This window comes from Pseudomonas graminis (genome assembly GCF_004364335.1).
GTDB lineage: Bacteria > Pseudomonadota > Gammaproteobacteria > Pseudomonadales > Pseudomonadaceae > Aquipseudomonas > Aquipseudomonas graminis_D.
In genome coordinates this window covers 1-44,542 of record NZ_SOCR01000021.1, presented here as the reverse complement: position 1 = coordinate 44,542, position 44,542 = coordinate 1, and the positions used below count along the sequence as shown (strand labels likewise).

The window sequence follows — 44,542 nt, the reverse complement described above, 5'->3', positions numbered from 1 at the left end:
GTGGGAAAAGACTGATTATGCCGTATGGATGCGGTCAGAGAGGGGGAGCAAGCTCCCCCTCTGGACTTTCCCCGGACACTAGTGACGCGGAGCGTAGGAACGATCATGTCTTCTGGCTTGGCGCGTTCGCGGGCAAGCGCGCTCTTACACTGACTTACGCCGCACCTGACGCGCCTTCCACTGCCGTCCGACCCACCACCGCCAATACGCCATCGTCCCGAAATACCCCGCCACCCCGAGCACGATCCCCGCTACCACCGATCCCAGCAAGAACGGCTGCCACAAGGTGGACAGTTGTCCGCTGATCCAGTCCCAGCTCAGCTCGTCCGGGAGATGCCGCGGCGGCAAGCCCATCAGTAGCGCGCCGATTTTATAGGTGCAATAGAACACCGGCGGCATCGTCAGCGGATTGGTCAGCCAGCATAGGCTCACCGCAATCGGCATATTGGCCCGCACCCAGATCGCCAGCACGGCGGCCAGCAGCATCTGCAACGGCATGGGCATCAAGGCGGCGAACAGCCCGATCCCCATTGCGCGCGCCACGGAGTGTCGATTGAGGTGCCAGAGGTTGGGGTCGTGCAGAAGTGAGCCAAGAAAGCGTAAGGATTTGTGTTCCCGGATGCTGTTCGGATCGGGCATGTACCGCTTGATCAGGTGGCGTGGCATACGGGAATCCGGCGAGGTGGGCGGGAAATTCGGGGAAGTATGCACGGATAGTCGCAAACGCAAATTCAGACTTTGTGACAATTAATAAGCGCGCGTGCCGGGGCATCGACTAAGCCATGGAGGTCGATTTCGCCCGCAGACAAGGAAAGCCTCATGCGCACAGGGATGCTCGCCCTCGCACTCGGATTGCTGACGCTACGTTTTTTGCCGGCATTACCGCCGGTCTGGTTGCTCATGGCGATGCCCGTGGTGGCGCTGATGCTGTTGCCGTTTCGTACCTACCCGCTGGCGTTTTACCTGTTCGGCCTGACCTGGGCCTGTGTGTTGGCTTCGTCCGCGCTGGACGACCGACTGGCCGAGCGCCTCGATGGGCAGACCCTCTGGCTGGAAGGCCGCGTGGTCGGGCTGCCGCAGACCCTCGACGGCGTGGTGCGGTTTCAGCTGGATGATCCCGTATCACGACGCGAGCGGTTGCCCGAACAGATCCGCATTGGTTGGTACGGCGGTCCGCCTGTCAGCAGCGGCGAGCGCTGGCGTCTGGCGGTCAAACTCAAGCGGCCGGGCGGGCTGGTCAACCCCGGCGCCTTCGATTACCAGGCCTGGCTGCTGGCCCAGCGCATTGGCGCCACCGGCACGGTGGTGGACGGCCAGTTGCTGGAACCGGCGCGGGGCAACTGGCGCGACGGCATTCGTCAGCGCCTGCTGAGTGTGGATGCCCAAGGCAGGCAAGGCGGGCTGGCCGCCTTGGTGCTGGGTGACGATTCCGGACTGAGCGCCGCCGACTGGCAAGTCCTGCAGGACACCGGCACCGTTCACCTATTGGTCATTTCCGGGACGCACATCGGCTTGCTCGCCGGCTTGCTCTACGGGCTCGTTGCCGGGCTGGCCCGCTGGGGTGCGTGGCCCCCGTTTTTGCCCTGGCTGCCCTCGGCGTGCATCGCGGCGTTCGCGGGCGCACTGGCCTATGGCGTGCTGGCAGGCTTTGAAGTGCCGGTGCAACGGGCTGTCATCATGCTGGGTCTGGTGTTGCTCTGGCGTCTGCGTTTCCGCCATCTGGGCACGACGTGGCCGCTATTGCTTGCGCTGAATCTGGTGCTGATTGCCGAGCCGTTGATCACCCTGCGCCCCGGATTCTGGCTGTCATTTCTGGCGGTCGCGATCTTGATGCTGATTTTCAGCGGGCGCCTCGGGCGGTGGAGCTGGCTGCAGAGCTGGACCCGCGCACAGTGGCTGATCGCGCTGGGGTTGTTGCCGGTGCTGCTGGCGCTGAACCTGCCAGTGAGCGTGAGCGGTCCGGCCGTCAATCTGCTGGCCGTGCCCTGGGTGAGCCTGTTGATTTTGCCGCTGGCATTGCTCGGCACACTGCTGCTGGCGATCCCGCCCCTTGGCGAAAGCCTGCTGTGGCTGGCGGGGGGCTCGATGGACGGGCTGTTTCGCTGGCTGACGTTCATGGCCGATCTCGCCCCGGCCTGGACCGGCACCCACGTGCCATTGTGGGTCTGGCCGCTGAGCCTGCTCGGCGCGTTGCTGCTGTTGCTGCCCAACGGCCTGCCCATGCGCCCGTTGGGCTGGCCGTTGCTGTTGCTGTGCCTCTTCCCGCCGCAGAAAACCGTGCCCCTCGGGCAAGTGGAAGTGCTGCAGCTGGACGTGGGGCAGGGCCTGGCCATTCTGCTGCGCACCCGCGACCACGCACTGCTGTATGACGCGGGGCCGCGTTTCGGTGATTTCGATATCGGCGAGCGCGTGGTGCTGCCGGCCATTCGCCGCGCCGGAATCAGACAGCTGGATACGCTGCTGCTCAGTCACGCCGATTCCGACCATGCCGGTGGCGCCGCAGCCGTTCGCAAGGGCATGCCCGTTGCGCGGGTGCTGACAGGCGACGTAGGGCGCATGCCTGCCGAGTTGTCGGCCGAGCCCTGCCGTAACGGGGAAACATGGACGTGGGATCAGGTGACTTTTTCCACCTGGAGTTGGGAGCAAGCCGCCGAGGGCAATCAGGCCTCCTGCGTGCTCAGCGTCGAGGCCAATGGCGAGCGGCTGTTGCTCACCGGTGATATCGACGTGGCGGCGGAACGCGCGATGCTCGACGACGGCTTCAACGCCAGCGCCCACTGGCTGCAATCCCCCCACCACGGCAGCCGCAGCTCATCGTCCCGGGCGTTCCTGCGCGCCGTCGGTGCGCGCGGCGTGCTGATTTCCCGAGGCCGGAATAATGCGTTCGGTCATCCCCATCCTCTGGTGATGTCGCGCTACGCGTGGTCCGGCATGGCAACCCACGACAGCGCTGAACTGGGTGCAATCACCGTGCAATTGGGCGCCTACGAAGATGCCCGGGCTGACCGTAGGACACGACGCTTCTGGCGTGACTGAAAGGGATGGTTATTCATCGACACGTTCGGCGAGGCGCCGACGCTATGTTAGAGTGGCGCCACTTTTTTTGAGGGGGTGGTCGCTGTGTGGGAGCTGGTCAAATCAGGTGGCTGGATGATGCTACCGATCATTTTGAGTTCCATCGCCGCCGTCGGAATCATTATCGAACGCCTCTGGACCCTGCGCGCCAGTCGCATCACGCCGCCGCATTTGCTCGGCCAGGTGTGGCGCTGGATTCAGGACAACCAGCTGAGCGCCGAGAAGCTCAAGGAGCTGCGCGCCGACTCGCCACTGGGCGAAATCCTCGCCGCTGGTCTGGCCAATTCCCGCCATGGTCGCGAGATCATGAAAGAGTGCATCGAGGAAGCCGCGGCACGGGTCATTCACGAGCTTGAACGCTATCTGGCAACACTCGGCACCATCGCTGCCATGGCGCCGCTGCTGGGGCTGCTGGGTACCGTGCTCGGCATGATCGACATCTTCAGCTCGTTCACCAGCAGCGGCATGACCGGGAACGCCGGCATGCTCGCCGGCGGCATCGGCAAGGCGCTGATCTGCACCGCCTCGGGCCTGACCGTCGCCATTCCCGCGATCTTCTTTCACCGCTATCTGCAAAGCCGTGTCGACGAGCTGGTGGTCGGCATGGAACAGGAAGCCATCAAGCTGGTGGAAGTCGTGCAGGGCGATCGTGACGTTGACCTCACCGACGCCAAGCCCGACCTCAAGGCTGCGGCCCGTGGCGAGGGCAAGAAGAAGTGAAATTCCGCCGTCGCAAGCCCAGGGAGACCATCGACATCAATCTGGTGTCGCTGATCGACGTGGTGTTCATCCTGCTGCTGTTCTTCGTCGTGACCACTACGTTCACCCGGGAAACCCAGCTGCGTGTCGACCTGCCCCAGGCGGTGACCGGGGCTTCGGCCGATGACGTCGACAAAAAACACCTCGATATCACCATCAATGCCGACGGCGTTTATTCGGTCAACAACACGCTGCTGGGCGACAGCAAACTGGAAACCCTCATCGATGCCCTGCAGAAGGAATCCGAGGGCGACACCAGTCTGCCGCTGTCGATCAGCGCGGACGGCAAGACCCCCCATCAGGCGGTGATCACCGCCATGGACGCTGCAGGCAAGCTCGGTTTCGCTCATTTGCGCATGACCACCGTCGAGGCCGCATCGGCTAACTGATGGCATTCACTGACCGACTGCTCGACGCCTGGTACAACGGCCATCCGGCGCTGGCACTGCTGCGCCCGCTCGAATGCCTGTACCGGCGAGTGGTCAACCGCAAGCGCGCGCGTTTCCTCGCAGGGCAGGGCGAAGTTTATAAATCGCCCGTTCCGGTCGTGGTGGTCGGCAATATCACGATTGGCGGCACCGGCAAGACGCCGCTGATTCTGTGGATGATCGATCATTGCCGGGCGCGGGGGCTGCGCGTGGGTGTGGTCAGTCGGGGCTACGGCGCCAAGCCGCCGAGTCTGCCCTGGCGCGTACTGCCGCAACAGCCCGCCGATCACGCGGGCGATGAGCCGCTGCTGATCGTCAATCGCACCGGCGTGCCGCTGATGATCGACCCCGACCGCTCGCAAGCCGTGCGCGCCCTGCTGGCTGAAGAGCCCCTCGATCTCATTCTTTCCGACGACGGCCTGCAGCACTATCGCCTGAATCGCGACCTCGAACTGGTGCTGATCGATGCCGTTCGCGGGCTTGGCAATCGCCGCTGCCTGCCGGCGGGGCCATTGCGCGAACCGGTCGAGCGGCTGCAGAGCGTTGATGCGCTGCTTTACAACGGCGCGGGCGCGGATCGCGAAGACGGCTTCGGGTTTCAGCTCAAGCCCTCGGCGCTGGTCAACCTGGTAACCGGTGAACGCCGGCCGGTGGATCATTTCCCGCCCGGGCAGCAGGTCCATGCGGTGGCCGGCATCGGTAATCCGCAACGTTTCTTCAACACCCTCGAAGGACTACACTGGCGGCCTGTTCCACATGCGTTCGCCGACCACGCCGTGTTCAGTGCCCAGGCCCTGTCGTTCACCCCGGCATTGCCCGTGGTCATGACCGAGAAAGACGCCGTCAAATGCGCGTCCTTCGCCGCGCCGGACTGGTGGTACCTGGCCGTGGAAGCGGTGCCTTCTCCGGCGTTCGTCAGTTGGTTCGATTCGCAGTTAACCCGTCTTTTGCCATGACTCGCTCAGGATCTCTTATGGACACCAAATTGCTCGACATTCTTGCCTGCCCGATCTGCAAGGGTCCGCTCAAGCTCAGCGCCGACAAAACCGAGCTGATCAGCAAAGGCGCCGGCCTTGCCTACCCGATCCGCGACGGCATTCCGGTGATGCTGGAAAGCGAAGCGCGCACCCTCACCACCGACGAGCGCCTGGACAAATGACCGCAGCGTTCACCGTTGTCATCCCGGCGCGCTACGGATCGAGTCGCTTTCCGGGCAAGCCGCTGAAAACCATCGCCGGCAAGCCGATGATCCAGCACGTCTGGGAGCAGGCGCGTAAAAGCAGCGCAGAGCGCGTGGTAGTTGCCACTGACGATCAGCGCATCGTCGAGGCCTGCCAGGCGTTCGGCGCCGAAGTGCTGATGACCCGCGACGATCACAATTCCGGGACCGACCGCCTGGCCGAAGTCGCCGCCAAGCTGGGCCTGGCCGACGACGCCATCGTGGTCAACGTCCAGGGCGACGAGCCGATGATCCCGCCCGCCGTGATCGATCAGGTTGCCGACAACCTCGCTGCGCACCCTGAAGCGCGCATGTCGACCCTCGCCGAGCCGATCGACGATGTGGCATCGCTGTTCAATCCGAACGTGGTCAAGGTCTGCTCGGACCTCAACGGCCTGGCCCTGACCTTCAGCCGCGCGCCGCTGCCCTGGGCTCGCGATGCGCTGGCGAAGACCCGCGACGAGCTGCCGGAAGGTGTGCCGTACCGTCGCCATATCGGCATTTATGCCTACCGCGCCGGGTTCCTCCACGACTTCGTCAACTGGGGCCCATGCTGGCTGGAAAACACCGAGAACCTTGAGCAGTTGCGTGCGCTCTGGCACGGGGTGCGCATTCATGTGGCCGATGCCCTGGAAGCGCCACCGGCCGGCGTCGACACCGCTGAAGACCTGGAACGCGTTCGTCGTCTGCTGGAGGGTTGATGAGCATGGCTCTGGTCGTTCTTCCACCGTTTTCGCGGATGCACCCATGACGCTGAATGTGCAGCATGACGTGTCTCTCAAGCCCTACAACACGTTCGGCGTGGCTGTGCGCGCCCGGCGTTTTGCCGAAGCGTTCAACGACGACGACGTGCGCGAGGCCCTCGCGTATTCGGCCAGCCACGATGTGCCCCTGATGGTCATCGGTGGCGGCAGTAACCTGCTGCTGACCCGTGATGTCGATGCCCTCGTGTTGCGCATGGCCAGCCGTGGCATCCGCATCACCCATGAGGATTGCGGCGGCGCCATTGTTGAAGCGGAGGCGGGGGAGCCCTGGCATCCTTTCGTGCTGGACACGCTCGCCCAGGGCCTGGCCGGGCTGGAGAACCTCAGCCTGATTCCCGGCACCGTCGGCGCCGCACCGATGCAAAACATCGGCGCTTACGGCGTTGAGCTCAAGGATGTTTTCCACAGCCTGATCGCGATCGATCGACACAGCGGCGAGCTGCGGGAGTTTACCCTGGTCGACTGCGAGTTCGGCTACCGCGACAGCCTGTTCAAGCATCAGCCGAACCGCTGGCTGATCCTGCGGGTTCGTTTCAAGCTCAGCTATTCGGCGAGTCTGCATCTGGACTACGGCCCCGTGCGTCAACGGCTGGAAGAGCAGGGCATTAAAGAGCCTTCGCCGATGCACGTGAGCCGGGCGATCTGCGCCATTCGCAGCGAAAAACTGCCGGACCCCGCGACGCTGGGCAATGCAGGGAGTTTCTTCAAGAATCCGCTGGTGTCCGCCGAGCGCGTGGCTGTCATCAAACTCACGCACCCTGGTGTGGTCGGCTACCCTCAGGCCGATGGCCAGGTAAAGCTGGCGGCCGGCTGGTTGATCGAGCAGGCGGGCTGGAAGGGCTTTCGTGATGGCGACGCCGGTGTTCATGCGCTGCAATCGCTGGTGCTGGTCAATTATGGCGAGGCGTCGGGCAAGCAGCTGCTCGGCCTGGCGCAGCGGATTCAAGCGGACGTCCTCGAGCGCTTCGGTGTTGCGCTGGAAATGGAACCCAACCTTTACTGATCTTGGAATGCGTCCGCTCCCTGTTTGAGTTTCAATCAGCGTGTATCCCATGAGGGTTGAACATGAGTGAAACCCTGTGTGCCATCGTGCTGGCGGCCGGCCTCGGCAGCCGTTACCGGGCCGTCGCCGGTCACCACCGCAACAAGCTCCTGGCGCAATGCCTCGGGCGCGATGGCATCGAGCGATCGGTGCTGGAGCAGGTGCTCGCCAGCGTCAGACCCCTCGCCGATAAAACCGTCCTGCTGACCCGAGCCGATTACAGCAGCGTTGCTGAGCTGGGCCTGCGACACGGCTGTGAAGTGGTGGTGCTGGATTCCCCCGGCATGGGCGACAGCATCGCCGCGGCCGTTTCGGCCGAGCCTGCCCATCGCGGCTGGTTGATCGCATTGGGCGACATGCCCTTCATCCACGCTGACACCCTTGAGCGCGTGGCCCGCTCGGTGGAGGACGACGCCATCAGCGTACCGGTCCATGGTGGGCGGTATGGTCATCCAGTCGCTTTTGGTCGTGCATTCGGGCCGGCGCTCATGGCGCTGGCGGGGGAGAAGGGCGCCAAAAGGCTTTTCCAGGGCGCGCGGATCAAGGAGATCGAAGTCGACGACCCCGGCGTATTGTGGGACGTTGACGTGCCTGCTGCGTTGACCTTTCAACCGCCCTGATCTCAGTCAAGCCCAACCGCGCTAATTGCCACACCCCTGACCGCCAGGCGTAAAAAAGCCCCACCTGCTCACACAGGTGGGGCTTTTTGGTTACAGCCGATTAAACGAGCGGCTTAGGCTCATCCGAGGCTTGGGCCTCTTTCTGCTGACGCTCGGCTTCCAGACGACGGCGGCGCACTTCACGAGGATCGTTCGGTGCACGGCCATTACTGGCAACCGGCAGCGCAATCGCCTCTTCTTTGGCTGGTTCTGCAACCGGCGCCTGAGGAGGTTCAACAGCGACTGGGGCAGCGACGATTTCCGGCGCTGCGGTCTGATCGGCTGCTTCCACGGTTGGCGCGATGACCGGTTCAGCCGCCACTGGCTGCTGAGCAACGGGTTCGACAACTTTAGGCGCTTCGATTTCCGGCGACTTGGCTTGCTCTGGCTCTGCAGCCAGGGCCGGTTCAGTGATCTGAGCGAGCTCAGGCGCATTGGCAGGCTCGGCAGCCTGAACAGGCTCAGCCGCTTTGACAGGCTCAACAACGTGAACCGGCTCAGCGACGGCGACTTCAACCGCCTCATGCAGCAGCGCAGGAGTCGGCATGAAAGCCGGGGCTTCGACAACCGCTGGCGCTTCAACAGCGACCGGAGTCTCGGCACTCGCTGGCGCGTCGGTCGATTCGGCTTCAGCGGCTGCTTTCACCTGACGTTCGAACGGGCTCAACGAGGCGTCGAATGTGGCCACTTCCACTTCCGGCATCACCGAACGCTTGGCTTCAGGCGCAGGGGTTTCGACGACCGGCGCTTCTGGCGCTGCTTCGTAGGCCTGAGCGACCGGCGCTGCTTCAGTTGCGCTGGCTTCGACGGCCGTGTTGGCACGTTCAGCCTGACGGTGGGCATCGGCTTCGGCGGTGGCACTGATGACGCGCTCGGCTACAGCAGCAACGCTTGCACCGGCGGCGACATCACCACGGTCGGCGTTCGCGTGCACTTCGTCATGGGATTCATGACCGTGCTCGTTGCTGTGCTCGTTGCTGTGCTCGTTGCCTTCGCCGTCATTGGCTTCAGAACCTTCTGAACCCTCAACGCCTTCGCTGCCTTCGATTTCATTGCCATTCGCATCACGCTGACGCTCGCGACGGTTGCTGCGACGACGCTGACCGCGTGAACGACGACGAGGACGATCGCCTTCAGCGTGCTCCTGATTGTCCTCCTGTTGCTCTTCGGTCGTCAGCAGGGTTTCGTCTTCGGCAACGACCGCAGCCTGTTCGGCGCGTGGTTGACGCTCCTCACGCGGCGCACGTGGCTGACGCTCTTCACGCGGGGCGCGCTCAGGGCGTTCTTCGCGGGGCAGATTGACAGCCGGTGCGGCGTCGATCGGCTCACGCAGTTCACGCACACGTTCTTCACGCGGCTTGCGGTCTTCACGCCCGGCACGTGGCTGACGCTCTTCCCGTGGGGCGCGGGCCGGACGCTCTTCGCGTGGTGCAGTGGTTTCGTCACGGGTTTCACGAGGCTCGCGCGGTGCACGCTCTTCACGAGGTGCGCGCTCTTCGCGGGGCGCCCGTTCTTCACGGGGTGCGCGTTCTTCGCGATCGGCACGCGGCGCGCGTTCTTCACGCGGCTTGCGTTCTTCGTCACGACGGCCATTACGGCTGCGGCTCTGCTGGCGGCCATTACGGCGCTCGTCGTTGCGCGCAGGGCGCTCAGTAGCCGGCTTTTCGACCACAGCGGCAGGCGCGGCAGCAGCAGGCTCTTCCTTGGAAGCGAACAGGCTGACCAGCGATTTCACCAGGCCCTTGAACAGGCTTGGCTCATGGGCGACCGGTGCAGGCGCAACGGCAACCGGCGCAGCGGCTTCAACCGGAACCGGCGCGTTGGCGCGGGCCGGGGCGGTCTTGACCGCTGCTTCCTGGCGAACCAGGGTGCGGGTCGCGGCGGCAGGCGGTGCAACTTCTTCCACTTCAGCAGCAGCGGCAGCGATTTCATAGCTGGTCTGCAGGCTGTGGGCTTCCGGACTGTCATCACGCAGACGCTGCACTTCGAAGTGCGGGGTTTCGAGATGGTCGTTCGGCAGGATGATGATGCGCGCGCGGGTGCGCAGTTCGATCTTGGTGATCGAGTTGCGTTTTTCGTTGAGCAGGAACGCAGCGACCGGGATCGGCACCTGAGCGCGCACTTCGGCCGTGCGGTCTTTCAGCGCTTCTTCTTCGATCAGGCGCAGGATCGCCAGCGACAGCGACTCAACGTCACGGATGATGCCGGTGCCGTTGCAACGCGGGCAGACAATGCCGCTGCTCTCGCCCAGGGATGGACGCAGACGCTGACGGGACATTTCCAGCAGGCCGAAGCGCGAGATGCGACCGACCTGGACGCGGGCACGGTCAGCTTCGAGGCTTTCACGGACCTTTTCTTCCACGGCGCGCTGGTTCTTGGCCGGGGTCATGTCGATGAAGTCGATGACGATCAGGCCGCCGATGTCGCGCAGACGCAATTGACGGGCGATTTCCTCAGCCGCTTCAAGGTTGGTCTGCAGGGCGGTCTCTTCGATGTCGCTGCCTTTGGTGGCGCGCGCCGAGTTGATATCGATGGACACCAGGGCTTCGGTCGGATCGATGACGATGGAGCCACCGGAAGGCAGTTCGACGACGCGCTGGAAGGCGGTTTCGATCTGGCTTTCGATCTGGAAACGGTTGAACAGCGGGACGCTGTCTTCGTAGAGCTTGATCTTGCTGGCGTACTGCGGCATCACCTGACGGATGAACGTCAGCGCTTCTTCCTGGGCTTCGACGCTGTCGATCAGCACTTCGCCGATGTCCTGGCGCAGATAGTCGCGGATGGCGCGGATGATGACATTGCTTTCCTGATAGATCAGGAAAGGTGCGGAGCGGTCGAGGGAAGCCTCTTTGATCGCGGTCCACAGTTGCAGCAGGTAATCGAGGTCCCACTGCATTTCTTCGCTGCTGCGGCCAAGGCCGGCAGTGCGAACGATCAGGCCCATGTCGGCAGGGGCGATCAGGCCGTTCAGCGCTTCACGCAGTTCGTTGCGCTCTTCGCCTTCGATACGGCGCGAAATGCCGCCGGCGCGCGGGTTGTTCGGCATCAGGACCAGGTAACGGCCTGCGAGGCTGATGAACGTGGTCAGGGCTGCGCCCTTGTTGCCACGCTCTTCTTTCTCGACCTGAACGATGACTTCCTGGCCTTCGCTCAGGACGTCCTTGATGTTGACGCGGCCTTCAGGCGACTTCTTGAAGTATTCGCGGGAGATTTCTTTCAGCGGCAGAAAGCCGTGACGCTCGGAGCCGAAGTCGACAAACGCGGCTTCAAGGCTGGGTTCGATACGCGTGATCCGGCCTTTATAGATGTTGGCCTTTTTCTGTTCGCGGGCCCCGGATTCGATGTCCAGGTCGTAGAGGCGCTGGCCGTCTACCAGCGCAACACGCAACTCTTCGGGTTGAGTTGCGTTAATCAGCATTCTTTTCATGTAGTACCGTCGGTTTCCGGGCTGCCGGAAACGGCGTTCGGCACACACGACTTCTCACGGTCGGTGTCAGGGCACGTCAGGAGTGCTTGAACACTCCAGTGTCTAACGAGGTTCGGCCAGCGGGGCCGAGTCGCGACGACGTTCCTGCTTGCTGTGGTGACAAATGACACCCTGTCAGCAAAAGCTTTGTCAGGAGGAGGAATCAACCATCGGTAGCGGACGATATGAAGCGTCTTGAATAAAGCCTTGTGCTACACAGTCCGACGGTTGTGCGTCTCCACCCCACACGTATCCCTGATAATTCGGGTGCTGCCGCGCGCTGAATCCGCAGCGGGTTGCATTTATCGCAATCTTCCATGGGAAGTTCGCGCGTCATGGCTCAAATAAGGCATGGTTTCCGAAACATTCGCCCGGAGCGACTGCCAGCGACTGCACTTTGTGAACTGGCCTTGAACGTGGGCCTCGATGGCGAGTGACTCACTCTGCGATCGGGCTTGTTTCAGGCCTCATGTCACCTGCGCTCGTTACGCTTGCGTATCTTCCGTTGTCACCGAAAGCCCCGTAGGACGGCCTCGCGCCCTCGTGAATTGCGTTGGGCAGGGCCGGCTGTCATACCGTTTGTCCGCTGTCCAGGCCGCTTTTGGCGGCGTTCGCGACTATAGCAGCAATCATTAAGTGCTTCAAATCCATAAAAAATTGTTATGATTTGCGCCATGACAAATCTCACACCCCCAACCCCCGGCGTCCGGCTGGTAGAGGTTGCGCCGGAATTTGCCGGTCAACGCATCGATAACTTTCTGATCACGTACCTCAAGGGTGTTCCCAAGACCTTGATTTACCGCATTTTGCGCAAGGGCGAAGTGCGTGTGAACAAAGGCCGGATCAAGCCCGAGTACAAGCTTCAGGCGGGCGATGTCGTGCGCGTGCCACCCGTTCGGGTGCCTGAGCGTGACGAGCCCGTGCCCGTCGCCCAGGGTTTGCTGCAGCGCCTTGAAGCCGCCATCGTCCACGAAGACAAAGGCCTGATCGTCCTCAACAAACCCGCTGGCATCGCGGTTCACGGCGGCAGCGGCTTGAGCTTTGGCGTCATCGAAGCCTTTCGTCAGCTGCGTCCCGACGCCAAGGAGCTGGAGCTGGTCCACCGTCTGGACCGTGACACCTCCGGGCTGTTGATGATCGCCAAGAAACGCAGCATGTTGCGTCACCTGCACGAGCAGTTGCGCGGCGACGGCGTGGACAAGCGTTACATGGCACTGGTCCGTGGAAACTGGCCAACCGCGCAGAAGCAGGTCCGGGCGCCGTTGCTCAAGAGCAACCTTCGCTCCGGCGAGCGCATGGTCGAGGTCAACGACGAAGGTAAGGAGGCGCTGACGTTGTTCAAGGTCCTGCGCCGCTTCGGGGGCTTCGCCACCATGGTCGAAGCCCGGCCCATCACCGGTCGTACCCACCAGATTCGCGTGCACGCCCTGCATGCCGGCCATTGCATCGCCGGTGACCCCAAGTACGGTGACGAGGATTTCAGTCGCGAAATTCGTGACCTTGGTGGCAAGCGCCTGTTTCTGCATGCGTATGCTCTGACCGTGCCGCTGCCGGACGGTGGCGAGCTGAAAGTTGAAGCGCCCGTCGACGAGATGTGGGCCAAGACCGTGGAGCGACTGCTGCTTGCGCCCTGATTACGAGCTGCTGATCTTCGACTGGGACGGTACGCTGTCCGATTCCATCGGTCGTATTGTCGATGCGATGCAGGCCGCCGCACACCTTGCCGGTCGCCCGGTGCGTGATGATTCAGCCATCAAGGGCATCATCGGGCTTGGTCTGCCGGAGGCGATTCGCACGTTGTACCCGGACGTCACCGACAGCGACCTGATCGATTTCCGGCAACACTACGCCGACCGTTACATGGCGATGGACGTTGAGCCTTCGAAGCTGTTCGACGGGGTGCACGAGTCACTTGAGGCGTTTCGTGCCGAGGGCTATCGTTTAGCGGTCGCCACCGGCAAAGCCCGGCGTGGTCTGGATCGGGTGTTAAAAGCGCACGGCTGGATCGACTTCTTTGATGCCACGCGCGCAGCGGACGAAACGGCCAGCAAGCCCGATCCGCTGATGCTCAATGAAATCCTGCAGCATTGCGGCGTCAGGCCTGAAAAAGCGCTGATGGTCGGCGATGCTTCGTTCGATCTGCTGATGGCGCGTAACGCCGGAATGGATTCAGTGGCTGTCGGGTACGGCGCGCAAGCGCTAGGCTCTCTGCTTCAATACCAGCCGCGTCTGGCGATCGAGCACTTTTCCGAATTGCGCACCTGGTTGGGTGCGCGGACTGCTGAAACTTCGTTGTTGGGGTAACTGATTTATGTCGGATGAATGGAAATCTCCGTCTTCGCCAGAGCGCGACGACGCAGGGGATGCAAAGAGCTGGAAACTGCTGGAAAAGACCCTGCTCGCGAGTGTGCAGGAGCAGCGTCGGTCGCGGCGCTGGGGGATCTTTTTCAAATCCCTGACCTTTCTTTATCTGTTCGGCGCACTGGCGCTGTTCTCGCCGCTGATGGATTTCGGCAAGGGCGCGTCACGCAGCACCAGCCACACCGCGCTGATCGAAGTGAAGGGGATGATCGCCGACACCGAGGCCGCCAGTGCCGACAACATCGTCGGCAGCCTGCGGGCAGCGTTCGAAGACGAAAAAACCAAGGGCGTGATTCTGCGCATCAACAGCCCGGGCGGCAGTCCGGTGCAATCGGGCTACATCTACGATGAAATCCGCCGTCTGCGCGCGCAGAAGCCGAACATCAAGGTGTATGCGGTGATCACTGATCTCGGCGCGTCCGGTGCGTATTACATCGCCAGCGCCGCCGACCAGATCTACGCGGACAAAGCCAGTCTGGTGGGTTCGATCGGTGTCACGGCGGCCGGTTTCGGTTTCGTCGGGACCATGGAGAAACTGGGTGTTGACCGTCGTACCTACACTTCGGGCGAGCACAAGGCCTTCCTTGACCCGTTTCAGCCGCCAAAGCCTGACGAGACTGCGTTCTGGCAGGGTGTTCTGGACACCACTCACCAGCAGTTCATCGCCAGCGTGAAAGCGGGTCGCGGTGATCGCCTGAAAGACAAGGACCATCCCGAGCTGTTCTCGGGCCTGGTCTGGACCGGCGAGCAGGCGGTGGGCCTGGGTCTGGTCGATGGGCTTGGCAGTGCCAGCTACGTGGCGCGCGATATCATCGGCGAGAAGGAAATGGTCGATTACACGGTTAAAGAATCGCCGTTCGATCGTTTCTCGAAAAAGATGGGTGCCAGCGTCGCCGAGCAGATCGCGATGTGGGCAGGCTTCAAAGGTCCTTCACTGCGCTGATCCTTCAGCTTCATGCGTGATGAAAAACCCGGCCATTGGTCGGGTTTTTCGGGTCGGTTTTTTATCGACGTCAGGGCAGCTCAATGCCTTCATTCATCAGCATGTCCACAAGGCGTATTAAAGGAAGGCCGATCAGGCTGGTCGAATCCTGGCCTTCGGTGCTGCGGAACAGGCTGACGCCCAGTCCCTCAGCCTTGAAGCTGCCCGCGCAGTCATAGGGTTGCTCGGCGTGCAGGTAGCGGCTGATGCGAGCGTCGTCCAGCTGACGCATGTGCACGGTGAAAGGCACGCAATCAACCTGGCACTCGCCTGTGCGGCTGTTGAAGAGCGCAAGGCCGGTGAGGAAGCTGACGCTGTTGCCGCTGCTCGCCTGGAGCTGCTCCAGCGCGCGCTCGAACGTGTGGGGCTTGCCGAGGATCTGCTCGCCAAGCACGGCCACCTGATCCGAACCGATAATCAGGTGGTCCGGGAATTGTTCAGCCAGTGCCATGGCTTTCTCGCGGGCCAGGCGGGTCACAAGATCAATTGCCGACTCGTTTGGCCGGCGGCTTTCATTGATGTCGGGCGATGCGCAGACGAATGAAAGGCGCAGGCGATCGAGCAATTCGCGGCGGTAAGGCGAGCTGGAAGCAAGGAGTAGAGGCAGCATGGGTGGCTCCGAAACATGAAAGTCGAGTGTAATCAGCAGGTCAGGTTGCGAACAGGCCTGAATTTCCTTTGACAGTCGCAAGGGTCGTCCCTAGAATGCTGCGCCTATGTTGAATGACCCGATTCCACCTCACGTTGACCCGCGCAAATTAGCTGATCGTGGCACTACTCTTCAGGGAGAGATGCTGCTGGCTGATTTGGAGAGACTCTGCGACCCGCTTGCTGACAATCTCGGTACGGTGCAGGCGAAATTCGTTTTTGAGCGAGACGAACAACGGGCTGTGGTTATCCACAGCGAAATTGACGTCGAAGTCAAAATGGTTTGCCAGCGTTGTCTTGAGCTGGTCACCTTTCCGATCCACAGCGAGTGCAGTTATGCCGTGGTGAAGGAGGGTGCAAACACCCAGTCGATGCCGAAAGGCTATGACGTGCTGGAACTCGGCGAAGATCCCATGGATCTGCTGGCTTTGATCGAGGATGAGCTTCTGCTCGCCTTGCCCATTGTTCCAACTCATGATCCGAAAGAATGCCAGCCGCCGGCGGACCTTAATGAGTCCGAACCGAGCGAGGACGAGGTAACGCGGTCCAACCCGTTCAGTGTATTGGCGCAGTTAAAGCGTGACCCAAACGTTTAGGAGTTAATCAATTATGGCTGTTCAGCAGAACAAAAAATCCCGCTCTGCCCGTGACATGCGTCGTTCGCACGACGCTCTCGAGGCTAGCACTCTGTCTGTAGAAAAAACCACCGGTGAAGTTCACCTGCGTCACCACGTATCGCCAGAAGGCGTATACCGTGGCCGTAAAGTGATCGACAAGGGCGCTGACGAGTAATTTCTTGTCTGCTCCGGTCATCGCGATCGACGCAATGGGCGGGGACTTCGGTCCCCGCAACATTGTTCAGGCCAGCATTGCCTGCCTGCTTGCCACTCCCTCGTTGCATCTGACCCTCGTCGGTCAAGCCTCCCTTCTTGAAGAACTTATCGCACGCCACTCCGGTGTCGATCGCTCGCGCCTGCACGTTGTGCATGCCAGTGAAATCATCACCATGGATGAGCGTCCGTCCCAGGCTTTGCGTGGCAAGCCTGATTCTTCGATGCGCGTCGCGCTGGGGCTTCTCGCCGAAGGCAAGGCCCACGCCTGTGTGAGTGCAGGCAATACCGGTGCCTTGATGGCGCTGTCCCGATTCGTCCTGAAAACCCTGCCGGGCATCGACCGCCCGGCCATGGTGGCTGCGATTCCCACACGAGTCGGTTATTGCCAGCTGCTGGATCTGGGCGCGAACGTGGATTGCACCGCCGAGCATCTCTATCAGTTTGCCGTGATGGGGTCGGTGGCGGCCGAGGCTCTGGGTGTGGTGCAGCCCAGGGTTGCACTGCTGAACGTCGGCACCGAAGACATCAAGGGCAATCAGCAGGTCAAGCTGGCGGCCAGTCTGCTGCAGGCTGCGCCGGGGCTGAACTACATCGGTTTCGTCGAAGGCGATGGCCTGTATCGGGGCGAGGCAGACGTCGTGGTCTGCGACGGCTTCGTCGGCAACGTGCTGCTGAAGTCCAGCGAAGGCCTGGCATTGATGATTGGCGAGCGGATCGAGCGGCTTTTTCGCCGCAACGTGCTGTCGCGACTGGTGGGTTTGATGGCAAGGCCCGTGCTCGGCAGGCTCAAGGCCGATTTGGCGCCCGCGCGGCACAATGGCGCCAGCTTTCTCGGTCTGCAGGGCATCGTGGTGAAGAGCCACGGTTCGGCCGATGCGCAGGGTTTCCAGAGCGCGATACAGCGGGCGCTGATCGAAATTCAGGAAAACCTGCCGCAGCGCCTGCGCGGTCGTCTTGAGGATCTGCTGTAGGGCTTCAATGCGAGTCTTGGGCTAGAATGTGACGCCTGTGACCGTGCGGTCATCCAATTGTCCATCGCAACACATTGAATTACCTCGCGTTCGGCCCGCCGGACGCTCATTTTGACGAGAATAATCAGGGGCTTGTTAATGTCTGCTTCCGTCGCATTTGTCTTTCCGGGCCAGGGCTCGCAGTCCCTCGGCATGCTGGCCGAGCTGGGCGCGCAGCATCCGCTGGTGCTGGAGACGTTCAAAGAAGCTTCCGCTGCTCTGGGCTACGACCTCTGGGCACTGACCCAGCAGGGCCCCGAAGAGAGCCTCAATCAGACTGATAAAACCCAGCCTGCCATCCTCACCGCATCGATTGCCTTGTGGCGTCTGTGGTTGGCGGAAGGCGGGGTGCGCCCGGCGTATGTCGCCGGCCACAGTCTGGGTGAGTACAGCGCACTGGTTGCGGCCGGCAGCCTGACCCTTGCCGACGCGGTCAAGCTGGTCGAGCGCCGCGGTCAGTTGATGCAGGAAGCCGTGCCTGCTGGGCAGGGCGGCATGGCGGCCATTCTGGGCCTGGACGATGCGGTGGTCATTGCTGCTTGTGCCGAAGCGGCTCAGGGCGATGTGGTCAGTGCGGTGAATTTCAATTCGCCCGGACAAGTCGTGATTGCCGGTGCCAAGGCCGCCGTGGAGCGTGCCATCGAAGTCTGCAAGGCCAGGGGCGCCAAGCGTGCCTTGCCGTTACCAGTGAGCGTGCCTTCGCACTGCGAGCTGATGCGCCCGGCGGCCGAACGCTTCGCCGAGTCGATCGCGGCCATTGACTGGCAGGTGCCGCAGATCCCGCTGGTGCAGAACGTCACCGCGAGTGTCGTGTCCGACCTCGAGACGCTGAAAGCCGATCTGCTGCAGCAGCTTTACAAGCCGGTGCGTTGGGTCGAATCGATCCAGACGCTGGCAGCCCAGGGCGCCCTGCAGCTGGTCGAGTGCGGCCCTGGCAAGGTCCTCGCCGGATTGAACAAGCGTTGCGCCGATGGCGTGGCCACTCACAACCTCAATACCCCAGACGCCTTCGCCGCCGCTCGTGCGGCGCTGGCCTGATTAGGAGACGCCTGCATGAGTCAGGGTAAAGTTGCACTCGTCACCGGCGCGAGCCGTGGCATTGGCCGGGCCATCGCCCTTGAACTGGGCCGTAATGGCGCCACGGTCGTGGGCACCGCGACGTCGGAGGCCGGCGCCGAGAAGATCACCGCTTATTTCAAGGAAAACGGCATCGAAGGCTTCGGTCTGGCGCTGGACGTAGGCAGTAACGAGTCCGTTACCAGTGTGCTGGCACAGATCACCGAGCGCGTCGGCGCGCCGTTGATCCTGGTCAACAACGCCGGGATTACCCGTGACAACCTGATCATGCGAATGAAGGATGACGAGTGGCATGACGTCATCAACACCAACCTGAACAGCCTGTTTCGCCTGTCCAAGGGCGTTCTGCGCGGGATGACCAAGGCGCGTTGGGGCCGGATCATCAGCATTGGCTCGGTGGTGGGTGCCATGGGCAACGCAGGTCAAGTAAACTACGCAGCCGCCAAGGCGGGTCTGGAAGGCTTCAGCCGTGCCCTGGCACGTGAAGTCGGGTCGCGCGCAGTGACGGTCAACTCGGTAACGCCGGGTTTCATCGACACCGACATGACGCGCGAGCTGCCAGAAGCGCAACGTGATTCCCTGACGGCACAGATTCCTCTGGGCCGACTGGGGCAGGCAGAAGAGATCGCGCATGTTGTCGCTTTTCTTGCCTCAGAAGGTGCAGGCTACGTTACCGGGGCTACAATCCCCGTCAACGGCGGCATGTACATGTGACCGGTCGTATCGAAAAAATGTCATACGGGCTGTCTAAAATCCGTTATAAAGCTGAAATCTTTTAAGGGGCAGAGGGCTGTCGGGCGTAGCGGGAATTGCGTTTAGCTTGAAATGCGCAAAACCTCTTCTATACACTTACCCATCGGCCAGCTGCCTGAATTTGTCCACTAGGAGTTAAAACACGGTATGAGCACCATCGAAGAGCGCGTCAAGAAAATCGTTGCCGAACAACTTGGCGTCAAGGAAGAGGAAGTCACCAACAGTGCTTCTTTCGTTGAAGACCTGGGTGCCGACTCCCTTGATACCGTTGAGCTGGTAATGGCTCTGGAAGAGGAATTCGAGACCGAAATCCCTGACGAAGAAGCCGAGAAGATCACCACTGTTCAAGCGGCTATCGATTACGTTACTGCCCACCAGGCGTAAGATTTTGTAATCGTAGTTTGCTGTCCTGGAGAAACCGCACTGCCCCTGGCGTGCGGTTTTTTCTTTGAATAGGGCAGCGTTTCATCAATAGAAGAAAGGAGAGTCCTGTGTCGCGTAGACGCGTCGTGGTCACCGGTATGGGTATGCTGACGCCTTTGGGCACGGATGTGCCGAGCACCTGGCAAGGCATTCTGGCTGGCCAGAGTGGCATTGGGCCTATCGAACACACGGACCTGTCCCAATACACCACCCGCTTTGGCGGTTCGGTAAAGGGATTCAACGTCGAGGAATACCTGTCGGCCAAAGAGGCCCGCAGACTCGATCTGTTCATCCAGTACGGGCTGGCTGCAAGCTTTCAGGCCGTGCGCAACTCCGGTATCAAGATCGACGATACCAACCGCGAGCGTGTCGGCGTGGCGATGGGATCGGGCATCGGGGGCCTTACCAATATCGAGAACACCAGCCGGCTGATGCATGAGCAGGGGCCAGGCAAGATCTCCCCGTTCTTCGTACCAGGGTCGATCATCAACATGATTTCCGGGTTCCTGTCGATCCATCTCGGCGCACAGGGCCCCAACTACGCGATCGCCACCGCCTGCACCACGAGTACGCACTGCATCGGCATGGCCGCGCGCAACATCGCATACGACGAAGCCGATGTGATGATTGCCGGCGGCGCTGAAATGGCAGCCTGCGGCCTGGGAATGGGCGGCTTTGGCGCCTCCCGCGCACTGTCTACCCGCAACGATGAGCCTGCGCGCGCCAGTCGCCCGTGGGACAAGGGCCGCGACGGCTTCGTACTGTCCAACGGTGCTGGCGCCATGGTCCTCGAAGAGCTCGAGCACGCCAAGGCGCGGGGCGCAACCATTTACGCCGAACTGATCGGCTTCGGCATGAGCGGCGATGCGTTTCACATGACCTCGCCGCCGGATGACGGCGCCGGTGCCGCGCGCTGTATCACCAATGCCCTGCGGGATGCCAAAGTTCGTCCCGAGGACGTGCAATACATCAATGCCCACGGCACCTCCACGCCTGCGGGCGATCTGGCTGAAGTCAGCGCCATCAAGAAAGTGTTCGGCGATCACGCCTACAAACTGGCCGTCAGTTCGACCAAGTCGATGACGGGCCACCTGTTGGGTGCCGCCGGTGCGATCGAAGCGATTTTCAGTGTGCTGGCGATCAAGGATCAGGTCGCGCCACCGACGATCAACCTCGACGAGCCCGACGAAGGCTGCGACCTGGACTTCGTTCCCCATGAGCCGCGGAAAATGCCGATCGACGTGGTGATCTCCAACTCCTTCGGTTTTGGCGGTACCAACGGTTCGCTGGTCTTCCGCCGTTACGCCGAATGATCGTGAGCTGGATCGATGGCCTTGCAGCGGACTCCCTTGCCGTCAAGGATCGGGGGTTGGCGTACGGCGATGGTCTCTTCGAGACCGTCCTCGTCAAGGTCGGGCAGCCAGTGCTCTTTCCGCGTCATTTGCAGCGTCTGGCATTGGGGGCGCAGCGCCTGGCGTTGAACCTCGATCTGGCGCTGGTCGAGGACGAGTGCCGTCGCTTCGCCGCTCAGTTGGGTGAAGGCGTGATGAAACTCATCGTCACTCGTGGCGACGGCGTGCGTGGCTATGCACCCGCTTCGGACGCGCAACCGAGACGCATCCTTCAGGCGGGTCCGCTGCCGGCTTACCCTGAAAGTCATGCAGAACAGGGCATCAAACTGTTCGCCTGTGAGACCCGCCTCGCCGAGCAGCCGCAGCTGGCCGGGCTCAAGCACCTCAATCGACTTGAGCAAGTGCTGGCCCGTGGGGAATGGCACAGTGCCGATTATGCCGAAGGGCTGATGCGGGACGTGTCGGGGCGCATCGTCGAAGCGGTCTACAGCAATCTGTTTATGGTCAAGGGCGGCGTGTTGCTGACCCCGGACCTGCGCCGCTGTGGCGTGGCCGGTGTGATGCGGGCCGAGATTCTGGCACTGGCGGAGCGCGAGAATATGCCGGCCCGCGAGCTGGAGCTGCAGATGTCCGACCTGCAAAAGGCCGATGAGGTGTTTGTCTGCAACAGCGTGTACGGCATCTGGCCGGTGCGTGGCGTCGAGCATCTGAACTGGCCGGTTGGACCGCTGACCCGTAAACTCCAACACCTTGTTCGCGGGCTTCTGGATATCTGATTCGTGATCCGAAAATTACTCGTCTTGCTGGAAACAGGTGTGGTTCTGGCGGGGCTGTTGCTGGGTGTGGCTTATTGGCAGCAGAACAGCGCGCTGCAACAGCCCCTCAATCTGACCCAGGAAAAGCTGCTGGATGTGCCGTCGGGCTCTTCCCCCACCGGCGTGCTGAATCGGCTGCAAGCCGACGGCGTCATCAAGGATGCGTTCTGGCTGCGGCTCTATTGGCGCTTCAATCTCCAGGGCCAGTCGCTGCACAGTGGCGAATACCGCATGGCGCCCGGCATGAACGCCGAGTCGCTGCTCGATCTCTGGCAAAAAGGTGAGGTGGTTCAGTACAGCGTCACCCTGGTGGAGGGCTGGACATTCCGTCAGGTGCGCGCGGCGCTGGCCAAACAGGTCAAGCTGGAGCAAACGGTGAGCGATCTCAGTGACACCGAGTTGATGGCCAGGCTTGGGCATCCGGACGTGTTCCCCGAAGGCCGTTTTTTTCCGGACACCTATCGCTACGTGCGCGGCATGACCGACATCGAGCTGCTGAAACAAGCCTACAACCGCCTGGACGAAGTGCTCCAGGAAGAATGGGAGAAACGCGCTGCCGATGTGCCGTACACCGATCCCTATCAGGCACTGATCATGGCGTCGCTGGTGGAAAAGGAAACCGGCGTGCCTCAGGAGCGCGGCCAGATTGCCGGCGTGTTCGTGCGTCGCTTGCAGCAGGGCATGTTGCTGCAGACCGATCCGACGGTCATTTACGGCCTCGGCGAGCGGTACAACGGCAAGATCACCCGGGCGTTGCTGAAAGAGCCTACGCCGTATAACACCTATGTCATCTCCGGTTTGCCGCCGACCCCCATCTCCATGGTCGGGCGTGAAGCGATCCATGCGGCGATGCACCCGGTGGCTGGTAACAGCCTGTACTTTGTGGCGAGAGGGGACGGCAGTCACGTATTCTCCGCCGATCTGGATGCGCATAACGCGGCGGTCAAGGAGTTCCAGCTCAAGCGTCGCGCGGATTACCGGTCCAGTCCTGCACCTGTGGTTGTACCGGCGCAGCCTGTGGATGCCGTGGATAAGCCCGCGTCCGAGCAGCAGCCCCCAGATCCGCAACGTACTGGTCCGCAGCCGACAGAGCTCAAGTCCGAAGAGTCCAGGCCTGAAGAGAGCAAGGGCGCAGAGCCGGCCGCGACCGAGCCGCCGCCGAAACCGCAGACAGACGCTGCGGCGCCGTCGAACCCAGCCAATGACCCCGGCAAATGACAACCGCGAGCACACTCGCCATGAATCTGACCAAGGACTGCCCGTGACCGGTTTGTTTATCACCCTTGAAGGCCCCGAAGGCGCCGGCAAAAGCACCAACCGCGACTACCTGGCCGAGCGCCTGCGCAGCGAGGGCATTGATGTCGTCCTGACCCGCGAACCTGGCGGGACGCCATTGGCCGAGCGAATCCGCGAACTGCTGTTGACGCCGGGTGACGAGCAGATGTTCGTCGATACCGAGCTGCTGCTGATGTTCGCCGCCCGCGCGCAACACCTCGCCGCCCTGATTCGCCCGGCGCTGGCGCGGGGCGCCGTGGTGCTTTGTGACCGATTCACTGATGCCACGTACGCGTATCAGGGAGGCGGCCGTGGCCTGCCCATCGAACGCATTGCTGTGCTGGAAGATTTCGTCCAGGGCACGCTGCGTCCGGATCTGACCCTGGTGTTCGATCTGCCCATCGAGATCGGCCTGGCCCGTGCGTCCGCCCGTGGTCAGCTCGACCGTTTCGAGCAAGAGGGCCGAGCGTTTTTCGACGCCGTGCGCAGTACGTACCTGTCCCGCGCGGCTGCGGCCCCCGAGCGTTATCGCCTGGTGGACGCGTCACTGGCGCTGACCGAAGTCCAGGCATCCCTTGATGTGCTGGTTCCCGATTTGATAACGCTGCTGGCGGCTCGCCGGCATGGCTGAGGCTTACCCCTGGCAGCACGGTCTGTGGCAGCAACTGGCAGGCCGCAAGCAACATGCTCACGCCTATCTGCTGCACGGCCCGGCCGGTATCGGCAAGCGGGCGCTGGCCGAGCGTTTGATGTACCTGCTGCTGTGCCAACGCCCGGCAGGCCTTGAAGCGTGCGGCCAATGCAAATCCTGCTCACTGCTGGCGGCCGGCAGTCACCCTGACCATTACGTGCTGGAGCCTGAAGAGGCCGACAAGGCGATCAAGGTCGATCAGGTGCGCGATCTGGTCAGCTTCGTGGTGCAGACCGCGCAGATGGGCGGGCGCAAGGTAGTGTTGATCGAGCCGGTCGAGTCGATGAATATCAACGCTGCCAACGCCCTGCTGAAAAGTCTGGAAGAGCCTTCGGGCAACACCATTCTGTTGCTGGTCAGCCATCAACCGAGTCGGCTGCTGCCCACGGTGAAGAGCCGTTGTGTGCAACAGGCATGTCCGCTGCCCAGCGACGCCATGAGCATCGCCTGGCTGGCCGATGCGCTGCCCGACTGCACCGAGCAGGAACGCGTTGAGTTGCTGACCCTCGCGGCCGGTTCGCCCCTGGTGGCGGTCAAGCTGCACGCCCAGGGTGTTCATGAGCAACGGGCGCTGGTGGTGGATGGCGTTAAAAAGCTGCTCAAGGGCCAGCAGTCGCCAACCCAACTGGCCGAAGGCTGGAAAGATATTCCGCTGTTGTTGCTGTTCGACTGGTTCTGCGACTGGTCGAGCCTGATCCTGCGCTATCAACTGACCCAGGACGAAGAAGGCCTGGGCCTGACTGACATGCGCAAGGTCGTGCAGTATCTCGCGCAGAAATCGTCCCAGCGCAATGTGCTGGCGATTCAGGACTGGGTGCTGCTGCAACGCCAGAAGGTCATGTCAAAAGCGAACCTGAACCGGGTTTTGTTGCTCGAAGCATTATTGGTGCAGTGGGCAGGCCTGACCGGACAGGGTTAGACTGGCCATCTGCATGACATCATGCATTGCCTGAGGAAACGAGATGAGCGTGCCACTGAGTCCAGGTCCACGTAACGGCATCCTGTCCCTGACCATCAAGGACAAGTCCGTCCTGTACGCCGCGTACATGCCGTTCATTAAAAACGGCGGCCTGTTCATTCCCACCAGCAAAAGCTACAAGCTGGGCGATGAAGTGTTCATGTTGCTCAACCTGATGGACGAGCCTGAAAAGATTCCGGTCGCGGGCAAGGTCACCTGGATCACGCCGAAGGGCGCTCAAGGCAACCGTGCTGCTGGCGTTGGCGTGCAGTTCAACGACGGCGACAACACCGCGCGCAACATGATTGAAAATTACCTGGCCGGAGCGCTGAAATCCGACCGTCCTACCCATACGATGTAAGTTGCCCCGCCGCCATGCTTGTAGATTCCCATTGCCACCTTGACCGCCTCGACCTCAGCGCCCACGACGGCTCCCTAGACAACGCCCTGCAAGCGGCGAGAGAGCGGGGCGTCGGGCACTTTCTGTGCATCGGCGTCAGCGCCGAAAACGCCGGCGCCGTGAAGGCCCTCGCCGACCGCTACGACGACGTCGATTGCTCGGTCGGCATACACCCGCTGGACCTCAAGCCCGGCGAGGCGCCAGCGCTGGAGTGGTTGCTCGGCGAGCTGAATCATCCGCGCGTCGTGGCCATCGGCGAAACCGGGCTGGATTATCACTACGAACCTGAGGCGGCCGAGTTGCAACAAGCCTCGTTCCGGCTTCATCTGCAAGCGGCCAACGTGACCGGCAAGCCGGTGATTGTCCATACTCGCGGAGCGCGGGCCGACACGCTGGCGCTGTTGCGGGAGGCCGCGCTGCCTCAAGCCGGCGTGCTGCATTGCTTCACCGAAGACTGGGACATGGCCAGGGCCGCGCTGGATCTGGGGTTCTATATCTCGCTGTCCGGCATCGTCACCTTCCGCAACGCCGATGCGCTGCGGGATGTCGCCAGCAAAGTGCCCGCCGACCGTCTGCTGGTCGAAACCGACTCGCCGTACCTGGCGCCTATCCCGTATCGAGGCAAGCCGAACCTGCCTCAGTACGTGCGTGAGGTGGCCGAGTTTCTGGCGATGCTGCGCGGCGAGACCTACGAGCGTTTCGCCGAGCAGACCAGCGAGAACTTCAAGCGGCTGTTCCCGCTGGCGCGCGTCAAAGGCTGATCCTTCCTGCATAGCGATGCTTGCCAAGCCCCCGGCGCTCACTGAATCGCAGGCAAAAAAAACCCGGGTTCTGGGGGGTGAATCCGGGTTAAGACCATTAGGAGTAAAACAAAGACACACTATCCTTTGGTGTCCTTACCGACGCTGGCACTTGGGGGAGATGCTGCGTTGGCGAATATAAGTATTGGCTATAATCCGCAGGCGTCCAGCCGCGCCCTGTACGATTTTTAAACAGTTTTGGAATACCTGACGCGCTGCTGATACCGCAATCCCACTGATGCCCCGAATTCTTGACCGCCCACCCCATCCCGCCAAAAATGAAGACTGACTCGGCCCCGCGCGTTTCCTTTTTGCCTGCTGGCCGCTAATTTCGTCAGAAAACGGATACAGGTCGGATGATCCGTGCATTCTGCGGCGGGATAGGCATAATGTGCCGCTCCTATTTCGAACCCACAGTCCTCCTCCTATGCAGAAAGAACCTCGTAAAGTCCGTGAGTTTCGCCGCCGTGAGCAGGAGATTCTCGACACCGCGCTCAAGCTGTTCCTCGAACAGGGCGAAGACAGCGTCACCGTCGAGATGATCGCGGACGCCGTGGGTATCGGCAAAGGCACGATCTATAAGCATTTCAAATCCAAGGCAGAGATCTACCTGCGCCTGATGCTCGACTACGAGCGTGATTTGAACGAGCTGTTGCATTCGGCGGATGTTGACAAAGACAAGGAAGCGCTGTCCCGTGCCTACTTTGAATTCCGCATGCGCGACCCACAGCGTTATCGCCTGTTTGACCGGCTGGAAGAGAAAGTCGTCAAAGGCAATCAGGTGCCGGAGCTGGTTGAAGAGCTGCACAAGATCCGCGCCTCGAACTTCGAACACCTGACCTTGCTGATCAAAGGCCGGATTTCCGAAGGCAAGCTTGAAGACGTGCCTCCGTACTTCCATTACTGCGCCGCCTGGGCACTGGTGCACGGCGCGGTGGCGTTGTACCACTCGCCTTTCTGGAGCAATGTCCTTGAGGATCAGGAAGGTTTCTTCCAGTTCCTGATGGACATCGGCGTGCGCATGGGCAACAAGCGCAAGCGCGATATCGATCATACGCACGAGGCCAAGCCCGAGGCCCGACTCGACTCTCGGCCCGATCCGGCTGCCGAATAAAACGCCTTAACCACACTCGATTCAGCAAGCTAAACCTTCTCCAAGTCCGACATGGCGCAAAAGCTGCATTAACCGGCCATTCGCCGGTTTTCCGTCGCCGGACTTTGGAGATAAAAATGCGTAGCCTGGTTTTACTGCTGGCTCTACTGGCGTTGAGTGGCTGCATGCACGTCAGCGATCTTGCACAAGGCGCTCACGATGAGCTCAGCGACGCCGGGCTGCTGGATCACAGTTCGACCCGCCGGTTGAACAACTTTCGCGTGCAACCTGACTCGTTCATCTATATCGCCCAAGGCGCCTTTGCTCCCCGGGGCGGCGCCTACCCGCGTCCCAATGTCGTGGCCGAAGAAGCCTTCAACGGTTTTATCGAATACTTCCCTATGGTCCGCCGCGCTCGCGCCCCGGAAGGTCTGGATGACGCGATGAACGAGGCCCGGGCCGCCGGCGCGCACTATCTGCTGTACACGCGTTTCGCCAGGGCTGATGACCGCATCGGTACGTCTGACGAGTGGTCGGACCAGGAAGCGGTAGATCGTCTTGGCATCGACAACGGCGTCATACAATTGATGCTGATCGAAACCAACACCCGCTATCTCATCGATTCGGCACGCATTCACCTCCGCGGTGGCCTGCTGACTTTGTACGACACCAAGCCCGAGGATTTGCTAGGACCCCCGATGGAAGCTTACGCTCGGGGTTTGCTGGGCGTCGAAGCCCGCTGAGGAGTGGCGTATGAGTGGGCAGGACAAAGCCAACGATCTGTTGGCCCAGATTGCCAAGAGCGGCAAGGGCTTGCCGCCGGTGCACCTGTGGAACCCGGATTTCTGCGGTGACATCGACATGCGCATCGCCCGCGATGGCACCTGGTTCTATCTGGGCACGCCCATAGGTCGCAAGCCGATGGTCAGGTTGTTTTCCACCATCATTCGCCGCGACGGCGACGATTACTTTCTGATCACCCCGGTCGAGAAAGTTGGCATCAAGGTCGACGACGCCCCTTTTGTGGCGGTGCTGCTGGAGGTTGAGGGCAGCGGGGAGTCGCAGTTGCTGCGGTTCACCACCAACGTCGAAGACGTGGTGGAGGCGGGGGCTGATCACCCGTTGCGTATCGACCTCGATCCGCAGACACAGGAGCCAGCGCCCTACGTTCATGTGCGCAACAACCTCGAAGCGCTGATCCACCGTAACGTCTTCTATCAGCTGGTGGACCTTGCTGTGGTGCGTGAAATCGACGGCCAGCGCTGGCTGGGGGTGTGGAGCGGTGGCGAGTTCTTTCCCATTGGCCTTGAGCCCTGATCGTTCCCTTTCCATCCGGCTATGAGCTTGCGGTTAATTGCCTGACTTTCACCGGGCAGTTACAGTGCCGCCCCCCGATTTTTCCTGAGGTTTTTCCATGAGTCAGTCCTTTGATATCGCCGTGATCGGCGCCACCGGTACTGTCGGCGAAACCATCGTCCAGATTCTTGAAGAGCGCGACTTCCCGGTCGGCGATTTACACCTGCTCGCCAGCGTCGAGTCGGCCGGCAGTTCGGTGCCGTACCGTGGCAAGAACGTCCGCGTGCGTGAAGTCGACGCGTTTGATTTCAACAAGGCCAGGATTGCCTTCTTCGCAGCAGGCGCCGCCGTGACGCGCAGCTACTCCGAGCGCGCCACGGCCGCCGGTTGTGTGGTGATCGACCTGTCTGCCGGATTGTCCGTGGAGCAGGCGCCGAACGTGGTGCCCGAGGTCAATGGCGCCCGCCTGGTTGATCTGGCCAAACCGCAGCAGGTGGCCTGTCCAAGTTCCAGCGCCGCCGCCCTCGCGCTGGTGCTGGCGCCATTGCGCGCGCTGCTGAACATCGATCGGATCACCGTGACGGCGTGCCTGGCGGTGTCGAGCATGGGCCGCGAAGGGGTTACCGAATTGGCCCGGCAAACCGCCGAGCTGCTCAACGTTCGCCCATTGGAGCCGAAGGTGTTTGATCGGCAGATGGCCTTCAACGTACTGGCCCAAGCGGGCAAGCCTGACGCAGAAGGTCATGTGCCACTGGAAAAACGTTTGGTCAGCGAGTTGCGCGAGTTGCTCTCGCTGCCTTTAATGAAGGTCGGCGTGAGTTGCATCCAGGTGCCGGTATTCTTCGGCGACAGTCTGAGCGTGTCGGTGCAGACCCGCGAGCCGGTCGACATCAAGGCGGTCAATGCTGCGCTTGAAATTGCCGAAGGCATCGAGCTGGTTGAGGCCGGCGATTACCCTACGCCGGTGGGCGACGCGGTTGGACAGGATGCTGTCTATGTAGGACGTTTGCGCGGGGGCGTCGACGACGCTTGTGAACTGAATTTCTGGGTCACACTGGATAATGTGCGCAAGGGCGCGGCGTTGAACGCTGTGCAGGTGGCTGAGTTGTTGATAAAAGACGTTGTGTAAAAGATACTTGCCCACAATTCGAAGAATCATTCTAGCTGCGGCGTGTTGATACGCCCTACACCCGAGCAGGCATTATCTTCGCGATTGCCGGGGAAATTTCAAACAAGGGATGGGCTATGGTTCAGGTTCGTAAACTCGTTTTAGCAATCGCTGCGGCGTCGGCGCTGTCATCGGGAATGGCCCAAGCGCTCGGTCTCGGCGGTCTGACCGTGAAGTCGACCCTGAATCAGCCGCTGTTGGCCGAAATCGAGCTGACGGAAGTGCAGGACCTCAATGCCTCTCAGGTGGTGCCGAGTCTGGCGACGTCTGCGGAATTCGCTCAGGCCGGCGTGGGCCGGGTGGCGATCCTGGATGACCTGACCTTTACCCCGGTCGTCAATCCTGGCGGCAAGAGCGTTCTGCGCATCACCTCCACCAAACCCATCCGCGACCCGTATGTGAAGTTCCTCGTTCAAGTGCTCTGGCCCAATGGCCGTGCGCTGCGCGAGTACAGCCTGTTACTGGACCCGCCGAAATTCTCGCCGCAAGCCGCTGCGGCCGCCGCTCAACTGCCTTCGACGGCACCGAGCGCCGCACCTGCCCCGGCGCCCGCCGCCGAGGCACCGGCCGCTACGCCTCCGACGCCCGCTCCAGCGCCGGCGCCGGAACCCAAGTTCACCCAATACACCACCGCCAATAACGACACGCTGTGGGAAATTGCCGCACGCGTGAAAAATGGCGGCACTGTGCAGCAGACCATGCTGGCGATTCAGGCGTTGAACCCTGATGCCTTTATCGCCGGCAACATCAACCGCCTGAAAAAAGGCCAGGTGTTGCGTCTGCCGTCGCCCCAGGAATCAACAGCGCTGGCGCAGCCGCGCGCAGTGGCTGAAGTGGCCGAGCAGAATCGTGCCTGGCGCGAAGGCCGACGCCTGCCGAGCGGCGCGCGTCAGGTCGATGCGACCCGTCGTGACCGCGCCGGGTCAGCGCCGTCGCAGATCGACGCCAAGGACAATCTCAGCCTCGTCTCTGCCAACAAGGCGGGTGCGAAAGGCAAGGCGGGCGACAATGCCGATATCAGCAACCAGCTGGCGACCACCCAGGAAAGCCTGGATACCACCCGCCGGGACAATGCCGAGCTGAAGAGCCGCATGACCGACCTGCAAAGCCAGGTCGACAAACTGCAGCGTCTGATTCAGCTGAAGAATGACCAACTGGCCAAGATGCAGGCGTCCGGCGCAGCGGTTCCACCGCCCATTGATGCCGCCAATCCTGCCAACCCCGCTGTCAGCCCCAACAGCGTGACCAATCCAAATAATGCCGCCAACCCGGCGATGCAGGCCCAGGTGGTGCCGAACACGGCAGCGCCTGATGTCGCAGGCAAGGCACCCAATGAAATCGCCCCCGAAGACGCATTGCCGGTTGATGGGGCGGCGGTCACCAGCGCAACCCCTGATCAAGCGCTGATTGTCCCGACTGAGCCGGTGGTCGATGAAGACAACCGTAGCGCCCTCGACAAGATTCTCGCCAGCCCGGTGCTCATGGGCCTGATCGGTGGCGGCGCACTGTTGGTGTTGCTGCTGCTTCTGTTGCTTCTGGCTCGCCGACGCAATGCGCTGATCGAAGCCGAGCGGCACCGTCAGATGGCGCGGGCATTGTCCGAAGAATCGGACTTCGCGTCCGACATGGACATGCCTGCCAGCAGCTTCGAAGGCCTGGAGGCGCCGGCGCCCCACGCAAAGACGCCGCCGGCGCCGACCGTCGCCGAGCCGGTCCGCGAACACCCGGCTGACGCGCTCGTTCAAGCCGAAATCCATATCGCATACGGCCGCACCAATCAGGCCGCTGCGGTTCTCGAAGACGCCATCAAGCACGAGCCACAGCGCAGCGATTTGCGTCTCAAGCTCATGGAAGTCTATGCCGAGCAGGACAACAAATCCGGGTTTGTCGCGCAGGAGCGGCAACTGGTGGCCACGGGAAAGAACCACGCTGAAGTCGAAGAGCTGAAATCCCGCTATCCCTCCATGGCGGCAGCAGCTGCGGCGGTAGCGGGTGTGGCAGCGGCGGCGGCTTTGGCGGCGGAAATGGACGCCAAGTACGTTGAAGAGCTGCTTCACGACGAGCCTGAAGTCGTCGCGCAGCCTGCCCTGGCTGCCGAAACGGTGACCGAAGTGCCGCTGGACGAAGAGTTCGACAACGCCTTTGATTTGAGCCTGGATGATCTGGACAGCGAATCGCCTGCTGCGGCGCCGAACCGTGCTGCCGCGCAGGACAACGCTGCCCTGGACGATCTTGACCTGGACGCGCCATTTGCCGCATCGGCGTCTGATGACCTGGACTTCGACGCGATTCTGCGTGAGCAGCAGGCGACATCCGGCGCCGCCGAACCGGCCGATCTGGACGATTTCGACCTCAATCTGGCGGAAGATCAGCCGGCGCTGAAGGCTGAAGACGATTACCTGCTGGGGATGGAAGACGATCTGCGTGATCTGCCTCCGTTCGAACAGCCTGCAGCCTTGGGCGCAACCCAGCCCGGGCTGGAAGATGACATCGAGTTGCCGGCCGATTTCGATCTTTCGCTGGCTGACGAGATGGAAACTGAGCAAGCGTCCGAGGCGTTCGCGTCCGAGATCGACGACGTCAATGCCGAGCTGGACCGTCTTTCCCAGAGCCTGGAGCAGCCGCCGATCGCCAAGCCGTTCGACACGCCGTTGGACAAGCCTGTGGACGCATCGCCTCGTTTCACCGAAGACGACGCGCTGCTGGCGGATGACGAGCCTGAATTCGACTTCCTCTCGGGTACCGACGAAGCGGCCACCAAGCTGGACCTCGCCCGGGCCTACATCGAAATGGGCGACGCCGATGGGGCGCGCGACATTCTCGATGAGGTGGTGGCCGAAGGCGACGATGGCCAGAAGACCGAAGCGCGGGACATGCTGTCGCGCCTCGTCTGACCCGATTCAGTGCTGCAAAAAACGACCGCTTCGGCGGTCGTTTGCGTTTCCGGGGCGGGCCTTTCGGCTTCTCCTTCGCACCGGGTGAACCGTTGGCCACTGGCGATGGCGTCTTTTTTTTCGATCCGTATAATGGCCGCCCTTGCGCACATCGACAGGCTTTAAGCTCTTGGCAACTACAGACACCGAGGCAGAAACAGCGGCAGCCGAACTGGCCGCCGAGGGTTTTTCCAGAATCGCCCTGGGCGTGGAATACAAAGGCTCGCGCTACAGCGGCTGGCAGCGCCAGTTGACCGGCGTGCTGACCGTTCAGGAGACGCTGGAAAATGCCCTGTCGAAAGTCGCGGATTCGCCGGTGTCGCTGATGTGCGCCGGGCGCACCGATGCGGGTGTTCATGCGTGCGGTCAGGTGGTGCATTTCGACACCCGGGCCGAGCGCAGCATGAAAGCCTGGACCATGGGCGCCAATATCAATCTGCCCCATGACATCAGCGTGACCTGGGCCAAGGTCATGCCCGCGCACTTTCACGCGCGCTTCAAGGCCATCGCCCGTCGCTATCGCTACGTGATCTACAACGATCAGATCCGCCCGGCGCACCTGGGCCAGGAAATCACCTGGAACCATCGTCCGCTGGATGCCGAGCGAATGGCGCTGGCCGCCGAGCATCTGGTCGGCACCCATGATTTCAGTGCGTTCCGCGCCGGCCAGTGCCAGGCCAAGTCGCCGATCAAGCAGCTCCACCACCTGCGCGTCACCCGCCACGGCAAGATGATTGTCATCGATGTCCGCGCCAATGCTTTCCTGCATCACATGGTGCGCAACATTGCCGGTGTGCTGATGACCATCGGGGCAGGGGAGCGGCCGGTCGAGTGGGCGAAGGAAGTGCTCGAAAGTCGGGTTCGAAGAACCGGCGGTGTGACAGCTCATCCTTTCGGCCTGTACCTGGTTCAGGTGGAATACCGCGACGAGTTCCCATTACCGGATCGCTACATCGGCCCGCATTTTCTCACCGGCTTCACGGAACTGGACGGCTGACGCGAGTGACTGCATTTGCTACCATCCGTGACTTTCGCAAGGCTTGAGGTCTCCACTACATGTCAGCCGTTCGCAGCAAGATCTGCGGGATTACCTGCATAGAAGATGCGTTGGCCGCCGTAGAAGCGGGAGCCGATGCCATTGGGCTGGTGTTTTATCCCCCAAGCCCGCGCTTCGTGACGGTTGAGCAGGCCCAGGCGATCGTCGCTGCGCTGCCACCCTTCGTCAGCACCGTTGGCCTGTTCGTGAATGCAGAACGCGCTGACTTGAAAGCGCTGCTCGACGTCGTTCCCCTAGACCTCATTCAGTTTCACGGCGATGAAACCCCGGAGCAGTGCGAAGGCTATAACCGCCCCTACATCAAAGCGCTGCGGGTTCAGGCCGGCGATGACATCGTGGCCACCTGCGATGCCTACGCCAACGCCTGCGGCATCCTGCTCGACACCTACGTCGCCGGTATCCCGGGCGGGACGGGGGAAACCTTCGATTGGGCGCTGATTCCAAAACACTTGAGCAAGCCGGTGATTCTCGCCGGTGGCCTGACCTCGGCCAACGTTTCTCAGGCCATCGCGCAGGTGCATCCCTACGCGGTTGACGTGAGCGGCGGGGTGGAAAAATCCAAAGGCCTGAAGGATCACGACAAGATCCGTGCGTTCATGAGCGCAGTACACGGCGCCTAGGCAGTTGTCCGGCAACATCGGCTGTGATGTGACGGAGGACCAACGGTCGCCGTCCACTAGCCTGCCATGCGCTGATACGCGTGGCCGAATTGATTGAGCGAAGACGTCTTGCGTCTCGTGATGGAAGTTGAGAGTGGTGTTCGTGAGTGTAGGTTCGGCTGGTCAGGCTTCGCGCCGATCGTTGTACGGCATTTCGCAGCACCTTATATGACATTGGTTTAAGGGCATGCGCATGGCACCGACTGCCATCGCGTTCGAGCCATCGGTACTGGAGAAAGAAAGCATGAGCAACTGGTTGGTAGACAAACTGATCCCTTCGATCATGCGTTCCGAGGTCAAGAAGAGCTCGGTACCCGAGGGTCTGTGGCACAAGTGCCCGTCCTGCGAAGCGGTGCTGTATCGCCCGGAGCTGGAAAAGACCCTGGACGTCTGCCCGAAGTGCAACCACCACATGCGCATTGGCGCCCGTGCCCGTCTGAATATCTTCCTGGACGCCGAAGGCCGTCAGGAGATCGGCGTTGATCTGGAGCCGGTGGACCGTCTGAAATTCCGCGACGGCAAGAAGTACAAGGATCGACTGGTCGCGGCACAGAAGCAGACCGGTGAAAAGGACGCGCTGATTTCCATGAGCGGTACCCTGCTGGGCATGCCGGTGGTGTGCAGTGCATTCGAGTTCTCCTTCATGGGCGGCTCGATGGGAGCGGTCGTGGGTGAGCGCTTTGTGCAAGCCGCCAACTATGCGCTGGAAAACCGCTGCCCGATGATCTGCTTCGCTGCATCCGGCGGCGCGCGCATGCAGGAAGCGCTGATCTCGCTGATGCAGATGGCCAAGACCTCGGCCGTCCTGGCGCGTCTTCGTGAAGAGGGCCTGCCGTTCATCTCCGTGCTGACCGACCCGGTCTACGGTGGCGTTTCCGCCAGCCTCGCGATGCTGGGCGACATCATTGTCGCCGAGCCCAAGGCCCTGATCGGCTTCGCCGGCCCTCGCGTGATCGAGCAGACCGTTCGCGAGAAGCTGCCGGAAGGCTTCCAGCGCAGCGAATTCCTGCTCGACCACGGCGCTATCGACATGATCATCCACCGTCAGGAACTGCGTCAGCGTCTGGGTAATGTGCTGGCGCAGATGATGGGGCTGCCGACGCCGACATTTGTGGCGCCAAAGCTTGAGCCGATCGTTGTGCCACCGGCTCCGGCGAACCTATGACCGCACGCTCTTTGAGCGACTGGCTCAGCTACCTGGAAAAGTTGCACCCGTCGGCCATCGACATGGGGCTGGAGCGTTCGCAGCAAGTGGCGACGCAGATGGGCCTGACCCGGCCGGCGCCGAAAGTGATCACGGTCACCGGCACCAACGGCAAGGGCTCGACCTGCGCATTCGTTGCTTCTCTATTGCAAGCCCAGGGCCTGAAGGTCGGCGTTTACAGCTCGCCTCACCTGCTGCGCTACAACGAGCGTGTGCAGGTGCAGGGCGTTGAAGCCAGCGACGCCGAGCTCTGCGCGGCGTTCGAGGTGGTCGAGCGTGGCCGGGGCGACATTAGCCTGACCTATTTCGAAATGGGCACGCTGGCGGCGTTCTGGCTGTTCGGGCAGGCCGGGCTGGATGTGGTGGTGCTGGAAGTGGGGCTCGGCGGGCGGCTCGATACGGTCAACCTGATCGACGCCGACCTGGCGCTCGTCACCAGTATTGGCGTCGATCACGCAGAATTTCTGGGCAATACCCGCGAAACCGTGGCCTTCGAGAAGGCCGGGATATTCCGTGAAGGACGTCCCGCGCTGTGCGGCGATCTTGATCCACCGCAGCCGCTGCTCGACAAGGCACAGGCACTGAATTGCCCACTGTCGCTGCGCGGTCGCGATTTCGATCTGCGGATCGGCGCGGCGGGGTGGGACTGGTCGGGTACCGACTCAAGCGGCCGAAAAGTCGAGCTGAGTTCGTTGCCGTTGCTCGACATGCCCATGCAAAACGCGGCTCTGGCGCTGCAGGCCTATCTGCTGCTGGAATTGCCGTGGGATGAGGCGACCCTTCGCGATGCGCTCGTCAATACGCGCGTCACCGGGCGACTTGATCGTCGCAGCATCGACTGGCAGGGCAAATCGCTGAGCCTTCTGCTGGATGTCGGCCATAACCCCCATGCGGCAACGTTTCTCGCCCAACGCCTGAATCAGCGACCGGTGGCGGGCAAGCGGCTGGCGGTGTTCGGTCTGCTCAGTGACAAAGACCTGCCAGGCGTACTGGCGCAGTTGAGCGACACGTTCAGCAGCTGGGCCGTGGCACCGCTGCCAACGCCACGCAGTCGTCCGGCGCAAGAGATCGAACAGGCGTTGCAGAACCTTGGCGCTCGCGTGACGTCTCACCCGAGTATCGCGCTGGCACTTGAAGCTCAGTGCGCCCACGCGACAGCCGACGACGAGATTGTTCTGTTCGGGTCTTTTTACTGCGTAGCCGAGGCCCTGGAATGGCTTGCTGGCGCGTCACGGAGGAAGTGACACATGGCTTTGCTGGATAAAGCGTACAAACAGCGCATGGTTGGGGCATTGGTGCTGATTGCCATCGCGGTGATTTTTCTGCCGATGCTGTTTTCGCGTCAAGACGAAGCCCGCCGTGTGCAAGTCGATGCGCCTGCCGCTCCGCAAGCGCCGGCCACCTCGCAGATCAAGGTTGAGCCGGTCAGCGTGCCTGAACAGCAGCCATTGCCCCAGGAACCGGTGCCGACCGATGACGAACTGACGCAGCCTGCTCAGTCCGCCCATCCTGCTCAGCCCGTTCAACAGCGCACCAGCCAGCAGCCGCCTGCCATGCCCATTGCGCCCGCGCCTTCCAAGCCTGTGGCTGCCGCACCGAAGCCCGTTCAGACCGCGCCCGCGAAACCTGCTCCGGCGGCGACACCTGCACCGGCTCAAGCGCCAGCGCCTGTCACATCGGCGGCTGAAACCAGCCGGGTTGATGCCAATGGTCTGTCGGTCACATGGTCGGTGCAACTGGCGAGCCTGTCCAACCGTACCAATGCCGACAATCTGCAGAAGACGCTGCGCACTCAAGGCTACAACGCCTATATCCGCACTTCCGATGGCGTGAACCGTGTCTTCGTTGGACCGGTGATCGAGCGCGCCGAGGCGGATCGTCTGCGCGACACGCTGGAAAAACAGCAGAAAATCAAAGGCATCGTCGTGCGTTTCCAGCCGGAGCGTAAGTAAGTTCCGTTGCGTCTGCCCGGGCGCCTTCCTTTGTAGGACCGGCTTTAGCCGGGAAGAGGCCGGATCAACCACCCTCGATTTCGCGGTGTGGCAACTGCCGCCTTCCCGGCTAAAGCCGGTCCTACTAGGGAAGGGGTCGGATCTGACACCCTCCATTTCGGGTTTAACTCGCCTCGACCTTAAACAAAGTCCAATAGTTCGCCTTAATTGCCCTTCATCCGCAATCGCTGCTTACCGGCAGGCGAGTGCTCTGCTAAAATCCGCCGCCTTATCAGTCTGTAGGCTGCGACGTGTCATTTACTCCGGTTGACTGGGCGATCATTGCAATTGTCGCCATCTCCGCTTTGATCAGTCTCAAGCGCGGCTTCGTCAAAGAAGCACTGTCCTTGCTGACGTGGATCATCGCAGGTGCCGTCGCCTGGATGTTTGGCGGCTCGCTGGCCCAGTATCTGGTCAACTACATCGAAGCACCTTCGGCGCGCGTGATTGCGGGCTGCACCATTCTTTTCGTCGCCACGCTGCTGGTCGGCGCCATGGTCAACTTTCTGATTGGAGAACTGATTCGCGTCACCGGGCTGTCCGGGACCGATCGTTTTCTGGGCATGGTCTTCGGCGCGGCGCGCGGAGCCTTGCTGGTTGTCGTCGCGGTCGGGCTGTTGAGCCTGGGCCCGGTGCAACAGGATCAATGGTGGCAGCAGTCAAGGCTGCTCCCGCAATTTGTCATGGTCGCTGACTGGTCGAAAAACCTGATTCTCGGGATGTCCAGCAAGTGGCTCGCCAGCGGAGTCAGCGTACCTGTTGACATCCCGTTCAAGGATCACCTCCTGCCGCCTACAACGCCGCCGGAAGTGTTCGGTAAATCCAGTTCCACTAAGTAGGGGTTGTGTCGCATGTGTGGCATCGTCGGTATCGTCGGCAAGTCGAACGTCAATCAGGCGCTTTATGACGCGCTCACCGTCCTCCAGCACCGCGGCCAGGACGCTGCCGGTATCGTGACCAGCCATGACGGCCGGTTGTTTCTGCGCAAGGACAACGGTCTGGTGCGTGATGTGTTCCACCAGCGCCATATGCAGCGTCTGATCGGGCACATGGGCATTGGTCACGTACGTTATCCAACGGCGGGCAGCTCCACTTCCGCCGAAGCCCAGCCGTTCTACGTCAACTCGCCTTACGGCATCACCCTGGCGCACAACGGCAATCTGACCAACGTCGAGCAGTTGGCCAAGGAGATTTTCGAATCCGACCTGCGCCACGTCAACACCAACTCCGACTCCGAAGTCCTGCTCAACGTGTTCGCCCACGAGCTGGCTGTGCGCGGCAAGTTGCAGCCGACCGAAGAAGACATCTTCGCTGCCGTCGCCGACGTGCATAAGCGCTGCCGTGGCGGTTACGCGGTCGTGGCGATGATCACCGGTTACGGCATCGTCGGTTTCCGCGACCCGGACGCCATCCGCCCGATCGTCTTCGGTCAGCGTCACACCGACGAAGGCGTCGAGTACATGATCGCGTCCGAGAGCGTTTCCCTGGACGTGCTCGGTTTCACCCTGATTCGTGACCTCGCCCCGGGCGAAGCGGTGTACATCACCGAAGACGGTAAGCTGCACACCCGTCAGTGCGCCACTAACCCGAAATACGCCCCGTGCATCTTCGAGCACGTCTACCTGGCGCGTCCGGATTCGATCATCGACGGCATCTCGGTCTACAAGGCGCGTCTGCGCATGGGCGAGAAGCTGGCGGACAAGATCCTGCGCGAGCGTCCTGATCACGACATCGACGTTGTCATCCCGATTCCGGACACCAGCCGCACGGCGGCGCTGGAACTGGCTAACCACCTGGGCGTGAAGTTCCGCGAAGGCTTCGTCAAGAACCGCTACATCGGCCGCACCTTCATCATGCCGGGCCAGGCCGCGCGGAAAAAATCCGTGCGCCAGAAGCTCAACGCGATCGAACTGGAATTCCGTGGCAAGAACGTAATGCTGGTGGACGACTCCATCGTTCGCGGCACCACGTGCAAGCAGATCATCCAGATGGCCCGTGAAGCCGGCGCCAAGAACGTGTATTTCTGTTCCGCGGCCCCGGCCGTGCGCTTCCCCAACGTCTACGGCATCGACATGCCGAGTGCCCACGAGCTGATCGCTCACAACCGTTCCACCCAGGACGTGGCCGACCTCATCGGTGCCGACTGGCTGGTCTATCAGGACTTGAATGACCTGATCGAGGCGGTGAGTGGCAGCAAAAAGATCAAGATCGACAATTTTGACTGCTCGGTCTTCGACGGCAAGTACGTGACCGGTGATATCGACGAGCATTACCTGAACAAGATCGAGCAGGCTCGCAACGACGCCTCCAAGGTCAAGACTCAGGCGGTGAGCGCGATCATCGATCTGTACAACAACTAATCCAGACAAGGAGCAGGCGGCATGACTCAGGAATGGGATGCCGGTCGACTGGACAGCGATCTCGAGGGCGTCGGTTTCGACACCCTCGCGGTTCGTGCCGGTCAGCACCGCACGCCGGAACGCGAGCACAGCGATCCACTGTTTTTCACGTCCAGCTACGTGTTCCGTACGGCAGCCGAGGCGGCCGCGACCTTCGCCGGAGAAATCCCCGGCAACGTCTATTCGCGCTACACCAACCCGACCGTGGCCTCGTTCGAAGAGCGCATGGCAGCACTGGAAGGCGGCGAGCAGGCAGTGGCGACGTCCACCGGGATGTCCGCCATCCTCGCCACGGTGATGAGCTTCTGCAGCGCCGGCGACCATGTGCTCGTGTCGAAAAGCGTGTTCGGTTCGACCATCAGTCTGTTTGAAAAGTACTTCAAGCGCTTCGGGGTCGAGGTCGATTACGTCCCCCTCGCCGAATTGTCCGGCTGGGAAGCGGCGATCAAACCGAATACCAAAATGTTGTTTGTCGAGTCGCCCTCCAACCCGTTGGCGGAGCTGGTTGACATCAATGCCCTGGCGGAAATCGCCCACGCCAAGGGCACGCTGCTGGTGGTCGATAACTGCTTCTGCACACCGGCCCTGCAGCAACCGCTGCGCATGGGTGCAGACGTGGTCGTGCACTCGGCAACCAAGTTCATCGACGGTCAGGGCCGCGCCATGGGTGGCGTGGTGGTCGGTCGCAGCGAACTGATGAAAGAAGTGGTGGGCTTCCTGCGCACCGCGGGCCCGAGCCTGAGCCCGTTCAACGCCTGGCTGTTCCTCAAGGGCCTCGAAACCCTGAACATCCGCATGCGTGCCCATTGCCAGAGCGCCCTTGAGCTGGCGCAGTGGCTCGAACGGCAGGAGGGCATCGAGAAGGTGCATTACTCCGGTCTCGAGAGTCACGCGCAGCATGGGCTGGCCAAGCGTCAACAAAAGGCGTTTGGGGCGGTGGTGAGCTTTGAGGTCAAGGGTGGCAAGGACGGCGCATGGCGTTTCATCGATGCCACGCGGCTGATCTCGATTACCGCCAACCTGGGCGACACCAAGACCACCATCACCCATCCGAGCACCACGTCCCACGGTCGGCTGTCGCCGCAAGAACGTGAGGCCGCCGGCATTCGTGACAGCCTGATCCGCGTCGCGGTAGGACTGGAAGACGTTGCTGACCTGCAGGCGGATCTCGCGCGGGGTCTGGCTGCATTGTAAGCAAGTGCCTGAACAAGAAAGCGAGCCTCGGGGCTCGCTTTTTTGTTCCTGATGTGCAGCTTCACGCTTCCTGCCAAAAATGGCTCTTTTGAAAAAAACTTCAAGCAGGCTATTGACTTAGGTTCGTCACCTGCGTAAATTTCGCGGCCTCAGCGAAGCAAGGGTGATTAGCTCAGCCGGGAGAGCATCTGCCTTACAAGCAGAGGGTCGGCGGTTCGATCCCGTCATCACCCACCATCGTTGAGTGCTTAAAAGCTGCATTAAACGCTGTACGTGTTGAATGTTACTGAGATTCAGCAGGACGAAAGTCCACGCAATGCGCAGCGGTAGTTCAGTCGGTTAGAATACCGGCCTGTCACGCCGGGGGTCGCGGGTTCGAGTCCCGTCCGCTGCGCCATATTTTCCGAATCGGGTTTTCCCGGTTTGAGATTGAAAGCCAAGGTTTTCGGTCAGTGTTTTACGGAGCAGGCCCAAGGGTCGGTTCCAACAGCGTTAAGCAGATGAAAGTCTGTGCGACAAGCAGCGGTAGTTCAGTCGGTTAGAATACCGGCCTGTCACGCCGGGGGTCGCGGGTTCGAGTCCCGTCCGCTGCGCCATACATAGCTTCGAGGCCCTTGAACTCCTCGAAGCAACAGAGAAAGCGATCCCAGGATCGCTTTTTTTGTGCCTGCGATTTGGCGAAAGCTTCGCCTGTGGCGCTGGATGCTGCAGAGCTCGGCGATAAATGCCATCATCGCCGGCTGTTAACGCGGCGCTGTGCGGTGCCTGATTTCGAATTTGGAGAGCTGGACCATGGGCATGAACCAAACCATCACTGTCATCCCGCCGGGCGTACCGCTGACAGGCCATGTGTCGCCGCCCGGCTCGAAGTCCATCACCAACCGCGCGCTGCTCCTGGCTGCCCTCGCCAAGGGCACCAGCCACTTGCGCGGTGCGCTGAAAAGCGACGACACCCGGCACATGTCCAATGCCCTGCGGCAGATGGGCGTAACCATCGATGAGCCAGACGACACCAGTTTCGTCGTCACCAGCAGCGGGCATCTAGAGGCACCCCGAGACGCGTTGTTCCTCGGTAATGCCGGGACGGCGGTGCGGTTCCTGACAGCGGCGGTGTGCACGGTGAACGGCACCGTCACGCTCGACGGCGATCACTACATGCAGAAGCGCCCGATCGGCCCGTTGCTGGAGGCCTTGCGCAAAGGCGGCCTGAACGCGGAAAGCGCCACCGGTTGCCCTCCGGTCGTGGTGCACGGGACGGGTTCGATCACTGCCACACGGTTCGAAATCGACGGTGGCCTGTCGAGTCAGTACGTCTCTGCGCTGTTGATGGTGGCAGCCTGTGGCGATGCGCCGATTGAAGTGGCGCTGACCGGCAAGGAAATCGGTGCACGCGGCTACATTGACCTGACCATCGCCTGCATGCGTGCTTTTGGTGCCGAGGTCGAGGTGCTGGATGACGCGTTGTGGCGGGTTGCGCCGACGGGGTACACCGCCTGCGATTACCAGATTGAGCCCGATGCTTCGGCGGCGACCTATTTGTGGGCTGCCGAGGCATTGACGGGCGGCAAGATCGACCTGGGCGTGGCGGGGGAGGCGTTCACTCAGCCAGACGCCAAGGCCATGGAAGTGATCGCGCAGTTTCCGAAGATGCCTGCGGTTATCAATGGCTCACAGATGCAGGACGCGATTCCTACGCTGGCGGTGTTGGCAGCCTTCAACGAGACGCCCGTGCGCTTCGTCGATCTGGCCAACCTGCGGGTCAAGGAATGCGATCGGGTTCAGGCGCTGCACGATGGCCTGAACCAGGTCCGGCCCGGCTTGGCCTCGGTAGAAGGCGATGATCTGTTGGTCGCCTCTGACCCGAGTCTGGCGGGCACCAGCAGCGATGCCTTGATCAACACTCACTCCGACCATCGCATCGCCATGTGTTTCGCGCTGGCCGGCTTGAAGGTGGCAGGCGTGCGGATTCAGGATCCGGAGTGCGTCGGCAAAACCTACCCCGGCTACTGGCGGGCGCTGGAATTCCTCGGCGTAAAACTGGTGCACGGCGAGGTCTGAGGCGCATTGGATGCCGGGCTGGGAGCCGTCGAGCGATCGACGCCAGACCCGGCGTGGCGACTTTTCCGATCCTGTTGCGGTCTTATCAGCGCACCCCGCGCTGCCCTGACAGGCCCACGCGAGCAGGCCCCGTGCACAGTTGCCATTTCGATGTATCCATACGGTTGCAAACTCTGCGTTGATCCCATGGCAGGCTTGTTGCAGACTTACCGGCGTTTTCTCCGGTCCACTTTCAGTCGACCAATTGCCCCAGGATGTTTGATGCCTAAATTACTGAGCTTTCGTACCGCATGCTGGGTGATCACCCTGCTGGCTGCCGCAGGCTGCTCGTCGAAGAAACCGACGGTCTATGAGCATGAGAATTTCGACGATGCCGGGACGTTCTCCCGCAACTACCCGGTCTCGGATGCCGCCACCTGCGAAGCGGCCCGCCGCGCGCTGCTGAGCCAGGGCTACATCATTACCAGCAGCGATCCCAAAGTGATCAGCGGCCATAAAAGCTTCCAGCAGACCGGCGAAACCCACATGGAGATCAGCTTCAACGTGGTGTGCGCCCCGGACGGCAGTGCCGATAAACGGACCACGATGTTCGCCAACGCGCTGCAGGATCGCTATGCGTTGAAGAAGGTCAACAACTCCGCGAGCCTGGGGGTGGGCGTGCTGGGTTCGGTGTCGATGCCCATTGGTTCGACAGACGACTCGATGGTCAAGGTCGCCAGTGAAACCGTGGCGTAGCCCAAGTTCTATGATCGCTTCTTCGCGCTGGTGGAAAACTTCCTGCCGCCGGAATTGAAGAAGGCCGCGCACATCGAAGAGAAGCCCAAGACCGACCTTGGTATGCCTGAGCCGGTGCCGGGCAAGCCGGCGGCGTTGACCGAGCAAAAACCCGCTGCTGCACCTGCCGCAGCAGCGCCGGCCACGCCAGCACCCGCCGCGCCTGTGGCACCCGCGCCATTGGCGACCCCTGCGACTCAGCCTGCGGCCGCTGCCGAGCATAGCAGCGAACCGATGCCTGCACCTGCCGAACCGGAACCCTTGAAGGCCGAAACAGCAACGCCTGCCGAGGCCGCTCCAGCCACGACGCCTGCACCGGCTACGACCACCGAGCCGAGCGCTGCGCCAGCGGCTGAGTCAACGCCAGCGCAGTGAACCCTGTAGGCGTGTGGCTTGTCCCGCGCTCTGGCGGTGTTTGAGGCGTAGCACCCGGTTGCATTTCGCCGACTTGCTGCAGCTCTAGGGCTCAACCTACCTTGTAGGAGCCGGCTTGCTGGCGAACGCGGTTGATCATCCGCCGCAAAAATTGGTTGCCCCGGCGCGTTCGCCAGCAAGCCGGCTCCTACAGGCAGCTGGCGTCAGTCAGACAGCACCGGGCCGCTGGCAACCACTAACTGGCATCACCCCAAAAACAGTTTGTACGCCGGGTTCTTGGTCTCGTCCCAATACGGATAACCTATCTCCGCCAATGCCTGCGGCACCAGATGCCGCTCATCCTCTGGCACCACCAGGCCCGCCACCACCCGGCCATCTGCGGCGCCATGGTTGCGATAGTGGAACATCGAAATATTCCATTTCCCCCCCAGCTTGTTCAGAAAGTTGAACAGCGCGCCCGGCCGCTCCGGGAATTCGAAACGCAGCACCACTTCGTCGCTCACCCGCTCCGAATGCCCGCCGACCATGTGCCGCAGGTGCAGCTTTGCCAG

General features: G+C 61.7%; 40 protein-coding genes, 3 tRNA genes and 3 pseudogenes. 42 read left to right on the top strand and 4 right to left on the bottom strand.

Features of this window, described 5'->3' with window-relative positions; all coding sequences use genetic code 11:
• Positions 1 to 144: 144 nt before the first annotated feature.
• The gene (locus tag EC919_RS26935) at positions 145 to 666 is read right to left on the bottom strand and encodes a DUF2062 domain-containing protein (RefSeq protein WP_133777421.1); all 522 of its coding nucleotides are present in this window, start codon (positions 664 to 666) and stop codon (positions 145 to 147) included.
• A gap of 153 nt (positions 667 to 819) precedes the next feature.
• Between EC919_RS26935 and EC919_RS26930 the strand changes: the two genes are divergently transcribed.
• From EC919_RS26930 to EC919_RS26895, 8 genes are all read left to right on the top strand, one after another.
• The gene (locus tag EC919_RS26930) at positions 820 to 3,036 is read left to right on the top strand and encodes a DNA internalization-related competence protein ComEC/Rec2 (RefSeq protein ID WP_133777419.1); all 2,217 of its coding nucleotides are present in this window, start codon (positions 820 to 822) and stop codon (positions 3,034 to 3,036) included.
• An 84-nt stretch (positions 3,037 to 3,120) separates the two neighbouring features.
• The gene (locus tag EC919_RS26925) at positions 3,121 to 3,795 is read left to right on the top strand and encodes a MotA/TolQ/ExbB proton channel family protein (RefSeq protein ID WP_133777417.1); all 675 of its coding nucleotides are present in this window, start codon (positions 3,121 to 3,123) and stop codon (positions 3,793 to 3,795) included.
• Complete coding sequence (locus tag EC919_RS26920) at positions 3,792 to 4,223, top strand: ExbD/TolR family protein (protein ID WP_065993112.1); 432 nt, start codon at positions 3,792 to 3,794, stop codon at positions 4,221 to 4,223. Before EC919_RS26925 ends, EC919_RS26920 begins: the two co-directional genes overlap by 4 nt.
• Positions 4,223 to 5,218, top strand: coding sequence for a tetraacyldisaccharide 4'-kinase (gene lpxK / locus EC919_RS26915; RefSeq protein ID WP_133777415.1), 996 nt, complete (start codon positions 4,223 to 4,225; stop codon positions 5,216 to 5,218). Before EC919_RS26920 ends, lpxK begins: the two co-directional genes overlap by 1 nt.
• A 17-nt stretch (positions 5,219 to 5,235) precedes the next feature.
• Positions 5,236 to 5,421 carry a Trm112 family protein gene (locus tag EC919_RS26910; protein WP_003174668.1) on the top strand — a complete coding sequence of 62 codons (186 nt, stop codon included), beginning with the start codon at positions 5,236 to 5,238 and terminating at the stop codon, positions 5,419 to 5,421.
• Positions 5,418 to 6,182, top strand: a complete 765-nt coding sequence (kdsB, locus tag EC919_RS26905) for a 3-deoxy-manno-octulosonate cytidylyltransferase (protein WP_133777413.1) — start codon at positions 5,418 to 5,420, stop codon at positions 6,180 to 6,182. The genes EC919_RS26910 and kdsB overlap by 4 nt, the downstream gene beginning before the upstream one ends.
• A gap of 46 nt (positions 6,183 to 6,228) precedes the next feature.
• Entirely contained in the window at positions 6,229 to 7,248 is a 1,020-nt protein-coding gene (gene murB, locus EC919_RS26900) for a UDP-N-acetylmuramate dehydrogenase (protein ID WP_133777411.1), read from the top strand.
• 62 nt (positions 7,249 to 7,310) lie between these two features.
• The gene (locus EC919_RS26895) at positions 7,311 to 7,907 is read left to right on the top strand and encodes a nucleotidyltransferase family protein (RefSeq protein ID WP_133777409.1); all 597 of its coding nucleotides are present in this window, start codon (positions 7,311 to 7,313) and stop codon (positions 7,905 to 7,907) included.
• Positions 7,908 to 8,007: 100 nt separating this feature from the next.
• Here the strand turns inward: EC919_RS26895 and rne are convergent, their stop codons facing one another.
• Positions 8,008 to 11,373 carry a ribonuclease E gene (rne, locus tag EC919_RS26890; RefSeq protein ID WP_432213856.1) on the bottom strand — a complete coding sequence of 1,122 codons (3,366 nt, stop codon included), beginning with the start codon at positions 11,371 to 11,373 and terminating at the stop codon, positions 8,008 to 8,010.
• A 713-nt stretch (positions 11,374 to 12,086) separates the two neighbouring features.
• Between rne and rluC the strand changes: the two genes are divergently transcribed.
• From rluC to sppA, 3 genes are read left to right on the top strand one after another with little or no spacing between them, the layout of a single operon-like run.
• Positions 12,087 to 13,046, top strand: coding sequence for a 23S rRNA pseudouridine(955/2504/2580) synthase RluC (rluC, locus tag EC919_RS26885; protein WP_133777405.1), 960 nt, complete (start codon positions 12,087 to 12,089; stop codon positions 13,044 to 13,046).
• Complete coding sequence (locus EC919_RS26880; RefSeq protein ID WP_133777403.1) at positions 13,036 to 13,716, top strand: HAD-IA family hydrolase; 681 nt, start codon at positions 13,036 to 13,038, stop codon at positions 13,714 to 13,716. The genes rluC and EC919_RS26880 overlap by 11 nt, the downstream gene beginning before the upstream one ends.
• 7 nt (positions 13,717 to 13,723) lie before the next feature.
• Positions 13,724 to 14,716 carry a signal peptide peptidase SppA gene (sppA, locus tag EC919_RS26875; RefSeq protein WP_133777401.1) on the top strand — a complete coding sequence of 331 codons (993 nt, stop codon included), beginning with the start codon at positions 13,724 to 13,726 and terminating at the stop codon, positions 14,714 to 14,716.
• Positions 14,717 to 14,786: 70 nt separating this feature from the next.
• Here sppA and EC919_RS26870 read toward each other — a convergent pair whose 3' ends face one another.
• A complete protein-coding gene (locus EC919_RS26870) occupies positions 14,787 to 15,365 on the bottom strand; it encodes a Maf family protein (RefSeq protein WP_166650643.1) in 579 nt (192 codons plus the stop codon).
• A 106-nt stretch (positions 15,366 to 15,471) separates the two neighbouring features.
• Between EC919_RS26870 and EC919_RS26865 the strand changes: the two genes are divergently transcribed.
• The 31 genes and pseudogenes from EC919_RS26865 (at position 15,472) to EC919_RS26715 (ending at position 43,991) form a co-directional block, all read left to right on the top strand.
• Positions 15,472 to 15,999 (top strand): YceD family protein, encoded by a 528-nt coding sequence (locus EC919_RS26865; protein ID WP_133777399.1) that lies wholly within the window; start codon positions 15,472 to 15,474, stop codon positions 15,997 to 15,999.
• Positions 16,000 to 16,012: 13 nt separating this feature from the next.
• Entirely contained in the window at positions 16,013 to 16,195 is a 183-nt protein-coding gene (gene rpmF, locus EC919_RS26860) for a 50S ribosomal protein L32 (protein WP_003179396.1), read from the top strand.
• Positions 16,196 to 16,199: 4 nt separating this feature from the next.
• Positions 16,200 to 17,207, top strand: coding sequence for a phosphate acyltransferase PlsX (gene plsX / locus EC919_RS26855; protein WP_133777397.1), 1,008 nt, complete (start codon positions 16,200 to 16,202; stop codon positions 17,205 to 17,207).
• 138 nt (positions 17,208 to 17,345) lie between these two features.
• Positions 17,346 to 18,284 (top strand): ACP S-malonyltransferase, encoded by a 939-nt coding sequence (gene fabD / locus EC919_RS26850; RefSeq protein ID WP_133777395.1) that lies wholly within the window; start codon positions 17,346 to 17,348, stop codon positions 18,282 to 18,284.
• Positions 18,285 to 18,299: 15 nt separating this feature from the next.
• On the top strand, positions 18,300 to 19,037 hold the full coding sequence (fabG, locus tag EC919_RS26845) for a 3-oxoacyl-ACP reductase FabG (protein ID WP_133777392.1): 738 nt from the start codon (positions 18,300 to 18,302) through the stop codon (positions 19,035 to 19,037).
• A gap of 186 nt (positions 19,038 to 19,223) precedes the next feature.
• Positions 19,224 to 19,460: an acyl carrier protein gene (gene acpP, locus EC919_RS26840; RefSeq protein WP_016973676.1), complete on the top strand. Its 237-nt coding sequence runs from the start codon at positions 19,224 to 19,226 to the stop codon at positions 19,458 to 19,460.
• Positions 19,461 to 19,567: 107 nt separating this feature from the next.
• A complete protein-coding gene (fabF, locus tag EC919_RS26835) occupies positions 19,568 to 20,812 on the top strand; it encodes a beta-ketoacyl-ACP synthase II (protein WP_133777390.1) in 1,245 nt (414 codons plus the stop codon).
• Positions 20,812 to 21,627: an aminodeoxychorismate lyase gene (gene pabC, locus EC919_RS26830; RefSeq protein ID WP_133777427.1), complete on the top strand. Its 816-nt coding sequence runs from the start codon at positions 20,812 to 20,814 to the stop codon at positions 21,625 to 21,627. The genes fabF and pabC overlap by 1 nt, the downstream gene beginning before the upstream one ends.
• 3 nt (positions 21,628 to 21,630) lie before the next feature.
• On the top strand, positions 21,631 to 22,884 hold the full coding sequence (gene mltG / locus EC919_RS26825; protein WP_133777388.1) for an endolytic transglycosylase MltG: 1,254 nt from the start codon (positions 21,631 to 21,633) through the stop codon (positions 22,882 to 22,884).
• Between the two features lie 43 nt (positions 22,885 to 22,927).
• Positions 22,928 to 23,572: a dTMP kinase gene (gene tmk / locus EC919_RS26820; protein ID WP_133777386.1), complete on the top strand. Its 645-nt coding sequence runs from the start codon at positions 22,928 to 22,930 to the stop codon at positions 23,570 to 23,572.
• Positions 23,565 to 24,551: a DNA polymerase III subunit delta' gene (locus tag EC919_RS26815; protein ID WP_133777384.1), complete on the top strand. Its 987-nt coding sequence runs from the start codon at positions 23,565 to 23,567 to the stop codon at positions 24,549 to 24,551. The genes tmk and EC919_RS26815 overlap by 8 nt, the downstream gene beginning before the upstream one ends.
• Positions 24,552 to 24,594: 43 nt before the next feature.
• Complete coding sequence (locus tag EC919_RS26810; protein ID WP_037011754.1) at positions 24,595 to 24,951, top strand: PilZ domain-containing protein; 357 nt, start codon at positions 24,595 to 24,597, stop codon at positions 24,949 to 24,951.
• A 14-nt stretch (positions 24,952 to 24,965) separates the two neighbouring features.
• The gene (locus EC919_RS26805) at positions 24,966 to 25,751 is read left to right on the top strand and encodes a TatD family hydrolase (protein ID WP_133777382.1); all 786 of its coding nucleotides are present in this window, start codon (positions 24,966 to 24,968) and stop codon (positions 25,749 to 25,751) included.
• Between the two features lie 466 nt (positions 25,752 to 26,217).
• A complete protein-coding gene (locus EC919_RS26800) occupies positions 26,218 to 26,904 on the top strand; it encodes a TetR/AcrR family transcriptional regulator (RefSeq protein ID WP_166650642.1) in 687 nt (228 codons plus the stop codon).
• Positions 26,905 to 27,020: 116 nt separating this feature from the next.
• Positions 27,021 to 27,626: a DUF4823 domain-containing protein gene (locus tag EC919_RS26795; protein WP_133777380.1), complete on the top strand. Its 606-nt coding sequence runs from the start codon at positions 27,021 to 27,023 to the stop codon at positions 27,624 to 27,626.
• A 10-nt stretch (positions 27,627 to 27,636) separates the two neighbouring features.
• Positions 27,637 to 28,200, top strand: coding sequence for a DUF1285 domain-containing protein (locus EC919_RS26790; protein ID WP_133777378.1), 564 nt, complete (start codon positions 27,637 to 27,639; stop codon positions 28,198 to 28,200).
• A gap of 97 nt (positions 28,201 to 28,297) precedes the next feature.
• Positions 28,298 to 29,308, top strand: a complete 1,011-nt coding sequence (locus EC919_RS26785) for an aspartate-semialdehyde dehydrogenase (protein ID WP_133777376.1) — start codon at positions 28,298 to 28,300, stop codon at positions 29,306 to 29,308.
• 116 nt (positions 29,309 to 29,424) lie between these two features.
• Complete coding sequence (locus EC919_RS26780) at positions 29,425 to 32,241, top strand: FimV/HubP family polar landmark protein (protein ID WP_133777374.1); 2,817 nt, start codon at positions 29,425 to 29,427, stop codon at positions 32,239 to 32,241.
• Positions 32,242 to 32,452: 211 nt separating this feature from the next.
• Positions 32,453 to 33,277: a tRNA pseudouridine(38-40) synthase TruA gene (gene truA / locus EC919_RS26775; RefSeq protein ID WP_133777425.1), complete on the top strand. Its 825-nt coding sequence runs from the start codon at positions 32,453 to 32,455 to the stop codon at positions 33,275 to 33,277.
• 59 nt (positions 33,278 to 33,336) lie between these two features.
• Entirely contained in the window at positions 33,337 to 33,957 is a 621-nt protein-coding gene (locus tag EC919_RS26770; RefSeq protein ID WP_133777372.1) for a phosphoribosylanthranilate isomerase, read from the top strand.
• Between the two features lie 283 nt (positions 33,958 to 34,240).
• Complete coding sequence (accD, locus tag EC919_RS26765; RefSeq protein WP_133777423.1) at positions 34,241 to 35,161, top strand: acetyl-CoA carboxylase, carboxyltransferase subunit beta; 921 nt, start codon at positions 34,241 to 34,243, stop codon at positions 35,159 to 35,161.
• Positions 35,158 to 36,464, top strand: a pseudogene (folC, locus tag EC919_RS26760) (bifunctional tetrahydrofolate synthase/dihydrofolate synthase). Before accD ends, folC begins: the two are co-directional and overlap by 4 nt.
• Positions 36,448 to 37,152 carry an SPOR domain-containing protein gene (locus tag EC919_RS26755; RefSeq protein WP_133777368.1) on the top strand — a complete coding sequence of 235 codons (705 nt, stop codon included), beginning with the start codon at positions 36,448 to 36,450 and terminating at the stop codon, positions 37,150 to 37,152. The pseudogene folC and the gene EC919_RS26755 overlap by 17 nt, the downstream one beginning before the upstream one ends.
• Before the next feature lie 290 nt (positions 37,153 to 37,442).
• Positions 37,443 to 38,030, top strand: a complete 588-nt coding sequence (locus EC919_RS26750) for a CvpA family protein (protein ID WP_037011737.1) — start codon at positions 37,443 to 37,445, stop codon at positions 38,028 to 38,030.
• A 12-nt stretch (positions 38,031 to 38,042) separates the two neighbouring features.
• Positions 38,043 to 39,551, top strand: coding sequence for an amidophosphoribosyltransferase (gene purF, locus EC919_RS26745; protein ID WP_133777366.1), 1,509 nt, complete (start codon positions 38,043 to 38,045; stop codon positions 39,549 to 39,551).
• Between the two features lie 21 nt (positions 39,552 to 39,572).
• Entirely contained in the window at positions 39,573 to 40,784 is a 1,212-nt protein-coding gene (locus EC919_RS26740) for an O-succinylhomoserine sulfhydrylase (RefSeq protein WP_133777364.1), read from the top strand.
• 161 nt (positions 40,785 to 40,945) lie between these two features.
• Positions 40,946 to 41,021, top strand: a tRNA-Val gene (locus tag EC919_RS26735).
• Between the two features lie 83 nt (positions 41,022 to 41,104).
• Positions 41,105 to 41,181: transfer RNA gene (locus EC919_RS26730), tRNA-Asp, on the top strand.
• Between the two features lie 122 nt (positions 41,182 to 41,303).
• Positions 41,304 to 41,380: transfer RNA gene (locus EC919_RS26725), tRNA-Asp, on the top strand.
• Between the two features lie 196 nt (positions 41,381 to 41,576).
• Complete coding sequence (aroA, locus tag EC919_RS26720; RefSeq protein ID WP_133777362.1) at positions 41,577 to 42,842, top strand: 3-phosphoshikimate 1-carboxyvinyltransferase; 1,266 nt, start codon at positions 41,577 to 41,579, stop codon at positions 42,840 to 42,842.
• Positions 42,843 to 43,103: 261 nt separating this feature from the next.
• Positions 43,104 to 43,991 (top strand): annotated as a pseudogene (locus tag EC919_RS26715) (DUF2242 domain-containing protein).
• Positions 43,992 to 44,236: 245 nt separating this feature from the next.
• Here the strand turns inward: EC919_RS26715 and EC919_RS26710 are convergent.
• A pseudogene (locus EC919_RS26710) lies at positions 44,237 to 44,542 on the bottom strand (threonine ammonia-lyase, biosynthetic); the annotation flags it as partial.

Coding starts and splice junctions, on each gene's coding strand:
- EC919_RS26935 (WP_133777421.1), bottom strand. CDS start 666: ATGCCACGCCACCTGATCAAGCGGTACATGCCCGATCCGAACAGCATC.
- EC919_RS26930 (WP_133777419.1), top strand. CDS start 820: ATGCGCACAGGGATGCTCGCCCTCGCACTCGGATTGCTGACGCTACGT.
- lpxK (WP_133777415.1), top strand. CDS start 4,223: ATGGCATTCACTGACCGACTGCTCGACGCCTGGTACAACGGCCATCCG.
- EC919_RS26910 (WP_003174668.1), top strand. CDS start 5,236: ATGGACACCAAATTGCTCGACATTCTTGCCTGCCCGATCTGCAAGGGT.
- kdsB (WP_133777413.1), top strand. CDS start 5,418: ATGACCGCAGCGTTCACCGTTGTCATCCCGGCGCGCTACGGATCGAGT.
- murB (WP_133777411.1), top strand. CDS start 6,229: ATGACGCTGAATGTGCAGCATGACGTGTCTCTCAAGCCCTACAACACG.
- EC919_RS26895 (WP_133777409.1), top strand. CDS start 7,311: ATGAGTGAAACCCTGTGTGCCATCGTGCTGGCGGCCGGCCTCGGCAGC.
- rne (WP_432213856.1), bottom strand. CDS start 11,373: ATGAAAAGAATGCTGATTAACGCAACTCAACCCGAAGAGTTGCGTGTT.
- rluC (WP_133777405.1), top strand. CDS start 12,087: ATGACAAATCTCACACCCCCAACCCCCGGCGTCCGGCTGGTAGAGGTT.
- sppA (WP_133777401.1), top strand. CDS start 13,724: ATGTCGGATGAATGGAAATCTCCGTCTTCGCCAGAGCGCGACGACGCA.
- EC919_RS26870 (WP_166650643.1), bottom strand. CDS start 15,365: ATGCTGCCTCTACTCCTTGCTTCCAGCTCGCCTTACCGCCGCGAATTG.
- EC919_RS26865 (WP_133777399.1), top strand. CDS start 15,472: ATGTTGAATGACCCGATTCCACCTCACGTTGACCCGCGCAAATTAGCT.
- rpmF (WP_003179396.1), top strand. CDS start 16,013: ATGGCTGTTCAGCAGAACAAAAAATCCCGCTCTGCCCGTGACATGCGT.
- fabD (WP_133777395.1), top strand. CDS start 17,346: ATGTCTGCTTCCGTCGCATTTGTCTTTCCGGGCCAGGGCTCGCAGTCC.
- fabG (WP_133777392.1), top strand. CDS start 18,300: ATGAGTCAGGGTAAAGTTGCACTCGTCACCGGCGCGAGCCGTGGCATT.
- acpP (WP_016973676.1), top strand. CDS start 19,224: ATGAGCACCATCGAAGAGCGCGTCAAGAAAATCGTTGCCGAACAACTT.
- EC919_RS26815 (WP_133777384.1), top strand. CDS start 23,565: ATGGCTGAGGCTTACCCCTGGCAGCACGGTCTGTGGCAGCAACTGGCA.
- EC919_RS26810 (WP_037011754.1), top strand. CDS start 24,595: ATGAGCGTGCCACTGAGTCCAGGTCCACGTAACGGCATCCTGTCCCTG.
- EC919_RS26805 (WP_133777382.1), top strand. CDS start 24,966: ATGCTTGTAGATTCCCATTGCCACCTTGACCGCCTCGACCTCAGCGCC.
- EC919_RS26800 (WP_166650642.1), top strand. CDS start 26,218: ATGCAGAAAGAACCTCGTAAAGTCCGTGAGTTTCGCCGCCGTGAGCAG.
- EC919_RS26795 (WP_133777380.1), top strand. CDS start 27,021: ATGCGTAGCCTGGTTTTACTGCTGGCTCTACTGGCGTTGAGTGGCTGC.
- EC919_RS26790 (WP_133777378.1), top strand. CDS start 27,637: ATGAGTGGGCAGGACAAAGCCAACGATCTGTTGGCCCAGATTGCCAAG.
- EC919_RS26785 (WP_133777376.1), top strand. CDS start 28,298: ATGAGTCAGTCCTTTGATATCGCCGTGATCGGCGCCACCGGTACTGTC.
- EC919_RS26780 (WP_133777374.1), top strand. CDS start 29,425: ATGGTTCAGGTTCGTAAACTCGTTTTAGCAATCGCTGCGGCGTCGGCG.
- EC919_RS26770 (WP_133777372.1), top strand. CDS start 33,337: ATGTCAGCCGTTCGCAGCAAGATCTGCGGGATTACCTGCATAGAAGAT.
- accD (WP_133777423.1), top strand. CDS start 34,241: ATGAGCAACTGGTTGGTAGACAAACTGATCCCTTCGATCATGCGTTCC.
- EC919_RS26755 (WP_133777368.1), top strand. CDS start 36,448: ATGGCTTTGCTGGATAAAGCGTACAAACAGCGCATGGTTGGGGCATTG.
- purF (WP_133777366.1), top strand. CDS start 38,043: ATGTGTGGCATCGTCGGTATCGTCGGCAAGTCGAACGTCAATCAGGCG.
- EC919_RS26740 (WP_133777364.1), top strand. CDS start 39,573: ATGACTCAGGAATGGGATGCCGGTCGACTGGACAGCGATCTCGAGGGC.
- aroA (WP_133777362.1), top strand. CDS start 41,577: ATGGGCATGAACCAAACCATCACTGTCATCCCGCCGGGCGTACCGCTG.